Below are 57671 nucleotides of genomic sequence, written 5' to 3'. Positions count from 1 at the left end.
GGCCGAAGATATCGCGCACGACGCTGTCGAAGTAGATGCCGTTGGACGGATCGTGGGTGTGGCTGCGCACGAGAATATTGCTGCGCCACGCCCATGTGCTGCCAGCGAGCAGATTCGGCAGGCCGAGTCCGGCGGTATCGCCGAATGCGGTCAGCATCTCGCCGTTGCCGTTATCCCACATGATGCCCAGATCGGTGCCGAGCACGTTATAGGCCTGGGTGTTGTTCGGGCTGGCCATGCCGGTCACCTGGAATACCGCCCTGGTTCGGCCGCCCAGATTTGGTAGTCCATTGGTGCCGTTCAGTACCGGGATCGGGTTGATCGCATTGGGGTTTGCAGTGGCTGGTGTTGTCGCTACGAGGAGCAATACCGAAGCTCCTGCCAGTGCCGAGAGCAAGGCGGACGCGGTTTTGTGCAAGTCTCAAAGCCCTCCGGTTCTGGCCGAAGTGGCACGATACGCAGGCCCCCACACCGTGTGTCGTGTCACATTTCGGCTGGCTGGCAAATCGTTCAGAATGCTAACAGCGAAACCGGAGAAATTGGCGGGTTGGGTGATTCGTCTGAAAGATTGTAAGCATCGCGCTATCTGAATTGTGATCAGCGACTACGAGATATGGCCTGCCGCAGAATCAATGGCAGCTGGGTGGCCCGCTCGATGGCGAAGGTGCGCCGAGCCGAGGCATGCCAGGAGCGATCGAAGAGTTGTTTGGCTCCCGCGACGGCGTGCGGAGAGCGGATGGCGATGCGATCGGCAAGCTTTTCCGCCGCCGCGACCGGGTCCGCGGTCACCTCGGTGACCAGGCCGATCCGCTCGGCGTGGGCGGCGTCCACGATATCGGCGGTCATGGTCAGCAGCAGGGCCTTGTCGACGCCGATCAGCCGGGACAGCGTCGCCGCGCCGGTCATATCCGGGACCAGACCGTATTTGGCTTCCATTACCGAGAATTCCGCGTCGGGGCTGGCGAAGCGGACGTCGGCGGCGAGCGCGATCTGCAGTCCACCGCCGTAGCAGTGGCCGTGTACGGCCGCGATTACCGGCACCGAGAGTCGACGCCAGGCCCAGCAGGCCTCCTGAAAGGTATTGGTGCCGCGCCAGGGCAGCGGTATGAAGCCGCGGATGACCGCGAGCGGATTGCGGCTCGCTCCCGCGATGTCGAGGCCGCTGCTGAAACTCGGGCCGTTGCCGGACAGAATGACCGCGCGGACCTCCTTGTGCTCGGCGACGGTATGCGCGGTTGTGGCGAGATCGCGCAGCATCTCGATGGTCAGGCCGTTGTGCTTTTCCGGTCGGTCCAGCGTGACGTAGGCGCGGTCGTCGACGAACCGTAGCGCGATGTTCGAGGCCATTCCTCGATCTTACCCGTGAGTCAGTTCGAGAGCCATTGCCTGCGCGTATGCGCTTTGTTCTAATCGAACGCAAGTTACCGTCAACATTGACGGTAAGAGTGGAGGAACTATGCTGCCACCCGGATTGGACCCGCGCACGCCGGTACTCGTCGGCGTCGGCCAGATCGTGCACCGCGCCGGCGAGCCCGGATTGCCCGGACCGGTCGAACTCGCCACTGAATCGCTGCGCCGCGCGGGCACCGACAGCGGCACCGGGGAGCGGCTATTGCGTTCGGCCGATCTGATCGTGGCCGCGGCCCCGGTCAGCAGGCCGTATCCGGATCTCGGCGCGCTGGTCGCGGCGGAACTGGGCGTCGCGCCCAAGCGCACGCTGCAATCCGCGCGATTCGGCGGTGACGCGCCGCAGCGCCTGGTCAATACCGTCGCGCAGGCCATCGCGGACGGGCGGTGCGAGATCGCGCTGATCACCGGGGCCGAGTCCGTCGCATCTTGGAATGCCGCCCCCCGCACCGGCGTCGCACTCGATTGGCCCGAGCAGAGCGAGGATGTGCGGCCGACCGAGCTCATCGGCACCGAACGCGGCCCCAATAACGAGATGGAGACGGCGGTGGGACTGTGGGGGCCGATCTACTTCTATGCGTTGATGGAGACCGCGCTGCGCGGACGGCTCGGACTGAGCGAGGCCGCGCATCGCGATCGGATCGGAGGACTGTGGTCGCGGCTATCGACGGTGGCGGCCCGGAATCCGTATGCGTGGCAGCCCGCCGAACAGTCGATCGATGATCTCGTGACGCCGACGCGCGCGAACCGCATGGTTTCCTCGCCCTATCCGAAGCTGCTCGTCGCGAACCTGTCCGTGGATCAGGGCGCGGGGCTGATCCTGTGCAGTGCGGCCGCGGCCGATGCGGCGGGCGTGCCGAGGGACCGCTGGGTCTTTCCGCACGGCGGGGCCAGCGCCACCGACGAGTGGTTCGTCTCCGAACGAGCGGATATGTCCAGTTCGCCGGCCATTGCCGCGGCCGGGCGGGCGGCATTGTCGGGCGCGGGTATCGGCATCGACGACCTCGCCCATATCGACCTGTATTCGTGCTTCCCGGTCGCGGTGCAGGTCGCTGCCGAGGCGCTCGGGCTGCCGATCGACGATCCGGCGCGTCCGCTGTCGGTCACCGGCGGACTCACCTTCGCGGGCGGCCCCGGCAATAACTACGCGGCTCATTCGATCGCGACGCTGACCGGTCGGCTGCGCGATGACCCGTCGGCCTACGGCCTTGCGAGCGCACTCGGCTGGTATATCACCAAGCACGCCGTCGGTGTCTACTCCGCCCGCCCGCCTGCGCGACTCTTCCGGGCCGTCGAACCGGAAGTGCCGGTGGCACGGCGTGATACGGCACCCGGCTACACCGGACCGGCCACCGTCGAGGCCTATACCGTCGCCTATCGCAAGGGTCCCGCGCCCGAACACGCCGACGAACCCGAGGCCGTGGTGATCAGCGCGTTGACGCCGGCCGGTGCCCGCATACTGGTTCGGGCGTCCGATTCGGAAACCGTCGCGGCGTTCACCGACGGCGACCCGATCGGCGCGGAGGCCGATGTGACCGCCGCCGATAGGCTCACCTTGCGCACCGAGAGGACTGTCAAATGAATTCAGCGTCGCACGACGACTCCATGGGAGTTGGTGGCCGGGAGACGAGTGCGCCAGATTTGGTGCTGGTCGAAAAGCGCGATGCGATAACGCTATTGACCGTTAATCGCCCGGAAGCCCGCAATGCCATCAATTTGGCCACCGCGCAGGCCATCGAGGCCGCTGTCGACGAATTCGAGGCCGACGCCGCCGCGCGTGTGCTGGTGCTCACCGGTGCGGGCGGAACCTTCAGTGCCGGAATGGATCTCGTCGCGGCCTCCAAGGGCGAGATGCCGATTACCCCCAACCGAGGTCCGCTGGGCATTGCCGCGAAACCGCCTGCCAAACCAATGATTTCGGCCGTAGAGGGTTTCGCGCTGGCCGGTGGTTTCGAACTCGCGCTCTCCGGTGATCTGATTGTCGCCGCGAACAATGCCCAGTTCGGTATTCCGGAGGTCAAGCGCGGTCTGGTTGCCGCGGGCGGCGGTGTACTGCGATTGACCCAGCGGTTGCCGCGCCCCATCGCCGCGGAGTTGGCGCTCACCGGTGGCCGCATCGATGCCGAACGGCTCTACCAGCTCGGACTGGTCAACCGGGTCACCGAACCCGGCGCGGCACTGGATGGTGCGTTGGCATTGGCGGCCGAAATTGTTGCGGCCGCACCGCTTTCGGTGGCGGCGAGTAAGCGGATCATCGACGAAGCGCCGGATTGGTCCGTCGCCGAGGGTTTCGCCAAACAGGGCGAAATCGCGCTGCCAGCGCTGTTCTCCAAGGATGCCGCCGAGGGGGCGCTCGCCTTCGCGCAGAAGCGCGAACCCCAGTGGCAGGGGCGCTGATCCGATGCCCGAACGCGTCCGGGAGACGCAGGCGCAGCGGCGCTCGCGCATGCGCACGCGGCTCCTGGACGCGGCGGTGGAGAGTCTGGTGGAGGTCGGCTACGCCGGTACCACCACACTCGAGGTGCAGAAGCGTGCCGAGGTACCGCGCGGCACGCTGCAACACCACTTCCCGACCAAGGCCGATCTGCTCGCCGGTGCCGTCGAACATCTGGCCGAGCGCCGATTCGCCCAGCTGACAAGGGAATTCGAGGCGATTCCGGTCGGTGCGGATCGCCTCGAAACCGCGGTCGAGCTGACCATGCACATGTTCACCGGGCCGTCATTCTGGGCGGCGCTGGAGATGTGGGTCGCCGCGCGCACCGATTCCGAACTGCTCGCGGCCTTCCTGCCGCTGGAGCATCGACTATTCGAGCTGATGCACAACAGCATTCGCGATATCTTTCGTCAGGAATTCCCGGACGACCCGCGGGTGCCGACCATCACCGAATTCACGATCGAGATCATGACCGGTCTCGCCATGCGTGTACTGCTCACCGGCGATCTGGATCGCAATCGAATCCTGCGGCACCGCTGGGGAAATGCGGTCCGGATCCTGCTCGGCGAGGCGGATCCGACAACCTTGACTCGACCGGTCAGCGACGTGGGCTGATGGTTTCGAGCAGAACCCGCGCACAGCCTGCCGGATCGTCGAAGAACGGCGTGTGGCCGCTGCCGTGCAGCGTTACGTGGCGGGCGTTCGGCAGCACGGCGCGTGCCTTCCTGCTCTGGGTGGCGTAGGTCAGCAGGATATCCCGGTTGCCCCAGGCGATGGTGACCGGAATGTCGGCCAGCGCACCGATTTCGTGCAATTCCGCATCGGTGAAGGAGGCCAGGGCGGGTTCGAAGCCGGGTGCGTCGGCCGCATCGCTGGCGGTATCGATGGCCACCTGTGGATCGATCGCCCACGGCTTGCCGAAGACCAACGACAGGAATACGGTGCGACCCGCGGCGGTGCCGAGCACGTCGGGCAGCCACCGACGCAGCACCCGGGCGAGTTGGCGGGATTTGCCGAGCGACTGTTGGCACCACACGCGGCCGGGGGTGTCCCAGAATCCGATCGGCGAAAATGCCGTGACCGAGCGGGCCGCCCCGCGTGCGCCGAGGTTCAGGCTGATGAGTCCGCCCATCGAATTGCCCGCCAGATGCGGGCGCTCGATGCCCTGTTCTTTGAGAAAGTCGGCAAGCGCTTCGGTGAGGGTGTCGACGGTGGTGTGCTCGATCGGCGCGGACCCCGCGAAGCCGGGCAGATCGACGGCGACGACGTCGAAGGATTCGGCGAGGGTGTCGATTATCGGCGCCCACACCTGCCAGCGGCTGCCTACGCCGTGCACCATGACTAGCGGTTCCCCCGCGCCCACCCGGTGGTGGTTCAACGTCGTCATATCTGTGACCGTACAGCGATTCGCACCCGTCGGACCGAGATTTCCGGCCACGAGCGGGACCGGATTTCCGCTGGCAGTCGGCCGAAACGGCGGTACGATAAATGGTATGGCAACGCGTAAGGTCACCCTCTCGCTGGATGAGGCATCCTGGGCCTTCGCCGAACAGGCGGCGGCCCGCGCTGGGATGTCGCCCTCAGCGTGGATATCGAAGGCAGCCCGTCGCGAAGCCGTGCGGACCGGCGTCGGCCCGGTACCCGATGTGACGGCCCTGGCCGCGGCGGACGAGGCGGAGCTGGCCGCCGCCGAGGAGGCGATGCGTGCGCAGGGGTGAACTGTGGACCTATCACCCACACGGTTCGCCGCGGCGTCGTACCGTCGTGCTCATCAGCAGCGATGGCATCAATGAATCACTGAGGCAGTGGCTGATCGCCGCCGAGGTCGTCGACGAGGATCCGCAGGACATTCTGGCTGTGCCCGTCGAACGGCACGGTTGGGTACATGCCGGGAATATCGGTCGCATCTATCGAGGCTGGTTGGCCGAGCCCATCGATGAGATGGAAGCGGATGCCCTGGACCGGTTGGATACCGCATTGCGCGCGGCCATGGACCTGTAACCCACTTCCCGACTGGGAAGTCGATCGCTCGGCTACCGCGCGGCGCCGTACGGCATTATCGTTGCGGCGCCACCGCGGTGGCCGTGTATTCGAACTGAATCGAGAAGAGGAATCAGGTGCGGACCTTCCTGATCGCCGCAGCGCTCGTCGCGCTGCCGGTACTGGCGGCGTGCGGTAACGACAAGGGCGCGGACCAGCCCGCGGTAACCCAAGCGGACCTCTCCAAGTCGCTCCAGGACAAGGGACTCAAGGACAAGAGCCTGGCCGACTGCGCTGCCAAGCTCTATGTGGACCAAGGCATTTCGCAGGAGGGCCTGCGCAAGATGATCAGCGACGAATACGACGCCAAGGCAGCCGATGCCAACAACTTCGGCATGAGCCAGTCTGATGCCGACAAGGCACGCGAGGCCAACACCAAGATCTTCACCGAATGCCGCGCGAAATAACAGGCTGATCAGCCTTACGCGCCCCGGACCAGCTGGGTTCGGGGCGTGGCCCGCTGAAGCCGTTGCGTACCTTCGACACTCAGCGACTCGAGCAACGGAGTTGACCGGCGCAGTGCCTGGTCTGATAAAGTCGCGGACGCGCATAGCGCATTGCCGATGTAGTTCAATGGTAGAACTTCTGCTTCCCAAGCAGACAGCGCGGGTTCGATTCCCGTCATCGGCTCAAAATGGCCCTGACCAGTACATTCGTGGTCTGGGCCATTCGTTTTCCCGCAGGCCTACGCGGTTGGGTCGCGGCGGTGTTTGCGGTGGCTGGTGTCGCACAGCGGGTAGTTCTTGGAGCGTCGGCACAGGCAGATGGCCACCTGGAAACGGTCACAATGCAGCGTCCGCCCGTCGGCTGTCACCAGCTCCACCGGGCCCTCCACCAATACGGGCCCGTCGGCGGTGAAGGACAGTCGGCGCACCGGATCAGATTCGGTCGGCACGGATCACCACCAGCTCTTCATGTCGTTGTCGTGGACTGATCAGACCGGTCGCTTCGAGCCAGGCGGCGCGCCGGCGCATTACCGGACCGAACGGCAGGACGGCCCGGGCGACGATCGCCGCCTTCAGTCCGCCGCCGCGCAGTTGGGTGAGTGTTCGATCCGGATCGCAGACCGCGGAGTGCACGATCAGGCCGATACCGTTGTGCGTCAACAGCGTCGGCAACCTGCGGCACAGCTGGTTCAGTACGGCCCGGCCGTGGTGTCCGGCGTCCCAGGCGCGTGTGTGCCCCCGCCCCGGGCGCGCGCTCGGTACGTAGGGCGGGTTGGCGACAACCACATCGAATCGGCGATCGGCCAGTGCGGTGGCGACATCGCCGCGCACGACCTCCACCCCGATGCCGCGGATGCGGCTGTTGAGCCAGGCCGTGGCGAGCGCCGCTCGGGAAATATCCACGGCGGTGACCGACGCGGCTCCGGCCAGTGCCGCGTGGATCGCCAGTACACCGGAACCGGTGCAGGCGTCCAGCGCACACCCGCCGGGCGGCAGCGGCGCATCCCGCATGGCGCGGGCGAGCAACCAGGTATCGGCTTGCGGGCGATAGACGCCGGGCGGACGAATCAACATCACGTTCGCCGATTAACCCGAAAAGTGCTCGGCAATCGGATCGGCTGATATCGAATCGGGCTCGACGAGCCAAGGACTGCGCAGTGAACTGCGCCCGTGTGCCCAGTTCTGGGCGCGAACATGATCGTCGAAGCGGTCTTCGAGCAGGTTGGTTGCCTGGATGCCGAGCACGATCGACGAGGTCAGCTCCGGTTGTCGGGCGATCAGATCGCCGATCACATCGCGTCGCATGACCTGTTCGTGGACCGCGTCAGCCTCCACATGCTCGGTATAGAACCGTATGCACGCCGGGGCCGCATCGAGTTTGCGCAGGGCCTCGACCATCCGTGCCGCCCCCGGCGACGAGGTTGTCTCGACGGTTGCGAAATGCCCGACCAGTGCGCCGCGCAAGTGCCGGTGCAGCCCGAATAGCGACATCATGTTGACCACCGCCAGCATCGGCGCGGGCACCACATCGAGGTAGTACAGATAGGCGGACTCGAGCCCGGCCGCGGCCAACAGGTCCGCGTAGAGCTGTGCGTGCACACGCTCGCCGCGCCCGCCGCCGAATTCGTCGAACTCCACCGCGACCAGCGATGCCTTGGCCTGACCGCGCAGCCTGGGGATCACCCACGCATACGGATCGGCCTCCTTGTGGTGGTAGATCGATCGATGCACGAAATACTCACGCATCTGCCACCATTCACCGGCCTCCCGCAGGTGCGCGCCGATGCCGGTCGGCTCGGTGGGCTCGGTGACCAACTGCGCCAACTCGGCGTCCAGATCGGTGCCACCCGGCACATCCCGCACCATCGCGTCGAGGAACCGTTCTTCGCATCCGGCCCGTAATTCCAATAACCGCGGATCCCATTCCCACCCCGGATCGACCCCGTCGAACCCCTGGTAGTGCAACTCGTAACACAGCTGCAGAGCCAGTTGCAGATCTTCGCCGTACGGATCCGCATCGATCATGGGCGGGACGGAATGACCGATATCCCCGCGCAAGGTCTCGACGATCCCCGCGGAGAGTTCCCCGCGCGGTCCGGGCAGCACGGGCGTCGAAGTGTCGACCACTGTCATGATTGCGGAATACCCGACCTCGAAGAATCTATCGCCGTGCCTTCGGTCGAACTCGCGCCCGAATGGCGGCTGAGGAGCGGTATCGAGCAGGCGCTACGCTCGTCGGCGTGCTGCTTTCCGATCGTGACATCCGTGCGGAGATCGCCGCTGGGCGTCTCGGCGTCGAGCCACTGCTGGAAACCCTGATCCAGCCGTCGAGTATCGATGTGCGACTGGATGGGCTGTTCCGGGTATTCGACAACAGCCGCTACACCCATATCGATCCCGCACAACGTCAGGATGAGCTGACCAGTCTGGTCGAGCCCAACCAGGGCGAGCCGTTCGTGCTGCATCCCGGCGAATTCGTGCTCGGCTCCACATTGGAGGTCTGCACATTGCCGGACGATCTGGCCGGTCGGTTGGAGGGTAAGTCCAGTCTCGGACGGCTCGGACTGCTGACCCACTCGACGGCGGGCTTCATCGATCCGGGCTTCAGCGGCCACATCACGCTGGAACTGTCGAATGTGGCGAATCTGCCGATCACCCTGTGGCCGGGTATGAAGATCGGTCAGCTGTGTCTGTTGCGCCTGACCAGCCCCGCCGAGAACCCCTATGGCAGCACCAGCGCGGGCTCGAAGTACCAGGGCCAGCGCGGGCCGACGCCCTCGCGGTCCTACTTGAACTTCCCGCTGCCCACCTAGGTCGATCTCGAAGTCGTCCCCGAGGCCACCATCCGGCGTCGAGCTGAGTCGAAAGGCGGTTCCGGACAGTGTGCAGTACCACCATTCGACTCGGCTCGATGGACGCCCCGCCACTAGGTCGACTACTCGGTGGCAGTGCGGGTTTCAGCGGTTGCGACCAGCGACAGGCATTCGCGGCAGCAACCCGTACGCGGCGCTGATCCGAACGATCTTCCTCGTCTCGCTCGAAGCTTGCGCCTGCGTACGGGTTTCGGCTCCGGCACGCGACTCCGGTGCCCTTTCACTGCCATTCGCCTGTGCAACCGGGTCGGCGAACACCCGACCGAGCCCGCCCCTGTCGACTGCCATTAAGAGGGGCGGACTCGGTGGGCCCGGCGCCGAGCGGCGGCGGGGACCGACGACGCATTCAGTCCCCGCCACCCGCCCCCACCGCGAGTGCCGTCGTGATGATGACGGATAACGGTGGGAGCGTGTCGCCGCGACTCGGTGGGTTGACCCAGAAGCACCCTTCCCGGGTCCACCGCCCGAGCCCAGTCGGCAACATCACGGCACTACCGATGGCCGGAATGCCTATATCCAGACGGTTCAGCACCTCCAATATCTGTGCGCCCGGCCGACTGTCCGGCTCGGCGAGGAAGCTCCAGCGGATCTGCCTGGCCAGCATGGGGCCCCTCGTCCCCTGCTGTTCCAGTGCGACCCTGACCTTTTCGGCCCGAGTCGTCGGTAGATGGACAACGCAGACCCGGCCGGTGACGGGCAGCATCACGAACCCGCCGCGTTCGGTGACCGGCAAACCGAACTCGTGCCGGTAATAGGCCACCCAATCGTCGACTGTTCTGAGTTTCTCCACATTCACGGCCAACTCCTTGCCTCCTCGAGTCCAAGGGTCCTGTGCCAGACGGCGATTCGGGAATTGCCCACCCGCCCGCCTTCCACTGCCCTTCCGCTGCCTCGGTATTGGATTTGCGGCGTTTCCGGGGCCCTACGTGGTCACGCTTTCGCTACCGCCTCTGGGCCCGTCGCGCACGCCGCCGATAGCGGAATGCTTTTGCCTGTGGCCGCACTCACAAACCGCTCGTACTCTGAGAAGAAGTTCGTTCGGAAGGATGACATCGTGGTCCGGCAGTGGTCAGGTAAGGAGGCCCGCGCCCTTCGCGATGCCAGGCGGATGAGTATCCGGGAGTTCGCGGCACATCTGGGAGTGCACGAGCGCCTCGTATCGAAGTGGGAGGCCGGCGGTGCGCGGGTCCATCCGCGTCCGGTCAATCAAGCCGCCCTCGATACCTCCCTGGCCAGGTCCGACGATGTTGTCCGGGCACGGTTCGCGGCCATGATCGATCAACCCGTAAGCGATCGACCGACCGCGCCCGGATTCGACAGGCGGGCCGATGCCTCGGCCCGCGCCAACTATTCCAGTGACGCGGATCTTTTGGCTCTCATAGACGCCGGTGCGATGAGAGGTGATGCGTTAGCGGCGATTTCGGAGAGGGATCTGATTATGGCGGCTGCCCACGAGGCGAGCGAGCACGCCGGCCAGGCCGAGAGCACCAATGTGGGAGCCACCACCTTGGAACAGCTCGATGCTGATGTCACGCGCATCGCGAACGAATATGTGCACATCCCGCCGGTACCGATGATGGTGGAGATGCTGCGGGTACGACGCCGGGTCTACCGCCTGTTGGAGGGGCATCAGCGCCCCGCCGATACCAGCCATCTGTACCTGCTGGCCGGCACGCTGTCGGGATTGCTCGCCAATGCGAGCACCGACCTCGGCTATCTCGATGCCGCCGGCGAGCAGATCAGGGCGGCCTGGGCCTATTCGGAATTGTGTGGTCACAACGGGTTGCGCGCCTGGACCCGGGGCATGCACGCGCTGATCGAATACTGGTCGGATCGGCCGCGTCGGGGCGTGCTGCTGGCGCAGAGCGGGCAGGAGTTCGCCGAATCCGCCACGGCCAGGGTTCGACTATTGAATATCGAGGCCAGGATCTGGTCCCGGTTGGGCAGTGACGCCGATGCCGATCGCTGCATTCGGGCCGCCGACGATGCCCGCGAGGTGGCCGCCACCGACTCACTGCACGACGAGGTCGGCGGCGTCTTCGGCTTCAACGAGGCCAAGGCCCATTACTACGCGGGCGCGACCTATATCCATCTCGGTCAGGCCGAACCCGCATTGGCCGCGACGCAGCAGGCCATCGAGCTGTATGCGAATGGGCCGTCCGAGCGGCGCTCCTATGGCACCGAGGCGATGGCCCGGGTCGACAGCGCCGCGGCGTATCTGATCAACGGCAGTCTGGACGGTGCGTCCGCCGCCTTGCTTCCGGTGCTCGGCCTAGCTGAGGACAAGCGCATCGCTCAACTGGAGGAACGCCTCATCGGGCTGCGGCGGCGGATCGCCGCTCCGCAGTTCCGCGACGCCGTCGAGGCGCGATTACTCGATGAAAAAATCGAAGAGTTCTGCGGATCCACTGCGGCCAAAGGTATCCCGCCGGGCAACTCGTCGTCTTGAGCCCGGCGGACGCGATGGATCGAACTTCGGCTGCAAGCGATGTCGCCCACCACGGAGCGAGTCGTACGAGCGACCCGTTCGCGGCCCGTCTAGTGTCCGCGCCGAAGGCGCGGCCGTCGAACACAGCCGAGTGGCCGAAGCGCATGGGCCGCAGGCGCGAGTCTCGACGGCACTCGCTAGCGACCTGCTTGCAGGTCGCTCGAAAGGGTCGGACGTGAGATATCAGGGGCCGCGAACCCACAGCGCGAAGGCGGCTGCCATAAGACATAGCGGCGTGGATTAACCGGTTGCCCCGGGATGGCACCATAGGCAAGGTGAGTCCTAGCCATCTACCGCACCATCCGCCGCGCGTGCTGGAGCAATCCACGAAGCTGCAGAACGTCCTCTACGAAATTCGTGGACCGGTGGGCGCGCATGCGGCACGGCTGGAGGCGGAGGGGCATCGCATCCTCAAGCTGAATATCGGCAATCCCGCGCCGTTCGGATTCGAGGCGCCGGATGTGATCATGCGCGACATCATCGCCGCGCTGCCGTATGCCCAGGGCTATTCCGAATCCAAGGGCATCCTCTCGGCCCGGCGCGCCATCGTGACTCGCTATGAGCTGGTCCCGGGCTTTCCCGAACTCGATGTCGACGATGTCTACCTGGGTAACGGCGTGTCCGAGCTGATCACCATCACCATGCAGGCGCTGCTCGACAATGGTGACGAGGTGCTGATCCCGGCGCCGGACTATCCGCTGTGGACCGCCATGACCAGCCTGGCCGGGGGTACCCCGGTGCACTACCTGTGTGACGAATCCAACGGCTGGCAGCCCGATATCTCCGATATCGAATCCAAGATCACCGATAAGACCAAGGCGCTGCTGGTGATCAATCCGAACAACCCGACCGGCGCGGTGTACTCCACCGAGGTGCTGCAGCAGCTGGTCGACCTCGCGCGCAAGCATCAGCTGCTGCTGCTCGCCGACGAGATCTACGACAAGATCCTCTACGACGATGCAAAGCACATTTCGCTGGCGACGCTCGCGCCCGATCTGCTCTGCCTGACCTTCAACGGGCTCTCCAAGGCCTACCGGGTGGCGGGCTACCGCTCGGGCTGGTTGGCGATCACCGGACCCAAGGAGCATGCGGCTGGTTTCCTCGAGGGCATCGATCTGCTCGCCTCGACCAGGCTTTGCCCGAATGTGCCTGCTCAGCATGCGATTCAGGTTGCGCTCGGCGGACACCAGAGCATCGAGGATCTGATCCTGCCCGGTGGGCGACTGCTCGAGCAGCGCGATGTCGCGTGGGAACGGCTGAATATGATCCCGGGCGTTTCCTGTGTGAAGCCGAAGGGTGCGCTCTACGCGTTCCCGAAGTTGGATCCGAACGTCTATGAAATCCACGATGATTCGAAGCTGATCCTGGATCTGCTGTTGCAAGAGAAGATCTTGATGGTGCAGGGCACCGGGTTCAATTGGCCGAATCATGATCATCTGCGGATCGTCACGCTGCCGTGGGCGCGCGATCTCGCGGTGGCCATCGAGCGCTTCGGGAACTTCTTGTCGAGTTACCGGCAGTAGCGGGCTGGGCGGTCTGATCTCCCGCGCCAGCGTGCGCTCGGCTACCGGATCGCCCTGCTTCCGGGGCCAAAACATACCCCGCGTACGGATATTTAAGAGTTTTAGTTACTAGCTAGCGCTAAACGAGACTTTTTGTGTACAGTGTCTCTTGGCACTTCGAGTGCCCGGTCAAGTTGTCTACCCCCCCTGGACAACCTGACCTCGGGTTAGGCTGCCTACCCCCCTGGGCGCCGACCTGCGGGCGGCGGAGACATCCCCCTGCTCTCCGCCGCCCCCTCCCGATTTTCCATTCGGAATCTTTCATGACTGGCCTGTCGGTCGCTGTCGGTCCGTGAATCCGATCTTGAAAATGAAATCCTTTAAGCTCGCACCCTGGACTACAGACGAAAAGGTAGGAGTCCGGTGAGCCATGAGTGATCATCACCATCACCACGACCATTCCGGCCCCATCGCGATCGGCGCGACCGCGGCCCGCGTTGTCGTCGGGCTGCTCGCCGCGATCGGTGTCGTGGTCGTGCTCGCCGCGATCGTGCTGTGGCCGAGCAGCCAGCACATCGATATTCCACTGCCGATGCAGAACGCGGGCGGTGGCGCGGTGCAGACCGAGGCCGGAACCGTGGTGATGCAGGACGTCGGCGCCTGCGGCAGCAGTTCGATCGGCAAGGTGTTCATCGATAAGCCCGAACAGCCGCGTGCCGCGGGCTACACCTGTCAGCGCAGTCTGATCAGCATCGATTCCGGTCCGCACAAGGGCAATCACACCCTGTTCGAAATCGCGCCCGGCCCAGGACAACCCGATCTGCGCGCCGGTGATCACATCCGGATCGTGCGGCAGACCGATCCGAGCGGGATGCCGCTGTACTCGTTCGAGGACTACTCGCGCGGGCTGCCACTGACCCTGATCGTGCTGGCCTTCGTCGTCGTGGTGATCGTGGTGGCGCGCTGGCGCGGGTTGCGGGCGCTGCTCGGGCTGGTTTTCGCCTTCGCGGTGCTCGTGCTGTTCATGCTGCCCGCGCTGTTGGACGGTAAGCCCGCCATTCCCGTCGCGCTGGTTGCGGGTGCGATGATCCTGTATGCCGTGCTGTATCTCGCGCACGGTGTGAATCTGCGCACCAGTTCGGCGCTGCTCGGCACGTTGACCTCGATGATCGTCGCGGCAGTGCTGTCCTGGATCGCCATCGAGATCACCCATCTGACCGGGCTATCCGAGGAACAGAACACCAACGTCGCCACCTACATTCAGCACGTCAGCATTACCGGCCTGCTGCTGGCGGGCTTCATCATCGGTTCGCTCGGTGTGCTCAACGACGTCACCATCACCCAGGCCTCGGCCGCCTTCGAACTCGCCGCCATCGATGAATCCGCCTCGCGTCGCGAGGTTTTCGCCGCAGCCATGCGCGTCGGCCGCGACCACATCGCGAGCACGGTCTACACCCTGGTGTTGGCCTACGCCGGTGGCGCGCTCCCGTTGCTGCTGCTGTTCAGCGTCGCGGGCCGCTCCATCCGCGACGTCCTGACCGGTGACGCGGTCGCGATCGAAATCGCTCGCTCCTCCGTCGGCGGCATCGCGCTGGCGCTTTCGGTCCCGTTGACCACGGCGATCGCTGTAATGCTCGCCCGTCCCTTCGGGCACAAGCCCGAACCCGTTGCGCCGGCACGGCACTCACGTCATGCGAAGACCGCGGCGTCCGGCGCGGCCCGGCGCGCCAGCGGTCCAGCCAAGCGGTCCAGCGGCGCGATGGCCACCGATACGAGAGATACCGGACGCCGACGGATATCGGATCAATCCCGGGACGACGAGTCGGGCACCGGCTCGCACAGGCAGATCACCTGGGACGATCAAACCCCGAATCCCCGGGCGTACGACCGCGATCGCGGCTATCGCGGCACTGAACCACAAGAGCACGAATCCGATTACGACACCGACCCCCGCGGCTACCCCAGGCCGGAACCGCGCGGATACGAAGACCCTTGGGGCGACGACAGCCCAGGGCATAGGAGGTAGCCGCCGCCTTCGCGGGTGACGACTACACGGTGCACACACGCGTTCGCACATGTGGTCGCGACTAAAAGGGGCTGTGCGTTCACGTCGTCGGACCACGCAGGGCGCGGAAACCAGTCCGAACTCAGCGCGGTGCGGGCGGCGGGAAGGGGAAGACCTCGGGCGGAATTGTCGGTACCACAATCGGCGGTAGGCCTGGCACGACAATGGTATTCGGGCCGGGTGTGGGTGCGGCCTCGGATGTTGTCGTGCGGCGCGGGGGCGGAGGGGCGGCCACCGCTTCGCTGGATTCGGTGGTGCTGGCGGGCGCGACGGCGATCTGCGGATCGAGGGTGGTGGTGCGCGGCGGGCTGGTCGGGGAGACGGAGGTAGGACGATCACCGCTCTGCGAATCGCGCGTGAGAACCTGTGGGCCGTAACCGAGTCCGAGTCCGATCGCGGCGACGACGGCTAGTGCGCTGACGGTCAGTACCGCACCATTGATTTCCCGCTTGCCGCGAGGACGTTTGGGCGTTGCGGACAACCAGGCGGGTGAGAGCTCGTCGTCGAGCATCGGATCCGCGGCGGGCGGGTGCCGCTGCGGGGGCTGGATTACCGTACGCACCGGACGCGCCATCAGGGCGGCACCGCGGGTGACCACTGTCTCTGGGCTGTCGGGCACGATGACCGGCACGCCCATCCAGCGTTCGAGCACCTTGGCGATCAGTGGAATTCGCGCACAACCGCCGATCGCGAGCACACCGTGCACCGGACGATCCGAGCGCACGATGACATCGCGCGCCATCCGCGCCGACGATTCGATCGCCAGCATGATGAGGGCTTCGAAATTCTCCTGGGCCAGCAGCACCAGACCTTGTTCGCTCGGCAGCGCTACTGCGGTATTCGAGGACAATTGCTCCTTGGCCTCGCGGCACAGCGCGTCCAGCGCGGCCAGCCCCGCCGAATCCGGCGGATGCGCGATCCGGCCCGAGGCGATCTGCTGTTCGCGGATCAGCGAATCCAGGTAGTCACCACTGATATCGCTGGTCCGTTCGCTGTGACGGATCTCACGGGTCTGGGTGTCGACGACGCTGACCGTAAGACCGGAGCTGCCGAGGTCATACACGACGAGTGAGGAAATACCACGAATATCGCCTGTGGCCTGCGCGAATTCGACCGCTGCGACAATTTCGGGCACCAGTTCGTAATTGGTGAGCTGCTGGCGCGCCAAGGCCGCGCGCAGCGCCTTGGCATGCTGCTCACTGCGGTAGGCGATCGCGGTGGCCGCGATACCCGGCATGGATTCCAGGGTCACGCCGATCGCCTCGGCGGCCAGCTCCTCCACCTGGTGCTCGACGACCGGAATGGTCTGCAGATCGAAGGAATGCGGGGCGATGGGGCCGTGGGGGCTCGCGGTGTGTGGTCGCGCCATTCGGACGGCGCCGGCCCCCACCGAAACTCCCAGAACCGAACTCATCAGCTGCCCATCCCGTTTCACACATCACGACATGCGAGCCTGCGCCGCCCGCCGGTGGATCGGCCCGCCCTCGGGACCCTACCGTCGACGTACGACAGACCCGAAGGCAGGACCTGATCGTCCCGCTGTCGCCCCCGTGTCGCAGGCAACTCTACGGTGTGCCGAGTCCGGCGTACACCCATCCGGCATCTCTCCAGGTGGCACGATTGAGACAGTTCCGTCCGTCGATGATCGACCGTTTGCGAACCACCGGATCGAGGTCTTGCGGACGCAATGCGACGAATTCGTCCCACTCGGTCAGCACCAGCACCACATCGGCGCGATCGCAGGCATCGGTCACCGAGGTCGCGTAGTTCAAGGTGGGGAAGACCCGTCGCGAATTCTCCGCCGCCTTCGGGTCGTACACCGTCACCACCGCGCCATGCAGCTGGATCATCCCGGCCACATTCAGCGCGGGTGAGTCACGCACATCGTCGGATTCGGGTTTGAAGGCCGCGCCGAGCACCGCAACGTTGGCGCCGAGCAGCGATCCGCCGCAAGCCCGCGCGGCCATATCGACCATCTTGGTGCGGCGGCGCATATTGATGTTGTCGACCTCGCGCAGGAAGGCCACCGCGTGATCGGCGCCGAGTTCGCCGGAGCGCGCCATGAACGCGCGGATGTCCTTGGGTAGGCAGCCGCCGCCGAAACCCAGTCCGGCATTGAGGAATCGACGGCCGATGCGCGCGTCGTAGCCGAGAGCGTCGGCCAGCATGGTCACATCCGCGCCGGTCGCCTCGCAGACTTCGGAGACAGCGTTGATGAAGGAAATCTTGGTCGCCAGAAAGGCATTCGCGGAGACCTTGACCAATTCGGCGGTGGCCAGGTCGGTCAGCAGGAACGGTACCTCGGCCGCGATCAGGTCCGCGTAGATCTCGCGCACCAATTCCTCGACCCAGGCCGTGCTTTCACGTTCGCGATCCACACCGAGCACCAGTCGATCCGGGCGCAGCGTGTCCTTCACCGCGAAACCCTCGCGCAGGAACTCCGGATTCCAGGCCACCTCGACCTCGGCGTCGGTGAGCGCGCGGACCCGCGCACCCAATGCGGCGGCGGTTCCGACCGGCACCGTCGACTTTCCGACGATCACCGACGGCCGCTCCAGCAGCGGGGTGAGCGTATCGACCACGGCGTGCACATATTTCAGGTCCGCGGCGTACTCGCCCTTCTTCTGCGGCGTCCCGACCCCGAGGAAATGCACCTGGGCGTGGTCGGCCGCCTCCGCATACGAGGTGGTGAACCGCAGCCGACCGGCATCCAGGTTCCGGCGCAGCACCTCCTCGAGCCCGGGTTCGTAGAACGGCACCACGCCATCGGATAGCTTCGCGACCTTGCCCGGATCGATATCAACGCCGATTACATCGTGTCCGAGTTCGGCCATGCACGCCGCGTGCGTGGCCCCGAGGTACCCGGTTCCGAAGACTGTGCATCGCATGATCGATTGATAGGTCCCGCCGATGGCCGCCCCACGTCAGCGAGGCAAGGGTCTGCGCAACAGCAGATGTACAGGTGGCGACATGAATCGCGGATAGCCCTGCTGACCTGCGCAAACCCTCCGCTGACGGCCCGGTTACGATCGATCTCGTGCGACGCCGGCGCAGCATTCGGGCACGCAGCGCCTGGGCAGTACTCGGCGTTGCGGTGGTGGCGCTGGTCGCTGGTCTGTGGCCGGTTTACGTCCGGCCGCAGGTCGACGTGCCCGCGAAAGCCGATGCGATTCTCGTGCTCGGCGGTGCGCACGATGGGCGCGAGAAGCTGGGGCTGCGGTTGGCGAGCGAGGGCTACGCGCCCCGGGTGCTGTTCTCCGACCCATATGAAAACAGCGCGCTGGTGAATCGAATCTGCCACAGCCGCTATAGCTTTCAGGTCACCTGCTTCGATCCGTCGCCGCGCACCACGCGCGGCGAGGGTCGGGAGCTCGCCGAACTCGCGGCGGCGGAAGGTTGGCGTCGAGTCATCGTCATCACCTTCACGCCGCATATTTCGCGGGCCCGCTACGTCCTCGGGAAATGCTGGGACGGCGAGGTGCTCATGGTGGATCCACGGCCGCGTCTTTCGGTCGCCAGGTGGGCCTACGACTACGTCTATCAGTCCGCTGGATACGTCAAGGCCTTCTTCGAAGACTGCTGACACAACGCAAGTGCAGGCAGGTGGCATCAGTTTGATTTTCGGGCTGAGACAGACGTACATTGCGTCTCATGGGGCCGCAGGACGACCCGATGAAATGACGTAGATCCCTCCGGAGGGCAGATGGATTACGACTGGTCAGCGGCCGATCTGGCCTTTCGCGACGAGGTTCGCGCATTTCTCGACGAGAAGCTGACGCCGCAGCTGCGGCGGGCCGGACGCTTGGCGACGAGCGTGTACCCGGACCATGAGGCGAGCATGCGGTGGCAGCACATCCTGCACGAGCGCGGCTGGGCCGCACCGGCCTGGCCGGTGGAGCACGGCGGCTGCGATTGGAGCCTCACCCAGCACTACATCTTCAATCGCGAGTCGACCCTGGCCGGTGCGCCCTCGCTCTCGCCGATGGGCATCCGGATGGTCGCGCCCGCGATCGTCGCATTCGGCACGCCGGAACAGCAAGCCTTCTATCTGCCGCGCATCCTGACCGGGGAAATCTTCTTCTGCCAGGGCTATTCGGAACCGGAGGCCGGTTCGGACCTGGCCTCGCTGAGCATGACCGCCGTCGATGACGGCGCCGATTTCGTCTGCACCGGCAGCAAGATCTGGACCACCCACGCCACCGAGGCGAATTGGATCTTCTGCCTGGTCCGGACCTCGCGCGAGGGTAAGAAGCAGCAGGGCATCACCTTTCTGCTGATCGATATGACCACGCCGGGCATCCAGATCCGCCCGCTGGTGATGACTTCCGGCGAACAGGTGCAGAACCAGGTCTTCTTCGATAACGTCCGGGTGCCGAAAGCCAATGTGCTCGGTCGCATCGATGACGGCTGGACCGTGGCGAAATATCTGCTCGTGCACGAGCGCGGCGGTGCGGCCGCGCCGATGCTGCAGGTCATGGCCCAGGATGTGGCCACCGCCGCGGCCGGACAGACCGGACCCGACGGCAATCCGCTCATCGACTACGCGGCATTCGCGGCGAAACTCGCCGAGGCTCGAATCCGCACCGAGGTGCTCGAAATCCTGGAGTACCGCACGCTTTCGGCGATGGCGCAGGGCAAGAATCCGGGTCCGGCATCCTCTATGCTCAAGATCCTGGCCACCGAATTGAGTCAGCGGCTCACCGAATTGGCTTTGGAAGCAGCCGGTCCGCGCGGGCGCGTATATCAGCCGCATGCCACCGCGCCAGGTGGGCCGATCGCCGAATTCACCCCGCCCGCTGACGGTTATCACAGCGGCGCGGACTGGCAGGCCGTCGCGCCGCTGCGCTACTTCAACGACAGGGCGGGCTCGATCTATGCGGGCAGCAACGAAATTCAGCGAAATATTCTCGCCAAGGCAGCATTGGGGCTCTGATGGACTTCACCTTCACCGATGAGCAGGAACTGCTCCGCGACGCGGTGGCCGGATTCCTCGGCGCCCGTTACGAATTGGACAAAAGCCGGGGCGCGGCGAAATCCGATGCCGGTTGGCAGCCGAGCGTGTGGCGCGGATTCGCCGAGGAGCTGGGCATTCTGGGCGCCACCCTGCCCGAGCGGGTCGATGGCATGGGTGGTGGGCCGGTCGAGCTGATGATCATCACCGAGGAACTCGGCCGCGCGCTGGTCGTCGAGCCTTATATCGATACTGTGGTGGTCGGCGCTGGGCTGCTGAATCGTTTCGGCGGCGATCGCGCGGATTCGGTACTGCGACAGATCGTTTCCGGTGCGGCGCGGACCGCGTTCGCGGCGCCGGAGCCGAGCTCGGGGCAGACGCTGCACGATGTATCGACCACCGCGCGTCACGATGGTGACGAGTGGGTGCTCGATGGCATCAAGACCGTCGTGACCAGTGCGCCGCTGGCCACGCACCTGCTCATTACCGCGCGCACCGCCGGTGATCGGCGCGATAAGGACGGAATCTCGCTGTTCATGGCCGAATTCGATGCCGCCGATCCGCCCGCCGGTGTCGAGGTGCATTCGTATCGGACGATCGACGACCGGGTCGGCTCCGATATCACCTTCACCGGGTTCCGGTTGCCGGCCGATGCGCTGCTCGGTGCCGAGGGTGCGGCATGGGATGCAATCGATGCAACGGCGGACGAGGCGATCGCCGCGATCGCGTCCGAGGCAGTCGGGTGCATGCGAAAGGTGCTGGCGGACACCGTCGAATACGCCAAACAGCGGCAGCAGTTCGGCCAGCCGATCGGCAGTTTCCAGGTGCTCCAGCATCGCATGGTCGATATGTACATCGAGCTCGAGCAGGCCATTGCCGCGGTGTATCTGGCCGTCTACTCCTTGGGTGCGGCAGCGGCGGACCGAGCGCGTGCGGTTTCGGCCGCGAAGGTCACCATCGGTCGGGCCGCGCGCTTCATCGGCCAGAATGCCGTGCAGCTGCATGGTGCCATGGGTATGACCGAAGAGCTCGCGATCGGCCACTACTTCAAACGCCTGACCGCGATCGAATACGAATTCGGCTCCAGCGACCAGCATCTCGCTCGCTACGTGGCATTGACGAGGCCGTAGCCAGGGCCGGCTGGACGATCTGCGCCAGCACCGCCGCGGTCGACTCGCTCATCTCTACCCCGTCCGGCCAGCGCTGAATCGTAGTCTGGCATCGAGTTCTCCAGTCCCGACCTCCGCGAAGGCATCCTCGCCCTCCTACAAAACGCCCACCCTCCTTCACCGGAAAGTAGCCACCGACTCCCGCTCCTGGATGACTGGTTGTCTTAGCCAGGGCAAGTCCCCGATCGGGATTTGAGCAAGCGGCGCGATGCGGTGCCCCGGCCGCTCAAACGTAGTGAGTACGAGATCGTCTTCATTACCACCGAGGCCCAGAAGGGTTGGACCGGCTGCACGTAACGCAATGGTCGAGGCGTGGGAGACACTTACTCGTGCGCCGGAAGTGCAGTCGGCACGGCTCTATTCGCTGAAGGGCGAGTTGCGCTATGGCAACTATCAGGGACGGACCTTCGAGCGATATCAGTACAAGTTCACCGATGGTGGCCGCCTGTGGTACTTCGTCGAGCCCGCCGAGAAAGGAAGCAAAACCGTAGGGCGTCTCCTGCTCGAACGTTGTCTGACTGGACATCCGAAAGAGACCGAATGACGGGCGCTGTGCTGCCTTGCGCTAGATAGAGATCGGCCCGGGTGCGATCTGCACACCCGGGCCGAGCTTTATCCTGTCAGTTCTTGCGGCCGGGGGCCTTGGCTCCGGATTTGAAGCCGAGGCCGCCGGGCTTGGCGGGCGGGGGTGCCACGGCGGGGGTGCCGTTGCCGTTGGCGGGCTGGTCCGGTTCGTCGGCGGGTTCAGTTGCGGCTTCCTGGGTGGGGGAGGCCGGTTCCGCGGGGGCCGATGGGGCCGGAGTGGCCGTGCCGGGGGCCTTGGGGCCGGGGCGCTTGAAGCCGGACTTCATGGCCAGGCCTTTGGCGGGGACGGACGGCTTGGTCTCGGTGGGCGTCGAGACCGGTTCGGTGGCAGGGGTTTCCGTCGCCGGGGTGGCTTCGGCTGTGGCCGACGCCTCCGGTGCCTTGGCTCCGGGCGCCTTTGCCGCACCCTTCATCGCGAGCCCCTTGCCAGGCGCCTTCGCCGGGCCCTTCATGGCCAGCCCCTTGACCGGCGGCGCAGCCGGTGCCTCAGCGGCAGCCTCAGGGGCCGATGCCTCGGCGGCGGATGCAGCAGCGTCGGGAGTCGCCTTGGCTCCGGGAGCTTTCGCGCCACCCTTCACGCCGAGGCCCTTACCCGGTGCCTTCGCGGGGCCCTTCATCGCGAGACCCTTGACCGGCGCGGCTGGAGCAGCGGCCGTGGTGTCCTCGGCAGGAGCCGGAGTTGCCTTGGCCCCGGGTGCCTTCGCGGCCCCCTTCATACCGAGACCACCACCGGGCGCCTTGGCCGCACCCTTCATACCCAGACCACCGGGCGCCTTGCCGCCCTTCATCGCCAGACCGCCACCGGCCGGAGCCGCCTTCGGTTCGGCGGGCGCTTCGGCCGCGGGTGTCGGTTCGGGTTCGGCGGCAACCGGTTCCGGCTCGGTGGCCTGCTTCGGTTCCTGCACCACGGTCAGGTTCTCGGTGAGCTTCGACGAGTCGACCCGGTCGATGGCATCGAGCATCAACTGCGCGACATCGACGACCTCGACGCCCTGGCCGACCTCGCCGCTGTCCTTGCGCGCGGTGACACCGTCGGTGAGCATGACGCGGCAGAACGGGCAGCCGGTCGCGATCTTGGACGGTTCGTTGCCGCCGTTCAGGGTGGACAGCGCCTCGTCGACGCGATCGATATTGATGCGCTTACCGAGTTGCTCTTCCATCCACATCCGCGCGCCACCGGCACCACAGCACATGGAACGTTCGCCGTGACGCGGCATTTCGACGAGGGTGGACCCGGAGGCCTCCATCAACTCACGCGGTGCGTTGTAGACCTTGTTGTGTCGACCCAGGTAGCACGGGTCGTGGTAGGTGACATTCTGCGATACCGAGGCGACCGGGATCAGCTGCTTGGTACGCACCAGCCGGTTCAACAGCTGGGTGTGGTGCACCACCTCGTAGATGCCGCCGACCTGCGGGTATTCATTGTTCAGCGCGTTGAAGCAGTGCGCGCAGGTGACAACGATCTTCTTGCGCGACTGCTCGACACCGTCGAATACCGAGTTCAACAGCTCGATGTTCTGCTGCGCCAGCTGCTGGAACAGGAATTCGTTACCGGCCCGGCGCGCGGAGTCACCGGTGCAGGTCTCATCGGCGCCGAGCACCATGAACTTCACGCCCGCGGTCGCCAACAGCTCCGCGACGGCCTTGGTGGTGCGCTTGGCGCGATCCTCGTACGCACCCGCGCAGCCGACCCAGAACAGGTACTCGTACCCGTCGAAGGAGGCAATCTCTTCCCCGTTCGGGGCGGACTGGCCGAATACCGGGATCTGGAAGTCGAGTTCGTTGATCCAGTTCAGCCGGTCCTTGGCGTTCTGGCCCCAGGGGTTGCCCTTGTTCTCCAGGTTCTTGAACAAACCGGCCAGCTCGGAGGGGAACTCCGATTCGATCAGCACCTGGTAGCGGCGCATATCGATGATGTGATCGACGTGTTCGATATCGACCGGGCACTGCTCGACACACGCACCACAGGTGGTGCAGCTCCACAGCACCTCCGGGTCGATGATGCCGTTGACATCCTCGCCGCCGACCAGCGGACGCTCCGCCTCGGCCTTGGCCGCCTCGGAGATCTTGGCCAGCTTCGCCTCGTTGGGCTTACCGTCGCCATCGACCAGGCCGACCTCGTCGCCGCCCATATCTTTGCGGCCACCGGCCAGCAGGTACGGGGCCTTGGCGACACCGTGGTCGCGCAGCGACATGATCAGCAGCTTGGGCGACAACGGCTTGCCGGTATTCCAGGCCGGGCACTGCGACTGGCAGCGACCGCATTCGGTGCAGGTGGTGAAGTCCAGCCAGCCCTTCCAGGAGAAGTCCTCGACCCGGCCCGCACCGAAGGTGTCGACGTCCGGGTCGGCGGTCTCCATATCGACCGGCTTGCCCTTGGACATCATCGGCTTCGCGGCGCCCAGTGCGACGCCGCCGTCGTCCTCACGCTTGAAGTAGATATTGAAGAAGGCCGCGAACCGGTGCCAGGCCACACCCCAGTTGATATTGCGACCGACCAGCAGCAGGAAGGTGCTGCCCGAAACCATCTTGATGAACGCGAAGATGGCGACCATCGCCACGCTGGAGGGCAGCAGCTTGGCCACCTGCATGGTGAAGAAGTCGGTCCACGCCTCGGAGTGGCCGTAGGTGGCGATCTTGCCCGCCTTCACCATGACCATGCCGATGCCCTCGATGAATACGATCGCCTCGATGACATAGGCCGGCGCGAACCGGGAACCGCTGAATCGTGACAGTCGCGCGGGCACCCGTGGGTGGTTGAGCTGGCGAATGACGATCAGCACCAGGATGCCGATGACGGTGCCGATGCCGAGCAGTTCGTCCCACAGGTGGTAGATGCCCCAGCCGCCGATGATCGGCCAGTGGAACTCGGGATCGAAGGTCTGCCCGTACGCCTCGAAGTACAGGATGAAACCGCCGAGGAAGCCGATCATCACCAGCCAGTGCGCCCAGCCCACCGTGCGGAATTTGTTCATCCGGGTGTGGGCGAGGAATTCGACGATCATCGTCTTGAAGCGCGGCAAGAATGGTCGCCAACGATCCGGCGCGGGTTGGCCGATCATGATCGCGCGGGTCATTTTGCCGACGCCACCGACGAATGATGCCCAACCCAACAGGCTGAACGCCACACCAATCGTGCCCAGCGTCACTGTCAGGGCATTCATGTCGCGACCTTTCTTTAGAGGCAACACGAGCGTGGGCGGCGGTCGCGCCACCCGGTTGGCTCGTATACTAACTGCAAGTAAGTTACCCACCGGTAACTTACTTGTCTATCGTACGATCGCCGGTTGGCTACTGCCCCTTCTTCCTGGGGCTTGACCCTTTTTTCGCCTGTGATGGATTTCACGAAGATCGCCTAATCCAGGTGCGGTTCGGGCTGCCAACCACCGTAAACAGTGCGCGGTGCCCGCGATGGGGTAAGGACAGGCTTAGTCACGCCGAGATCACAGTATGAGTAACCGATCTCGCATCTTCATGTCGGTTCGATTACGCTCACCACGTTCTGTTTGATGTGCCTGTCTTTCACACTGCTCGGGGAGAATCCGGGGTCCGACCACCTCGGGTTGATGAGCGCTCTCGCGTGTACGGAAGCGGCGCGCGGACAACCCTGATGATGGATTGGAAACTGAATGAATCTCCGCAGCACCACCGCGGCTGCCACGATGGTCATCGGCGCGATGACCATCGGATTCGGAGTTGCTCACGCCGAGCCCGCCCCCGCGGCCGCTCAGCCGATCAGCTACTCCGTCAAGCTCGTGGACAAGACGGTCGTCGCTACGCTCAAGGGGGGGACCTTCGAGCTGACGAAGTCCGACGAGGAATTGAAGGAACCGGACCTCTACACGGTCAAGGACGAACTCGGCAACACCGTCGTCTCGGTTCCGCTCGACGTCAATGTCGACCAGACTCCGGTCGACGTCAAGCCGGTTGTGAAGGACGACGGTAAGGTCCTCGAACTGACCCCTGACCAGGGCGTCAAGGTCGAGCAAAAGGCGAATACGATCAACGCCATCGCCAAGCCGATCGCCTCCCCGGATGAAGACCAGCGGGCAATGAACGAGTTCTCCACTCAGTTCGGCATCGCCACGGCGGTCGGCGGCTTCGTCGGCACCGCCATCGGTGTCGTCGCGGGTGGTGTCATCGGCTGCATCCTCGGCCTGCCATTGCTCGGTGTCGGCTGCATTCCGGCCGCGATCGCGGGCGCGGGTATCGGTGGCATCCTCGGCACGCTCGCCGTCGGTGGTCCGATCCTGACCCTCGCAGGCATCGACCTGGTCAACACCCTGCAGGCGGCACCCGGCACCACCAAGTTCGCCGAGAAGTCGGTGCCGGCCCAGCAGCCCGCTTCGGCTCAGCAGCCCGTGCCGGCTCAGCAGCCGAACTGATCTCGATCGAACTCGACTGGCCCGCTCCCACCTGGAGCGGGCCGGTTGTGTTTCAGGCCTGGTGTTCGCGCAGATCCAAACTGCCGCTGAAAGTTTCCTCGCCCCTGTGCCGCCCGAAGCGGCCGAAGGAACGCTCGGCTATCTCGAACGAACCGTTCTCGCGCACCAGCAGGACCGTGCTCGCCCTGGTCCCGTGCAGCGCGTTGGCGATGAATCTGGCCGAGAGCGTGCGCTCGCGCCGCAGCGGAACTCCGGTGCGCGGCAATAGATCATCGGGCGCCTCGGTGCGATCGGCCAGCACCTCGAAGTAGCGCGACACATTGCCGGGATCCGATTCGACCAACGCGCGCAGGTCGGTGAGACCGCCGCGCACCTTGGGCCAAATGGGTTGCGGCGCTTCGAATGCCGCCGCCGGGCCCGGGGCGACCGAGGTGATGAACCTGCCGTTGGATACGCCGTGGAAACCCGGCGTCAGTTCCTGCGGCGGCAGCGTGCTGCGGTTGGAATGCCACCACAGCGATTCGAGGTCCGAGACCAGCACGTTGTAGCCGTTGTAGTCGTCGGGTGCCGCGGCGACGTCGAGCACATACTTTTCTGGACCCGACAGCTTTTCTGGACCCGACAGCTCGCGGGTTTGCCGGGTGTCGCGCAGGAAATCCATCAACAGCGCCCCGCGGGAACGGGCGTCGCCACGTTCGTCTTTCGGATCGCGCACATTGGTCACAGTGGCGAATCTATTGCGGCCGTTGTCTTCCCGTGTCAACCCGAGCCAGGTGCCCGGCGGATCACCCGCGACCTTGCGCAGCGCCCCGAGATCGCGTCCGGCCAGCAGCCCGGGCACCTCGGGCCACCAGCGCATCGACTCGGTCGGGCGGGAGTAGAACTCGTCGCGATTGGCCGCGACTATCAACCGATACTCCGGATGCACCCGCCAACCGATCAACACCAAACACATGCATTCCAGGATGCCGGAAGGTCGCCGGGCCCCACAGGGCAATGCTGACCTTCGAGCGACCTGCGAGCAGTCGCTAGCGGTGCTCTCGGGCAACGCGACTTCAGTGAATCGGCCCAGGGATAGCAAAAAGGCCGACAGCGTCGCCGCTGTCGGCCTTTTCCGGCGGTCTGGCTAGTTGTTGACCTTCAGCCCCGGATTGTCCGAAAGAACCACGCTGACCGGCTGCGCGAACAGCTGCGGCGCATTGCCGGTGAGGGCGCCGATCAGATTCGGGATCTCGCAGATCGGGAAGTCGGCCACCGACGACGCGCTGGAGATGCCGAGCGCCAACCGGCCAGTGACGATCGCACCGCCACTGTCACCGGGCAGTGCGCAGATGTTCGCGGAGAAGGCCTGGGTGAGCTCCCGGTCGCCGACCTGCACGGTCTGGTCCACCGCGTTCACGATGCCGCAGCTGAAGCCGGTGCGCGCACCGGACTTGCAGACCGGAGCGCCGACCACCGGAACGGCAACGCCGTCGACCGCGACCGGCTGGCCGGGCTGGCGCACGAAGTTGTTGGTGAACCGGTCCTTGGCCTGATCGTTGATCCGGATGATCGAGTAGTCCTGGGCGCCGAGCACCGACTTCTGGAACGTGCCGATCTGCGCACCCGGCCGATCGCCGGCCAGCTCGTAGACGCCGGCCGCATTCCCCGAACCCGCCGACGCGATGTCCGGATTGCAGTGGCCCGCAGTGATATTCACGGTGTTGCCGGCCCGGTCGGTGCCGTTGAAGCCGAGCGAGCAGCGCAGCGACGTCTTCCCGGCGATCGAGGCGAAGCCGTCGCCACCGGCCAGCGGACCGGTCTGCATCGCGCCCGCGACCGGGGTCGTCTGCAACTGCTCACCGGCGACCGGCGGCGCGGTCACGATGACCCGCGAAGGATCGACGAAGTTCGGCATCGGCAGACCGGCCTGCTCGACCCGCACCGCGATGCTGTTGTTGACGGGATCGACCACCACACCACGCACCAGCGCGGAAACGGCCTCGGGCTGCCCCTCCAGCCAGCGCTCGAAGGCGCTCTTCTCGCCGCGCAGCGCCGCCTCGCTCTTGGCGACATTGCGGACCTCGAATCCGGCCGACGTGGCCGCCTGGCGAGCCTCATCGGCACCGGGGCCCTGCGCCAGCGCCACCACGGCCTTGCCACCGTCATCGAGCCACGACCCCGCGAAGACCTGCGGGAACTGGCGCTGCGCCGTGGTGGCGAAGGCCGCGAGCTGCTGGGACAGATCAGCGCGGTGCAGGTACTCCTCGGGGGAGATCTTCAGATCGCGCGCGACCGCGGCGATCAGGTCGGCGGGAAGCGCCGGCTGGTCCGGTTGTGCATTCGCCACTGCCGCTGTTGGACCGAACAGCAGAATCGCCGCCGAAGCGGCGATAACTGATTTTCGGACCCGGGTCTGTCGCGCAGCTGATCGGAACTGACCTATACGTGGCAGGAGCATGCCCATACCTTAAAGTGTCCGGCCGGTTATGCCTACTTATGTCGCGATGTTGTTCGGCCCACTAATCGACCGGCCGCCGGTTCGTCGGAAATACGGTGTCCGACAAGCCCTCTCAGCCAGCGTTCGGACGGGTCCGCAACGCGATGCCGGCGCCGACGCCACCGCCGGCCGATGCGTCGATATCGGCCAGGATCGAGCGAATCGGAATGCCGAGCGTCGCGGTGCCGCCGTACTGCGCGAGCGCGATATTGGCCTCGTTGCAGTCCGGCGCGTCGGCGGCATTGGAACCGCTGGTGATGCCGAGGGCCAGCGTGCCCGAGACGATCGCGCCGCCGCTGTCGCCGCCGAGCGTGCAGGCCGAGCTGGCGAAGCCGCGCACGGTCTTGCTCACACCTTCGGCGGTGTACAGCTGGGTTTCGACCCGATCGGCCACCACGAACCCGCAGGTGAAGGTGGAGGACTGGCCGGACTTGCAGACCGGCGCGCCGGTGACCGGCTCGGCGGTACCGGTGATGGTCAACGTGGTGCCGTTGGAGCCGCGCACCGAGGGCTGGTCCATGCCCGCATTGACCGAGCGCTCGTTGAGCTTGATGACGGAGTAGTCGAGTGCGGTCGGGCCGCCGAGGCTCGCCTTGACGAAGTTGCCGAGCTCGATGCTGTTCGGGATGTCCCTGATATTGGGCAGGTAGACCGCGGCGTGCTGGTCGCCCTTCTCCAGGTTCGGGTCGCAGTGGCCCGCGCTGATGTTGAGCGCGTTACCCGCCGCGTCCACGCTGTTGAAGCCGAACGAGCAGACATCGACGCCGCGCAGCGAGGTGTCCTTCAGTGAGGTCGGCGCGGTGATGTAGGTGTCGCCGCCCATCGGGCGGCGCTCGATCGGGCCGCCGCTATTGGGCGAGAGAATGACCTTGACGTTGGCAATCAGGGTCGGCAGGTTCAGCGCGTGGCCGACCGGGGTATTGGCGACCGACAGCACCAGCTGGCTGTTGAGGAAGTCGACCGCGACGGAGTTGATCGACTGGGAGATTTCCTTGGGCAGCGTGTTGATCCACTGATTCAGCTGCATCAGCGAGTTTTCCAGGCTGTTCGCCGAGATCGGCGCCAGATGGGTCTGGTAGCCGTCGGCTGCGGCGATCTTGGCGGCATCGACCGAGGTGACCGCGACGACCGGCTTACCGTCGGTGCCGAGCCAGGCGCCCGCGTAGGTGTCGGGGCGCTCGCTACGGAACGATTCCGCGTATTCGCTGAGCTCCTGGGCCTTGGCGGAGCGTTCCAGGTACTCCGCGGGCGTCATCTTCAGATCGCGGGAAATGGCCTCGACGAGTTCGGGCGGCAGGTTCTCGGCAGAAAGCTGCCCGGGTGCTGGCGGTTCGGCCGAAGCGGCGGTGGTGACGAGCAGGGGTGCGATGAAAACGGTCGCGGCCAATCCGATCGAGGCTGCCTTGACCGCGGCGCTACGCGCCACCAACTTGCGCATGAAGTCCCTTCGTCGGCACGGGGTGTGCCAGCTACTACACCGGTCAGCCGATCACTTTAAGGCACAAACCCGGGTAGGTCGCTACGAAATCAGCGAGGAGGCGCCATCTCGTACGGAAAAGGCTGCTGCCACGGCAGTTGCGTCCACGTCGGCGGCGTGAACATGGGGAAGCCTGGACGGGTGGTCGTGGTCCGGCTCGACCGGGTCGTGGTCGGCGGTGTCGTCGTGGGCGTGGTGGTAGGTGGTGTGGTGGTCGGCGGCTCGGTGGTCTCCGGTTCGCTGCTGGTGATGACGACGGGCGGTTCGGTGGTCGGCGCCGGCGTGGTTTCCGGCACGGTCGGTAGGTCCACCGGCGGCTGCGGGGTCGGGCTCGTCGAGACCTGATCGGATTTGGCGTCGCGCACCGGCGGCACCGGGGTAGAGCCGGGATCACCGAACAGGACGGCGACGCCGATGCCGCCGAGTATCAGGCCGATGCCGACCGCGACCGCGATCAGCAGCGGCGTGCCGCGATCTTTCTTCGGGGTCGCGGCCGGGGGCGGCGCCGGGGTGGTCGCCTCGACCGCGGTCGCCGCGGCCAGCGGTGCCGCGACCGGCATCGCCGCCGAATAGGCCTGCGGCTGGACCTCGGGCGTCGGCACCGCCGGGATGACGTCGGTGACCACGGTCGAGTTCTCGGCATTGCTCGGATCCGGCGGGGTCGCGCCCGCCGGGGTCGCCAATACCGCGGCCAGTGCGGCGCGCGCGGCGTCGTAGGCGTAGGCCAATTCCGGTGCGACGGTATCGCTGCCGGGGAGGTCGCCCTCGCTGACCAGCAATACCGACTTCAGGCCCAGGTAGTCCAATGCGTCGCGGAGCGAGAGAACATACTCCGACGGCCAGCCCGCGGGGTAGGTCGCGTAGAACTCGGCGGCACCGTTGAGATGTTCGGCGGTCAGATTGATCAGGCAGAACAGTGCGGTCGCGACCAGATCCTCGGCCCGGTAGGCCTCGCCGTCGTCGACCGAGATACCGGCCGGATCGCCGACCGAGGACGCGAAACCAGTGATCGAATGCGTATGACCGGCCGGGGCCGGTCCGCCGAGAACGGTGTCGCCGTCATCGGACATGTGCAGGATCGACTCGCGGACGATGAACGTCGGTTCGTCGTTATCGGTGACGATGGCCGCTGTGCAGTTGTCCTCGGCGATGCGCAGGCCCACCCCAGTGGCCATCCTCAATACCTCGCTTCGGCGTCACGGATCGGGCCGCGCCCCGATCACACCAGCAGCGAGCCGTGTCCCATGGCGCGGAGCATCGACAATAACTCCGAACGGGAACGAGCACCGATCCGGCGTCGGATACGGGCGACATGATGCTCCACTGTCTTGGCAGAAATGTACAGGCGAGCGCCGATTTCCCGATACGTCAGACCGAGCAGCACGAGTTCGGCGACCTCGCGTTCGCGTTCGCTGAGAATTGCCGCGTCGGCGACCGGTTCCGGGGCGGCGACCTGGCCGTTGCCCGAGGCCGCGGCGGGTGCGCTCGGGCGGACCACGGGCTCCTGCGGACGGGCGTCGGCCCGGACGGTTCTGGCCAGTTTCAGCAGGGCGGTCGCGGTCGCGGAATCGGCGGCGGCCAGCGCCGCCTCGCTCGCGAGCCGGGCGGCATCCCAGGTCAGGCCGATCTCGCTGAGTCCGGCCACCGCCGCCTGCACCGGGGTCGCGGCGACCTGACCACGCAGCACCAGTACCCAGGTGCGGCCCGCGTCGGCGAGGATCGCGGCATGCCGGTCACCGGACTCGGCGGCGGCCTTGAGCAGCCGGGCGTGCGGAAGCAGTTCCTCCGGACTCTCATGTGCGATCGCGGCCTGTACGCCGTACCAGTGGAAGGCATTCGCCCATGCGGGCGGCTGGTCGAGTCGCCGCAGCAGTGCGAGGCAGGCATCGACCAGCGGTGCGATGCGGCGCTCGTCGCGCAGCCGGATGCCCGCCAGCCACAGTTCGCCGATCGGCAGCAGGGTGAGCAGGTCGGCGTCGACGTCATCGAAGAGTGGATAGGCCGCCTGCCAGGCGCGGGTGAGTGCGGCGTGGTCGCCGCTGCGGCGGGCCAGGCCGACCGCGACACCGTGCGCGAGCAGGCGGTCGCGGATATCGAGGGAATCCATTTGCAGCGCGGCGACGGTGGTCGCCGCGGCCTGTTCGTCGCCGCCGAGCATCGCGGCCCAAGCGGTGAGCACCTGCAACTGATGGCAGCGCAGGCCGCTGGTGGTGGCCCGGCGCAGCGCCTCACCGGCGCGGCGCGGTTCGCCGGTGCTCAGGCACAGCAGCGTCGCGATGGAGACTGCGGTGCACGGCAGGAACCGATCGGTACCCGCATCGGCCTGCGCGGCCTGGATGAGCGCGGATACGGCTGCGGCGGTGCCGGTTTCGTGTTCGACGATGGTGCGTGCGAGTGCGGTCGCGATCAGCCGGGCGTGCGCGTTGGCTTCGGTAGGCGGCCACTGCGTCGCCGATTCGGACAGCTGCGCGGCGGCGGCCACCTCACCGGCGAGATACTGCACGGTCGCGCCGAGCGCCCAATCCGCGCCGACCCGATGTGCGCCGAGCCAGGAATACAGCTGGGCGGCGCGCCCGACCAGACCACGGCGGGTCAGCACTGCCGCGCAAATCCGCACGGCCGCAGCGAGTTCCGCGCCGGTGACACCGGGACGGGCCAGCACCGGCTCGGCAAGTCGTATGGCCGTATCGCCGTCACCGGTACATGCGGCCGCCTCCGCCCAGCGCAGCGCGATGACGTCCGGATCTGCCCCGGCCGCCGCCGCGGCGGCGTAGTAGCGCACCGCCTCGCGTCCGGCCTTTTCTGCTGCGGCACACAGGAATTCGGCAAGGCGCTGGTCCCGGACGCCGGATTCGGCGAGCAGCAGCGCGGTGTGATCGCGCAGCAGACCCGCATCCAGTCGCGCGTTGAGCAAGCGACGCTGCACGGCCACGAAGCGGCGGTCGCCGAGCAGAGTGCGCAGCGGTGCGACCGCGGGTTCGAGCAGCAGATCGGCATCGGTGACCAGCGCGCTAGCCCTGGCCCGGTCGATCAGATCTTGGGCCGCGGCGGTGTCCACGCCGAGGACCTCGGTGAGTTCGGTGGAGTCCAGGCCGGTGCCGGTGGTGGCGACGACCAGGGTCTCCAGCAGATCCGGTTCGAGATTGTCCAGGAGGGCGCGGGCCCACGCGGCGACGGAGTCGTCGACGGCGCGGATTCCGGCATCGAGGCGGGCCGAGCAGGCGGCGGTCAGCGCGGCGACCACGCCACCGCGGCTGCCCGCGGTCTGGCGATGGATGTGCTGGGCGACCGGGCGCGGCACCGCCATGCCCAATTCGCGGGCGAACGGTGCGATATCGGAGACGCCGAGCGCGCGCAGATCGGCTATCCGACCGCGGCGCGCGACGGTGTCGGCGAGTGTGCGCAGCTGCGGATCGTGCGGGCGCGGCTGGGTCGCGACAATGACCGTGAAGCGTCCGGATTCAATTGTCGCGCAGAGCGATTCGAGGTCCGATTGGCTCAGGGTGTGGGCGTTGTCGATGATCAGGGCCGGGCGCGGTTTTCGTGGGTGTGCGCCGTCGGTGCGGTGGATCGCATGCGCTCCGTTATCGGGGCGCTGGATGATGGTGGGTTTTTCGGTGGTTCGGGTTCGGTATCCGTCGCCGGTGGCGTGGGCCGCGCCGTTGCCGGTGAGCGCGTCATCGTGGTTGGGGCGCCGCCCGTCGGCGCGGGGGACGTCTGCCATCGCATGCGCTCCGTTAGCCGAGTTGGCTTGCGCTGCAAGGTGTTCGGGCATCACTGGATCATCCCGGAATGGGATGCCGTGGGCGCGCAGGCGGGCCCGGATCACCGAGAGGAGGGTGGATTTGCCGGAGCCGGAACGGCCCCTGATCAGATAGACGACCGGTTCCCGATCTGCGGAGTCCAATTCGCGGAAGATCTCGCGTGCGCAGGGCAGCGTGTCGAAGGCGATATCACCCATCATCTGCCTCCGGGGATCTTGGGCAGTGCGGATACGACGCCGCCGACGGTGTCGCCGACCGCATCGCCCAAGGTGTTCGTCGGCAGGGACGGCACGGTCGGAACCTGCACCTGCGTCGGCGGGGCCGGCTGCGGTTGTGGCGCGGGTTGGGTTTGCGTTACCGGAGCTTCCGCCGCGGGCTGGGTGGCCGGTGCCGGTTGGGCGGGAGCTGGTTGGCTCTGGGTGGACTGGCCGTCGGTGGACTCGGCTGCGGCAGGTTGACTGCTCGTGCCGGCGACGGTGCTCGTTGCGGCAGAAGCAGGTTGTCCTGCAGCGGGTTTCGATTTCGGACTGCCGACGGGCGAATCCTTCGCGGAGGTCGTCGCCGCGCCGGTGGAAGTGCCGCCATCGGTCGCCGCGACGACGGACGCGCCTGGCGTTGTTGTCGGATCGGAGCTCGCGGGTGGGGTCGGGCCGGACTGCGCGCCGGTGCCGATGGCGACGGTGCCCGTCGCGAGTGCGCCGAGCACCAGGGCCGCGCCCGCGATGATGGCGGCGCGTTGGCGGCCGCTGAGCCTGCGGCGTCGCTCGCTCGTGCCGGGCAGGGTCTTTTTGGGCTCGGTGTCATCGCGCGAAACGCCACCGCTGGCTACCGCACTGCTGGTCGGGCGGGTCGCGGACTTTTCGACCGGCCGCGGCACGGTGGGCAGTTCCTCGGTGCGTGCGTTGCTGCCCATGGCTGCCACCGGTGTGCGATCCACGGTGATCGACAACAGGTCCGCGGCCAGTTCCGCGGCGCCGAGCGCGCTGGTGAGCCGCGGCTGCGGCGCCGCGACCACGGGGAGTCCGAATTCGGTGGAGATCAACTCGGCTACCAGTGGGATCGCGCCGCCGCCGCCGGTGAGCAGCACTCTGCCGATATCACCGATATCGAGTCCGGCGCGATGTACCGCATCGCGGATGAGATCGAGCGAGGTCAGTAAAGGCCCGCGCAGTAGGTCCTCGAGTTCGTCGCGGACCAGTCGGATGTTTTCGGCGTGGTGATCGGCCGGGTTCAAACGGACCGGGACAACCGTCGCGGTATTTGTGGAAAGCTCTTCTTTCGCATATCGGCAGCGATCGCGCAATGCCGACAATTCCCGTTCCACCACCGGATCGAACGGATCGAAATCATTTCCACCCAAGGCGTTAGCCAGGACATAGCGCATGGCCAGCAGATCGAATTCGGCGCCGGCGACATCGGTAGTGCGCAATGGCGCGCCGAGCACGGCGGCCTGCGCGCCGGTGCGCACCACCGAGACGGTAAGGCCGGACGCGCCGAGGTCGTATACGACAACCGTGTCGTCGCCGAGCGGGCCGTGCGCGGCCTCCAGCCAGCGCACCGACGCGGTCGGCTCCGGAACCAAGGTCACCTCGCGCAGGCCCGCGCGATCCAGCGCGGCCCGCTGCACATCGACGGTATGTCGCGACCACCACGCCGGATGGCAGGCGACGATGGAATGCGCGGCACCGGCGCCGACCTCATCGATCAGACAGCCGACCGCGGTGGACACGAGATCCGCTGCGGAGTGGGCGGTTCCGTCCTCGGCGAGGATATCCACCGGATCACCGACCCGGGCGAGGAAGCCCTCGAGTACTACGTCACTCGAGTGCCTGCCGGTGGGTCGGGCACCGCTGCCGAATGCGGGCGCAGCATGCGGGGCGAGGCGCAACACACTCGGATGAGTGATGACAGAGTCGCCGGAGTGGCCCCTGTCATAGTCGCCGCCGTCCCCCGGGGTCGCCACGGCGACCGAATTCGACGCTCCGACAGTGATGCCGAGCGCCAGACGCTCTGTCATTCGAGAACCCCGTTCGAAAACTCTGTGGCCCGGTAGTCGCTGTTGTGTGGACAGGAAGGCGGAGTTGACCTGCCAGCCGCACCACTTCTGTCGGTTGCTGGGCGTCCGCCGTTACTTAGTCGGGGAAGTTGCGGGGAAATTCCCCTAACGGTTCGGGTGCCCCTAACCGGAACGTTCGGTGCGTAGTAGGGGTGCGCCCCGTTTCGGAGTAACGCCGGGCGTCCCTAGCGTGAAAAGCATTCCAACGACTGCGGATCGCGAGGGTCCGCTCATCCAGGAGATGATTTCGATGACACCCAACGCGATTCTGGAGTTCATTCTCAACCTGCTCCGTGACCACGAGGCGGCGGTGGGTTATTGCGCCAATCCCGGCCAGGCGCTGGCAGCTGCCGGTTTGCCCGCCGTGACGCCGGAGGACATCGCCGCCGTCGCCCCCATGGTCGCCGAATCGGCCCTGATCGCCGGCGGCTCGCAGCTGTCGGCGATTGTGGCGGCCGGTGGTGCTGGAGCCGCCGAGGCCGGGGCCGCCGCCGGTGCCAATACCGCCGCCGCGGTCGGACTCGGCGCGGCCGCCGATGCGGGCGTGGACCTCGGCACCGATATCGACCTCGGCGCCGATCTCGGCCTGGGTGCCGGGCTCAACGGCGCGATCGGAGCTGGCCTGCAGGCCGGCGCTGACCTCGGCGCCGGTCTCGGCAGCATTGTCGGCGCGGGCGCGGATCTGACCGCCGGTCTCGGCGGCGCCATCGGCGCCGGTGTGCAGGCCGTGACGAGTCTCGGTGGTGCGCTGGGGGGCGCGCTCGGTGCGGGTGCGCAGGCTGGTGCGGATCTGGCCACCGGCCTGGAGGGTGCGCTCGGTGCCGGAGCGCAGGTCGGCACGGGTCTGGCGGGAGCTCTTGGTGCGGGCCTGAACGGCGGCGCGCAGGTGATTTCTGGCTTGGAGACGGGTCTCGGTGGCGCAGTCGACGCGGGTGCCGACCTCGGTGCCGGGCTGAGCGGCGTCATCGGAGCGGGCACCCAATTGGGTGCTGACCTCGGCGGTGCCCTCGGCGCCGGTGCCCAAGCGGGCGCCGACCTGGGCGCTGGTCTTTCGGCCGGGCTCGGCGGCGCTGTCGGTGCGGGCGGCGAGCTCGGCGCTGGCCTCGGTGGTGTGGTGGATGCGGGTGCTCAGGCTGCGACGGGTCTTGGTGGTGCTTTTGGTGTGGGTGGTCAGGCGGGTGCGGATCTGGGTGCTGGTCTGGGTGGTGTGGTGGATGCGGGTGCCGAAGCTGCGACGGGTCTCGGGGCTGGTCTCGGTGGTGCGGTCGGCGCGGATCTCGGCGCTGGTCTCGGCGGCACGATCGACGCAGGCGCACATGCGATTTCTGGCTTGGAGACCGGCCTCGGTGGAGCACTCGACGGGGGTGCCGACCTTGGTGGCAGCCTGTCGACCGGTCTCGGCGGGGCAGTAGATGCCGGTGCCCAAGCCGGATCGGGCCTCGAAGCCGGCCTGTCCACCGGCCTCGGCGGCACACTGGACGCCGGCGCCCAGGCCTCGACCGGATTCTCCAGCGCAATCGGCACCGCAGCCGACGCGAACGCCGATTTGTCCACAGGTCTCACAGGCGCGGTGAACGCCGGCGCGCAAGCGGGTTCCGATCTGGGTGGCAGCGTATCCACCGGCCTGGGCGGCAGCTTGTCCACCGGTCTGGGTGGTGCTGTTGATGCCGGTGCGCAGGCGGCCGGTGGTTTGGAATCCGGGTTGTCCACCGGAATCGGTGGCGCGCTCGATGGTGGTGCGCACCTGGGCTCTGAGCTCGGTGGCAATCTGTCGACGGGGCTGGAGGGTGCGGCTGGTGCTGGTGCCGATCTCGGTGGCGGTTTGTCCACAGGCTTGGGTGGTGCTGTCGGCGCTGGGACGCAGGTCGGGGCTGACCTGGGTGGCGGTCTGTCGACGGGGCTGGAGGATGCGGCTGATGCTGGTGCACAGGCTGGTGCCGATCTGTCCACGGGGCTGAGCGGTGCTGTTGGCGGCGGTGCACAGGCTGGTGCTGACCTGGGTGGCGGTTTGTCCACGGGGTTGGGTGGTGCTGTTGATGCTGGGGCGCAGGCGGCCGGTGGTTTGGAATCCGGGTTGTCCACTGGAATTGGTGGTGCGCTCGGTGGTGGTGCGCAGTGGGGTTCTGAATTCGGCGGTGGTTTGTCGACTGGTCTGGAGGGGGCAGCAGGTGCCGGTGCACAGGCTGGTGCGGATCTGGGGGGTGGTTTGTCCACAGGGCTCGGCGGTGCGGTTGATGCAGGTGCTCAGGCGGCGAGCGGTCTGGAAGCGGGGCTGTCCACCGGGATTGGTGGGGCTGCGGGAGTTGGGGGTGGTTTGTCCACAGGGTTGAGCGGTGCTGTTGATGCTGGGGCGCAGGCGACATCCGGGATCGAGGGCGCTTTCGATGCGGGGGCACATGCGGGTAGTGGGCTCGGTGGTGGGCTGGAGGCTGGGCTGGGCGGTGCGCTGGATGCCGGTGCTGGGCTCGGTGGTGGGGTGTCGAGTGGGGCTTCGTCGGCGATCGGTACCGGTGCTCAGGTGACGACGGGACTGGAGTCGAGTTTGGCTACCGGTGCAGCGCTCGGTGCGGGTGCTGAGCTCGGTGGCGGGTTGTCGAGCACTCTGGGCGGTGCTCTCAACGGCGGCACGCAGGTTGGAGCGGATCTGGGTGACGCTGGGACGCACGCTACGTCCGGGTTCTCCAGCGCCATCGGTGGCGCGGCTGATCTGGGTGGCGGTTTGTCCACAGGCCTGGGTGGTGCGGTCGGCGCCGGGACGCAAGCCGGTGCGGGCCTGCCCACGGGCATCGGCGCTGGTGCACAGGCTGGTGGCGATCTCGGCGCGGGTCTGTCGTCGGGTGTGAGTGGTGCCGTTGGTGCTGGTGCGCATGCGGGTTCGGAGCTCGGTGCGGGTCTGTCGTCGGGTGTGAGTGGCGCGGTCGGTGCTGGTGCGCATGCGGGTTCGGAGCTCGGTGCGGGTCTGTCCACAGGCTTGAGCGGTGCTGCTGACGCCGGGGGCCATGCGGCGACCGGTTTGGAGACAGGGCTGTCAACCGGAGTCGGTGCGGCTACCGGGCTCGGCGGTAGTGCGTCGACCGGAGCACAGGGTGCCGTCGACGCCGGAACGCATCTGGGCACGGGGCTGGAGACCGGTCTTTCCAGCGGAATCAGCAGTGGCGTCCACGCCGGTAGCGGTCTGGAAACCGGTCTCGGCGGGGGCATCGACGGTGGTGCGCATGCCGGATCCGGTTTGGCGACAGGGCTGTCTACCGGTGTCGGTGGCACAGCGGATGCGGGCCTCGGACTCTCGTCGAGCGTCGACTCCACGGTGCACTCCGGCGCCGCGGCACAGACCAGCGCGAACGGCGCCGCGGATCTGGGCGGCCACGCCGGTTCCACACTGACCGGCGCCTCCTCGACCGTCGGGTCCACCGCGAATACCTGGTCGTCGCTGGACGTTTCCAACGCCTTCGGTTCCGGACTGGATAGTTCGGCGGGTTCGCATCTGGACACCTCGGTCACCGGCCACAGCGATTCCAGCCTCTTCACCGATACTCATGCAGGTACCGATCTGGCCGGACATGCCGGCGGCGATCTCGGCGGCGACGCCTTCCTGCACTAAGAGATATTCGTACGAAAGAGGTTCGATGGGGACACCCGCAGTGAATGCTCAACCGCCCGCGGTACCGATGCTGACGGTATTGGGTGAAACCATCGCCGCGGCGCGCGCCGCGGGTCGCAATGATCTGGTCGGTCGCCTGGAAATGGCGGCCGACCGGGTCCGCGATCCGCGTCGCCGCATCGTGATCGTCGGACACCTCGGTCAGGGCAAGAGCTGCTTCGTCAATGCCCTGTTGAATCTCGAGATCTGCCCGGTCGGCGATGACGCGACTACCGCGGTCCCCACCTTGCTCTCGCACGGCCCCGAACCGTATGCCGAACTGGTGCTGGCCGGTCCGAGCGGAACCGAGGAGGCGCGCGTTCCGGTACCGGTCGACGAGATCGGCATGATCACCGTCCACACACCGCAGGCCCACGGTCGTCGGGTGCTGCGCATCGAGATCCAACTTCCGAATCCGCTCCTCGCCGACGGCATAGTCCTGGTGGACACCCCCGGCGTTGGCGGACACGGAAGTGGTTATGCGGCAGGCGTACTCGGCCTGGTCGCGACCGCTGACGCGGTTCTGGTGCTTTCGGATGCCTCCACCGAACTCACCGAACCGGAGCTGACCTTCCTCCGGCAGGTCCGCGAACTGTGCCCGACCACCGCATTGCTGCTCACCAAGATCGACCTGTATCCGCATTGGCGCCAAGTGCACGAGGCAGATCAGGGTCATCTGGGCCGAGCCCGGGTCGAGGTGCCGATCATCCCGGTTTCCGCGGTACTGCGCAGGCACGCGATGCTGCTGCAGGACCAGCAGCTCGGCGTCGAATCGGGCTTCGGTGTGCTGTACCAGTTCCTGCGTGAACAGGTGGTGGCCCGCGACCAAGCCGCGACCCTGGTCGCGGTGGCGCACGACATCCAGTCGGCCGCAGAGCATTTGGCGCTCGCGCTCGGCAGTGAACTGGTCGCGCTGCGCGATCCCCGCCAGGGCGCGATGGCGGTGCGCGAGCTGCAGTTGGCGAAGACCACCGCCGAGGATCTGCATCGGCGCACCTCGGCCTGGCAGTTGACCCTCTCCGACGGCATCACCGACCTGGCCGGCGATGTCGATCACGATCTGCGCGAGCGTCTGCGCGAGATCGCCAGAACGGGTGAGGAATGGATCGATGAGCACGATCCGGGCCGCCATTGGGACCGGATTGCCGAATGGCTCACCGGCGATATCGACACCGCGCTGGGCGACAACCTGTTGTGGACGCATACCCGCGCCGTGGAACTCGCCGAGCGGGTCGCCGAGCATTTCACCGAGATCGGCATGGTCGAACTGCCGGATGTCAGCTCCGGCCTGCACACTGAGGACAGCCGCGCGGGCGGGGGCACCCTCGCCGATCTGGAGCCCGATATCGGCTTCGGCAGCAAGATTCTGATCGGCATGCGCGGCTCATACGGTGGCGTGTTGATGGTCGGGCTCGCGACCACCTTCGCTGGGTTGGCGATGCTCAATCCGATCTCGATCGGTGCCGGTGTCCTGGTGGGCGGCAAGGCTTTCCGCGATGACAAGCAGGCCAGACTGGCCCGCCGCCGCAACGAGGCCAAGGTCGCCATCCGGCGTTTCATCGACGACGTCGCTTTCCAGGCGGGCAAGGAATCCAAGGACCGCCTGCACCGCATCCATCGGGCGTTGCGCGATCACTACACCGGTGTCGCCGAACGCAGCCTGCGCTCCATCGACGATTCGCTGCGGGCCGCGCAGGAGGCGGCGAATATGGAAACGGCCCGCCGCACCGAGCGCTGCGCGGTGCTCGACCGGCAACTGCACATGGTCGCCGAGCTGCGACGCTATGCGGATGCTATGCAACCGGCCATCGCCGCGCCGCGGAAAGGGGCCGCCGGTACGGTAACCCCGTGAGAAGAGACGTGACCCGGCATGATGTTCGGCGTTCGCCCGGCATTGTCGCCGAGGCGCATCAGCTGGTCGCCGCGGCCAGACAGGCATTTCCCCGTGAGCCGCGACCGCGTGCGCTGTTGGCCGACTGTGCGCGCCGCCTGGATCAGCCGCTGCGAGTGGCGCTGGCGGGTTCGTTGAAGGCGGGCAAGTCGACCTTGCTCAACTCCCTGGTCGGTCAGGATATCGCTCCGACCGACGCGACCGAATGCACGCGCGTGGTCACCTGGTACCGCAACGGCTCGACCCCGAGCGTCACGGCTTATGCACCCGACGGCTCGACGGCGAATGTGGTGGTGCGCCGCGGCAGCGGCACGCACGGGCTCACCTTCGATCTGGAACGACTGAACTGGAATGCGCCGGGACCGCGCGAGGTCGACCATCTCGAGGTCGAGTGGCCCGCCGCCGCACTGGCGAACACCACCATCATCGACACCCCGGGGACATCGTCGCTGTCGCGGGAGGTGTCACTGCGCACCGCGCGACTGCTTACCCCCGGTGATGCCGACGGCGAGCACGGCGCGGCGGCCGTATCGGCTCCGGGCGCGGACGCCGTGGTCTATCTGCTGCGTCGGCTCGATGATGCCGATGTCCGGTTCCTCGAACAGGTCGGTGCCGGAACTGCTGGCGCGCAGGGCATTTCGGGTCCGCTGGGGGTTATCGGTGTGGTCTCGCGTGCCGACGAGATCGGCGCGGGCCGGATCGATGCCCTGCACTCCGCCCGCGACGTCGCAGCACGTTTCGCTGGTGAGTTGGAGCGAACGGGACTGTGTCAGGCGGTAATTCCGGTCGCCGGTCTGCTCGCATTCGCCGCGGCAACGCTGCGTCAGCAGGAATTCGCTGCCTTCGAGGCGCTGGCCCGGGTCCCGGTCGAGGAGTTGAGCGCCGCTTTGCTCTCGGCAGATCGTTTCGCGCGCGCTGATATTCCACTCCCGGTCCCGCCCGAACTCCGCGCCCAGCTCGCGGCACGTTTCGGCCTCTTCGGAATTCGCATGGCGGTCACACTGATCCGCCTCGGCGTGCGCGACTCCGCTGCGCTGGCAGCGGAATTGACCAACCGCAGCGGCGTGGACGAACTCCGCTCGGTCCTCGACGTCCAATTCGGCCAGCGCGCCGATCAACTCAAGGCTCACTCGGCCCTCACCGCCCTGGCGCGTGTGCTCACCGCATACCCTGGCACCTCCGCCGATCAGCTGCTACCCAGAGTTCGCACCCTGCTCGCCGACGTGCACGGTTTCGCTGAACTCCGCCTGCTCGGTCGCCTGCGCACCGATGAATTGGCCCTGCCCGCAGCGGATCTCGCCGAACTGCACCGCCTGATCGGCGGCTCCGGCGTCGCCCCGCATCTGCGACTCGGCTTGCCCTTCGGCACCGACCCCGCAGTCCAGCGCTCCCAGGCCATGGCCGCCGTGCGCAAATGGCGTGCCCGTGCCCGCCACCCGCTTGCCGATCAGTTCACCACAACCGCCTGCCTCACCGCAGCTCGCAGCGCCGAAGGAACTTTGAGCCTGCTGCCGGAATAGTCCCGCACCGAGCTGAGTCGAATGGCGGTTCAGTTCATCGAGGCGAGTCGAATGGTCGCTCCCGCAGCCACCATTTCAGCTGGTGATTCGGTGCAAGGCGGCAGCCAGGTCCTTTCCGGACGGCGCGTGGTCCGGATCGATCAGCACCTGGGCGGCAAGCCCCGTCAGTAGCGCCTGGTAGAGGGACCCGATTGCGCGCCCGCCGCTGGTATCGGATTCAGCGATGCCCTCGAAGAGCCGGGCCAACCCACGGCGAGCTTCGTCGAGACTTGCCGCCAACTGTTCGCGGGTCGCCTCGTCCTGACCCGATTGGGTAAGGATGTCGAAGGTCGCCGACCAGAGGCCGCGGTGCTCGGCAATCGATTCGAGCACCGCCGTCCAGTTCGCTTCGAAACGTTGCAGCGCAGTCGAAGGGCGCGGAGTTGTCGCTGGTCGGTGCATACATTCTGGCCGGTGAACTCGCGGCCGCGGGTGGTGATCACACCATCGCCTTCGCCCGCTACCGCGCGGAAATGCTCCCGATGGTGCGGGCCTGCCAGACCTTCGCCGAGGGCGTCGGCAAGTGGTATGCGCCGCCGAGTAATTCGATGATCCGCATGCGCAATCTCAATGTCCGCCTGCTGCCGTATCTGCCGTGGCGGGGACTGATCGGCGGTGCGCCGCAGAAGGTCGCCCGCACGGTCGTCGCCAAGGATTACGCGGTGTAGTCCCGGGTGTGGACCCGCGACCCATGGGTACGCCCCGGATATCCGAACCCAGGAGCATGCGATGACTCAAAAAGATGTGGTGAACGCTTTGCTGGACCGGGCGGGCACGGGCTACGCGGCCGAGGCCGGTATCAATTTGGCCGATAAACCCGCTCCACTATTCCAACTCCTCATGCTCGCCGAATTGCTCAGCACCCGGATCTCCGCCGATATCGCCGTCGCGGCGGGCAAGGAGCTGGTGAGCAGCGGATATCGCACCCCGAAGCGGGTCGCGGACGCCGACTGGCAGGAACTGGTCGACGCACTGGGGCGCGCCCATTACAAGCGGTATGACGAAAGTACGGCGTCGCGCTTGGGTGCGAACGCGTCGCGCGTGCTGGACCGCTACGGCGGCGATCTGCGCAAACTCGCCGACGAAGCCGAGCACTATCCGTCCCGTGCCGCCGAACTGCTGCAACAGTTCCAGGGCATCGGACCGACCGGCAGCGATATCTTCCTGCGTGAAGTCCAGGACGTATGGACCTGGGCCCGACCGCATTTCGACGAACGCGCGCTGAGCGGCGCCGAACGCGTCCGACTCCCGAAAGATCCGGACCGCCTGGCCGAACTCGCGCCGGAAAACCACACCGCCGATCTGGCCGCAGCGCTGGTCCGCGTCACATTGGACCGCCAGATCGCCGATGAGGTGCTCGCCGCGAGCTGAGGCTCAGGTGATCAGCATCCGCACCCGGAGACCGGCCGCGGCGATCATATTGACCAGCGCGTCCAGGCTGAACAGCTGCGTTCGGCCGCCCAGCAGGTCGGAGATCCGCGCGGTGGTGACGTCTAGGTGCTCGGCGGCGGCCTCCGGACTCCAGCCTTCGGCCGCGATCCGGTCGGTCAGTTCGAATATCAACTGCGACCGCAGCCGCATATTCTCGACGTCACCCCGGATGTCATCGATCGCATCCCACACGATGTCGAAGATCTTCTCGGCCATGCTTAGCCCACCTTCTCGAGCTGTTCGAGGACGTATGCGCGCTGCTGGTGTACAAGTGGAGAGACCGTGCCCATCGTCGCAGCAGGTGCGGCCAAACGGCGGCAACTCCGCCGAACCCGCGTATTTCCGGACCCGGCGAAGGAAGGTCGTGAGGTGATGTCGGACCGCGACGCGAAACCATTCGCCCAGGTGAGACTGGCCGCGGGAGCGCTATTCGTGCGCAGCGAGGACGTGCTGCTGGTCCATCCGGACGATCGGGGCGCTTGGGACATTCCGGGCGGCATTGTCGCGCGGGGCGAATCACCGGCAGCGGCCTGTCGTCGCGCGATCCGCGAAGAACTCGGCCTCGACCGCCCGCCGTGCCGATTGCTCGTGCACGACTGGGAGCAGAAACCCGCCGGCGACAAAATCCGCTACATCTTCGACTGCGGCGAACTCGGCGACGAATCGGTCATCCAACTGCGGGCGAAACTGGACCGCTGGCAGTGGGTCCGCGTCGACACCGTGGACACCTTCGCCGGACCCGAGCCGTCGCGCCGCATCTGGCAGGCCTTCCGTGCCCGGATGGAGGGCCACGCCGCCTACCTCGAACACGGCGCACCCGCGCTCAGCTACCCGGACACCGCCACGCCCTCGTGGCTCGATCGGCAGCCTGACCGCGACCGCCACCTCGGCTGAGCTTCAGGGCGTCGTCGCGGTACTGGCCGGGTCGATCAGGATCTTCGCGTGCTGTTCCGGATCGGCCAGCGCGCTGAACGCATTATCGATACCATCCAGCCCGACGGTGCCGGTGATCAAGCGAGCCGGGTCGACCTTCCCGTCGGCGATCATATGCAGCGCGTCGCGGAATTCACCGGGGTCGTAGCCGAAGGCGAAGCGGAGTTCGATCTCCTTGTTGATGGCCATCGCCGGTTGGAAGCGGTCGGTCTCCATGCAGACGCCGACCACGACCACGCGCGACAGCGGCGGCGCGGCCATCAGGATCTGATCGATAATGCCCGGCACACCAACGCATTCGAAGATTGCCGGGCCCGCCGGACCCGCATTGAGCGAATGCGCCAGCCGGAAGACGTACCACCACGGCAGATTCGGGACGCGGCGCAGCCGTTCCATGGTGTCGAAACCGAGGCTGAGAATGTCGGTGACACCATTGATCCGCCCGCGCTTCGGCGCTGCTGCCCAAGGGGATTCGGTCGCGGGATCGACGACGATATCGGCGCCGCAGCCGACGGCGAGTTCGCGGCGACGTGGTGAGAAGTCACTGGCGACAACGGTGCGCACGCCAGCCGCCTTCAGCATGCTTATAACGGCCAAACCGATAGGGCCGCAGCCGATTACGAAAGCCGTCTGCCCCTTGCCGACCCGCCCCTTGCGCACCGCGTGCCAGGCGACGGCCATCGGCTCGGTGAGTGCGGCATGTTCGGCCGAAACTCCGTTGGGGATCGGCATTGTCATGGACTCTTGCACCACCACCTGCTCGGCATATGCACCTGGCGCGGCCGTCGAGAGCCCGGTCAGCTGCGGTGCACCGTCGTGGCGCACGATCGGCAGTGCCACCACGGGCGTGCCCGTCCGCCAGCGTTTGCGGCAGCCCGGCCCGTAATCGACTATCTCGCCGCTGAATTCATGTCCGAGCACCACACTCTGCTCCGCGCGCATGAATTGGTCGTATCCGGTGCGTGCGGCCAATTCGGCCATCTCGTCGGCATGGGCGCGAGCATGCAGGTCGGACCCGCAAATGCCACATCGCGACACATTGATCAGCACCTGCCCACGCCCGGGCGTCGGTGTCGGCAACTCCTCCACCGAAAACTTGGTATTGGTGACGACGGCGGCCCTCATTGACGAACTCCTCGGATCGGCGGCGCGCGGTGGGCTCGAAGCTTCCCTTTGCCGCCACCCTACTGCCGCGTACGTCGAATCCAGCGAAAATCGCACGTCTGGATCAGACAGTTGCCTGTGCGAGTGCCTCGGCTTCGCGGCATGTGGAAGGGGGCCCAGGGGGTCGGGTGACGTCGGCACGGGATGGCGGCTCCCCGGGGACGGGGGAGCCGCCATCCCGCTACTACTGACGCTCCAGCATCGCAATGACCACTTCGTTCAGGTATTCCTCGATACCGCGCCCGCCGCGCTCGGCCTCGTGCACGGTGATGTGCTGGTCGGCGGCCTTCTGCTTCAGTGCCGCACGCGAATCCGGTTCCACGCCGCCGCCGATGATCAGATCGGTGATCTCGCCGGTATCGAGTACCCGAAACGCTTCGGCGTCGGCGACGACACCCACGGCTGCAAAACCATTGGCGCGCAACAACTTGGTCGCGGTGTCCACAATCTCCGGGCGACGGCCGATAGCAAGTACTTTCAACTCAGACTCCCGTCGGTACCAGTTCCAGAGGATCGTCGATTTCGTGCTGCTCGAGCCGTGCACTCCTGGGGAGTACGAGGAAGCCGAGGCACATGATGGCCAGCAGGCCGATCCCGTACCACAGCGTGTAGCGGAAGGTGTTGGCGAAATTCACCGCATTGGCCCGTTCGCCCGCATCGGTGAGCACCTGTGTCACAGCGTAATTGGCCGCATCGGAGCTCTGGCAACTGTCCGGGACGGCCGTAGGATCGATCTGCGCCGACCGATCACGAACGCAGGCAACGAAATTCGCGATGATCTGGTCCTGTACCGGTTCCGGAAGACCGATCGTCGAGAGTTCGGTGCGCACCTGCGGCGTGACCGCCTCGACCCCGCGTGCCGAATCATGGTCCAGCTGACCGAAGAACGCCACGCCGACCAATGCGACACCGAGCGCGGTGCCGAGCTGCTGACCGGTATTGAGCAGCCCGGACGCCGCCCCCGCCTCACGCGCGGGCACCTGACCGAGCAGCAGGTCGATGGTCGGTGCGACCACCATGCCGAATCCGGCACCTGTGATGATCAGTGGAATCACCATCTGCCACGACGCGATCGACGCACCGTAATGCGCGGCCAGCCATCCGTACAGCGCGAATCCACCGGCATTCACCACACCACCGGCGACCAGCACGATCCGCCCGAGCCGCGGCGCGAGCACGCTCACCGAAACTCCGGCCCCGATGCCTGCGCCGACCGCGAAGAAGACCGCCGTGAGCCCGGCCCGCATCGCCGACCAGCCCAGCCCGGCCTGCATGAACAGCGTCCAGATCAGGAAGAACCCGCCGAGCCCGATCCAGAACAGTAGCCAACTAGCGAGGCCGACGGTGAACGGACGGGACCGGAACAGCTCCAGATCGATCAGCGGTGATCCGACGGTCCGCGCCCGCCGTCGCTCGAAGGCGACGAATGCGCCGAAGATGACCGCGGTGCTCGCCATCATGATGAAAGTCCATGCGGGCCAACCCAATCGGCGGCCCTCGGTGAGCGGATAGGCCAGCAGGAGTACCGCGGAGATCGCCAGCACCATGCCGATGGGATCCAGTCGTGGTGCGGCCGCCGAGCGCGAATCCCGCATGACGATGGTCGCGGCGATGAGCGCCGCGATCCCGACCGGCACATTGACCAGGAAGATCGGTCGCCAGTCCAGATCGAACAGATTCCATTGCACCAGCAGTCCGCCGAGTGACAGTCCGACCGCCGAGGCCGAGCCGCCGACTCCGCTGTAGATGGCGATGGCCTTGGCGCGTTCCTGCTGCGGGAAGGTGGCACGGATGATGGCGAGGATCTGCGGAACCATCAGCGCCGCCATCGCGCCTTGGACGAACCGGGAGGTGATCAGCATGGTCGGGTCCGAGCTGAAGCCGCAGGCGGCCGAGGCCAGCGTGAATCCGGTCATGCCGATCAGGAAGATGCGCTTGCGGCCGTAGATATCGCCGAGCCGTCCGCCGGTGATCAGTACCGCGGCGAAGGCGAGCACGTAGGCCGAGATGATCCATTCGATCTGCGAATACTGGGCGCCCAGATCGGTCTGAATGCTCGGCACCGCGACATTGACGATGGTGACGTCGAGCAGATCCATGAAGCCCGCGGCGAGCACGACCGCGAAGGCGATCCAGCGGCGCGGGTCGAGTTGTGGGGGCGCATCCGCGCCTGGGGAAATGTCGGTATCCACGAGCAGGCTCTTTTCGAATCGGTGGAGTAGGGCGACACTTCAAACTATGCACATGAAGTGATTATCAATCAAGTGTGCAATCACTAAGAGTGCATTGACCGCGGTATGCTCGATGTGTGACCGATCCGACCTTCGTGCCGCTGTCCGAGCACCCTGCCTTCCTGTTCGGCCAGCTCGGATTCCATGTCGCTCAGCGCTTCGCCGACCTGCTCGCTCCGCTGGGCATCAGTCCGCGCCACTACGGCACGCTGCGGATCTTGCGTGCCAATGACGGCCAATCGCAGCAACAGTTGTGCGAGGCGCAGCGGATCCATCGCAATGTGATGGTCGGGCTGGTGGACGAACTGGAGAAGCGCGGACTCGTCGAGCGGCGCAAACATCCGACGGACCGGCGCGCGCACGCCGTCTACCTACTGCCCGCGGCGCATGAGCTACTCACCCGGGCCGAGGAGATCGTGACCGGATTGAATGCGGACATCACGGCTGCGCTCGATCCGGACGAGCGCGCCACCCTGGTCGACCTACTGCAGCGCACCGCGGCGGCGAACGGACTGATCCCCGGCATCCATCCGGGCTTGGCCCGCCAAGCGGACAAGTGCTGAGCTCAGATCAGCACGCCGGGATTGAGGATTCCGGCCGGATCCAGCGCGGATTTGGCGGCCCGCAGCGCATTCGCGAACGGGTCGGGACGCTGGCGGTCGTACCAGGGTCGGTGGTCCCGGCCCACCGCGTGATGGTGCGTGATGGTCCCGCCCGCGGCCGAGAGTGCCTCGGAGACAGCCGCTTTGATGTCATCCCACTGCGCTAGCGTGTTGCCCCAGCGACCGGCGGCGTAGATGCCGAAATAAGGTGCCGGACCGTCCGGATACACATGGGTGAAGCGGCAGGTCACCACGCCGGTAGCGCCGACTGATCGGATAGCCGCGTTCGCGGCCTCGGTCACCGCTGTCTTCAGATTGTCGAATTTATCCCAGGTGCAGGCGGTTTCGAAGGTTTCGGCGATCATCGACTGGGCGGCGAGGGCATCGCGCTGATAGGGCATCCGCAAGAACGACGAACGCCAGGTGTCGGCCGCGCCCGAACCTCCTCGGTGCTCGGTGGATTCGGTGTAGCGCGCGGGTTCGGGAAGGGTGCCGCCGTGGTCGGCGACCAGCTCGAGTGCGCGTTCCAGCCAGGTGCGCGTCGGATGATCGGCGGATTCGAATCCGAGTACCAGCACGCCGCCGCTCGTCGCGGCACCGGCATTGAGAAATGCCTCGGCCGGATCGAGCAGCCGGCAGTTGGTCGGGTACAGGCCGGATTGGGCGATGGCCCTGGTCGCGGCTACCGCTTGGGCGTATTCGTCGAAGTGCGCGGAAGCCGTTGCGCGCCAACGTGGCCGGTCCTGTAAGCGCATCCACGCCTCGGTGATTATTCCGAGTGTCCCCTCGGATCCGAGGAACATCCGGTCCGGCGACGGCCCCGCCCCCGAACCGGGCAGCCGCCTCGATTCGCTTGTGCCCGTTGGCGTCACCACCCGCATCGACTCGACCAGATCATCGATATGGGTGTACAGCGTCGCGAAATGTCCACCGGCCCTGGTGGCCAGCCAGCCGCCGAGCGTGGAGAATTCGAACGACTGCGGAAAATGCCGCAGCGTCAGATTCGCGCCGCGCAGTTGATCCTCCAGCGCCGGACCGAGGACTCCGGCCTGAATTCGCGCCGCTCGGCTGGTGCGATCGATCTCGAGCACCCGATCGAGACGGCCGAGGTCCAGACTGATCGCCCCCGCGAATTCGTCTGGCCCGGCAGCGCTCGGCGCAGCGGATGCGGCTCGGCTGGGCAATCTCGGCTCGACCCCGCCCACCACGGAAGTGCCACCACCGAATGGGATTACCGCGATATTCGCCCCGGCCGCCCAGTCGAGCACATCGACGATCTCGCTTTCCGTGCGCGGCCGAACGACCAGATCCGGCGCATTGCGCACCTCGCCGAGCAGATTGCGCACCACATCGCGAAATGCCTGACCGTGCGCGTGCGCGGCTCGATCGGCCGGATCCGCCGACACCGACTCGGCGAGCGAATCCGGCGCGGTCACTCGTGGTTCGGGAAGCCCGAGCGATTCGATCGACGGCGGTTCGTGTGGTGTGAGATCCGCACCGGGCAGCATCGCCGCGACCCGCGCGGTCAGCGCCGTCAGCTCCGCGCCGACGACCGCATCCTCGACATTCCCCCAGCCCCACCACGACCGCGTCTTCGTCGACACTTCCACTCCTCTCGGGGGATCGACGGCGATCGGCACCACCGTCGCCGCCATCCTCGTGGACCGCCGGATGCACGGGCAACCTGCACGGGGCGGATCCAGCGACTGTTGATCAGAAGTGGTCAACCGGCTCGCGCTCTCGGGCCTGACGAGAATGGCGGGCGACACCCCGTTCTCCCCGAATCGGGAATAGACCGCGTGGGCCGTCGGTTGAGCTGTTCGACAACATTGAGTGTGATCGGCTCAAGTTTCAGTTGACGCCCGGTGTCGAATGGGTGCAGGATTGAGCCGACCACGCTCAGCGTTGCTGGGACCGTGCTCCGTGAGGTGCTTGGGGCGAGGTCTCGTGGCACCCGACTCGGTTGTCCCGAGCGGATGTCGCAGAGCGGGTAGAGCGCCCGAAAACCGCGAATACCCAGCACCGACACAAGTAGTTACACCAACTAGGAGGAACCACCATGGCTCGTGCGGTCGGAATCGACCTCGGGACCACGAACTCGGTCGTCGCCGTTCTCGAAGGCGGCGAGCCGGTCGTCGTCGCGAACTCTGAAGGCTCGCGCACCACCCCATCGATCGTCGCGTTCGCCAAGAACGGAGAGGTTCTGACGGGTCAGCCCGCCAAGAACCAGGCGGTCACCAACGTCGACCGCACCATCCGCTCGGTCAAGCGCCACATCGGCACCGATTGGTCGGTGGCCATCGACGACAAGAAGTACACCGCGCAGGAGATCAGCGCGCGCGTGCTGATGAAGCTGAAGCGTGACGCCGAGTCCTACCTGGGCGAGGAGATCACCGACGCGGTCATCACCGTGCCCGCGTACTTCGAGGACTCGCAGCGTCAGGCCACCAAGGAGGCCGGTCAGATCGCCGGTCTGAACGTGCTGCGCATCGTCAACGAGCCCACCGCGGCCGCACTCGCGTACGGCCTGGACAAGGGCGACAAGGAACAGACCATCCTGGTCTTCGACCTCGGTGGCGGCACCTTCGACGTCTCGCTGCTAGAAATCGGCGAGGGCGTCGTCGAGGTCCGCGCCACCTCCGGTGACAACCACCTCGGTGGTGACGACTGGGACGAGCGCGTCGTGAGCTGGCTGGTCGACAAGTTCAAGGCCAGTGCGGGCATCGACCTGACCAAGGACAAGATGGCCATGCAGCGCCTGCGTGAGGCGGCTGAGAAGGCCAAGATCGAGCTGAGCTCCTCGCAGAGCACCTCGATCAACCTGCCCTACATCACCGTCGACGCCGACAAGAACCCGCTCTTCCTCGACGAGCAGCTGACCCGCGCCGAATTCCAGAAGATCACCTCGGACCTGCTCGACCGCACTCGCGCGCCGTTCCAGTCCGTGATCAAGGACGCGGGTATCAATGTCGCCGATATCGACCACGTCGTGCTCGTCGGTGGCTCGACCCGTATGCCCGCCGTCTCGGACCTGGTCCGCGAGCTGACCGGCGGCAAGGAGCCCAACAAGGGCGTGAACCCGGACGAGGTCGTCGCCGTCGGCGCCGCCCTGCAGGCCGGTGTGCTCAAGGGTGAGGTCAAGGACGTCCTGCTGCTCGATGTCACCCCGCTGTCGCTGGGTATCGAGACCAAGGGCGGCGTGATGACCAAGCTCATCGAGCGCAACACCACCATCCCGACCAAGCGCTCGGAGACCTTCACCACCGCCGATGACAACCAGCCATCGGTGCAGATCCAGGTGTTCCAGGGTGAGCGCGAGATCGCCTCGCACAACAAGCTGCTCGGCTCCTTCGAGCTGACCGGCATTCCGCCGGCCCCGCGCGGTGTGCCGCAGATCGAGGTCACCTTCGATATCGACGCCAACGGCATCGTGCACGTGACCGCGAAGGACAAGGGCACCGGCAAGGAGAACACGATCAAGATCCAGGACGGCTCCGGCCTGTCCAAGGAGGAGATCGACCGGATGGTCAAGGATGCCGAGGCGCACGCCGCCGAGGACAAGGCCCGCCGTGAGGAGGCCGAGACCCGCAACCAGGCCGAGTCGCTGGTGCACCAGACCGAGAAGTTCATCAAGGACAACGAGGACAAGGTCCCCGCGGACGTCAAGACCAAGGTCGAGGCGGCCATCTCCGAGGCCAACGAGGCGCTCAAGGGCACCGATATCGCGGCCGTGAAGTCCGCGGTGGAGAAGCTCGCGACCGAATCGCAGGCGTTGGGTCAGGCGATCTACGAGGCATCGGCCGCCGAGCAGGCCGCGTCCGGCAATGGCGCGGCGAGCTCCGCCAACGATGACCAGGTCGTGGATGCCGAGGTCGTGGACGAGCCGGTCGACACGGAGAAGAAGTGAGCGAGGGAAACTCCGAACAGGAGCCGATCACCTTCGTCGACAACCGCAAGATCGATCCGCAGGAGCGGAGCCAGCGGAGCGACCAGACGGCTCAGGCCGGTGAAATCCGGGAACCGGCGGCAGAACAGTCCGCCGCCGGGCCCGGTCCCGAAGCCGGGAACGGCACCGAACCCATCATCGGTTCCGATGGGGGCGCCGAGATCCTGGCCGAGGCCATCACCAAGGAGCTGGCCGAGCGCACCGCCGACTTGCAGCGGCTGACCGCCGAATACGCCAACTACCGGCGTCGGGTCGAGCGGGACCGGCAGGCCACCATCGATTCCGCCAAGGCGGCCGTGGTCTCCGATTTGCTCGGCGTACTCGACGATCTCGATCGTGCGCGGGCGCACGGCGATCTCGATACCGGACCGCTCAAGTCGGTCGCGGATAAGCTCGCCGACGCGCTGCACAAGCAGGGTCTGCAGGAGTTCGGTACGGAGGGTGAGCCTTTCGACCCGACCCTGCACGAGGCCGTGCAGCACGAGGGCTCCGGCCACGATCCGGTGATCGGCCTTGTCATGCGCAAGGGCTATCGGTTCGGCGATCGAGTGCTTCGGCACGCGCTGGTCGGGGTAACCGATGGCGTGGCCGATCTGGTCGAAGAAGAGGCATCGGATGCTGATGCCAATGCGAACAACCAATAAGAACCCGAGAGGAGGAGATGCCCGGTGAGCCAACGGGAGTGGATCGAAAAGGACTTCTACAAGGAACTGGGTGTCTCCTCCAGCGCCTCACAGGACGAGATCAAGAAGGCGTACCGCAAGCTCGCACGTGACCTGCATCCGGATGCCAATCCCGGCGATACCAAGGCCGAGGAGCGGTTCAAAACCGTCAGCGAGGCGCATGCCGTGCTGTCGGATCCGGCCAAGCGCAAGGAATACGACGAGACCCGAAAGCTGTTCGCCGGTGGCGGATACGGGCGTGGTGGTTTCACTCCCGGTGCGGGCGGCGGCTTCTCGCAGGACTTCAACATCGGCGACATCTTCGGTCAGGCGAATGCCGGCGACGGTGGCCTCGGTGACCTGCTCGGCGGCCTGTTCAACCGGGGCGGCACGCGCACCGCGCGCCGCCCGCGCCGCGGCGCCGATGTGGAGACCGAGACGACCCTCGGCTTCCGCGAGGCAGCGCAAGGTGTCACGGTTCCGCTGCGGATGACCAGTCCGTCGCCGTGTACGACCTGTCACGGCAGCGGCGCCAAGCCGGGGACAAGTCCACGAGTCTGCCCCGTCTGCAATGGAAACGGCGTGATCAGCCGCAACCAGGGCGCGTTCGGCTTCAGCGAGCCGTGCGACGAATGCCGTGGTACCGGTTCGATCATCGATGATCCGTGCGTCGACTGCCACGGCAGCGGCATCCAGAATCGGACCCGCACCATTACGGTGCGGATTCCCCCGGGTGTCAGCGATGGGCAGAAGATCCGGCTGGCCGGACAGGGCGAGGCCGGACTGCGTGGTGCGCCCTCGGGTGATCTCTATGTCACCGTGCACGTCAGCCAGGACAAGGTCTTCGGCCGCAACGGCGACGATCTGACCCTGGTGCTGCCGGTCAGTTACAGTGAATTGGTGTTGGGCACAACGGTTTCCGTGCCCACGCTGGAAGGGCGCGTCGGCGTCAAGGTGCCTGCGGGCACCGCGGACGGTCGCATCCTGCGGGTGCGCGGACGTGGCGTGCCCAAGCGCGGTCCCGGCGGCGGGGCGGGTGATCTGCTCGTCACCGTCAAGGTGGCCGTGCCGCAGAAGCTGGACGACAATGCCGCCGAGGCGCTCAAGCGCTATGCGGAGGCGGAGAAGACCAGTGGGTTCGATCCACGTGCGGGATGGGCAGGTGCGTGATGTCCGATAATCCGAAGCAGGCAGCCAGTGGGGCGTCGCGGGCGGAGTTCTTCATGATCTCAGTGGCGGCCCAGTTGGCGGGAATGCACGCGCAGACACTGCGTACGTATGACCGTCTCGGACTGGTTACACCGCAACGGACTTCGGGTGGCGGTCGACGTTATTCGGCACGGGACGTCGAACTGCTCCGCGAGGTGCAGCGGCTATCCCAGGACGAGGGCGTCAACCTGGCGGGCATCAAGCGCATCATCGAACTCACCAATCAGGTCGAGGAACTGCAACAGCGCGTCGCCGAGATGTCGGCCGAGCTGGACCGGCTGCGTGCGGGGTATCGCCCCGATCTAACGCCGCCGCAACGCAGTACCGCACTGGTGGTGTGGAAGCCGCGCAATAGGCGCTGATAAGCGCGAAAGGCTCCGGGAATCGGTTTCCGCCGACCCCGGAGCCTTTGTCATTCGCGCGGATAAGTAAATTTCCTTTGCGCATATCGGGTCGAGGCCTCGAATAACTGCCGGCAGTGCTCGAGCAAACTCCGGACTCGGGATTCGTTACCCGACAATCGGTTCGGCAGCCGATGGGTTCGGCACGCGGTTCGAGAGGATTGCTGGTGATGTGCCGAGCTGTGAAGTTTGCTGTGGCCCTTGATTCAGCAAACTATGTGCCGGATCCGCTCGTCGATTCCGTCGGTCGCCGGGTCTGCGGGCGCTCGCGGTTTGCCTGAGCCGGATGGGCGCACCCGTATCGCGGGTTGCCGCGCGATCGCTCCAAGATCCCGACTGGGATGAAATTTGCAAACCGGGCCTTCCGAATTCGGTGGTTATATGACGGATTTCGCCGTCGTGTTCGTTCTTTCGGTTTGTTTTCAAGGGTTTTCGTGGTGCGGAGCCTCGTTTCGAGGGAATTACATGCGTGATGTTTATGCGACTGATTCCGTAGCTGGCAAACCTCGCATACACTCGTTCGCATCGGCTGCTGTCGAGTGTCCCGCAGCACCTCACTCGCCGGCACAGGTTTGTGTTCGAGTGCAAAAGGGGTTGTGACACAAATGGATTCGCGGACCGTCGCATTGATAAGAACGACCTTCAAGGCGGTTGCTGCGGAGGAGGGGGGTTCGGCCAAGCTAGCCAGTTCGTTCTACGCGATCCTGTTCACGGACTATCCCGCCATCCGGGATTTCTTCCCCGCGGCGATGGATTCCCAGCGTGACAGATTGGTCAAAGCCATCTCCTATGCGTTGGATCGGCTGGAAGAGCCCAATGAGTTATTGCCATTCCTCGCCCAACTCGGGCGCGATCACCGCAAGTACGGGGTGCAGGCCGCGCATTACAACGCCGTGGCGACCTCGTTGAAGTCCGCGATGCGGATTTTCGCGGGCACCGAGATGTGGACCGACGAGGTCGACCGAGCCTGGGACGAGGGCCTGAAGATCATCGGCGACACCATGATCGGCGCGGCCGAACAGGAATCGACGCCGCCGGTCTGGAGCGGGACCGTCGTCGAGCGACGCGAGGTGCTGCGCAATCTTGCCGTAGTACGGCTGCAATTGAATCAGCCGATGCAATACGCGGCGGGCCAGTACATCAGCGTGCAGATCCCGGCCCGGCCGCGCATGTGGCGCTATCTGTCCCCAGCGGTGCCCGCGAATGCGAACGGGGAGATCGAATTCCACATCCGCGGAGTGCTCGGCGGCTGGGTCAGCCCAGCCATCGTCGGCCACACCAATATCGGAGACCAGTGGCTGCTCGGCTCACCGCTCGGCGGACTCGGCATACCACGCAATGTGAAACGCAAAATGCTGATGGTCGGTTGCGGTACCGGCATCGCACCCCTGCGCGCCCAGCTCATGGCGATGGCACAGCGGCGCGTCAATCCGCGGGTGCACCTGTTCGTCGGCGGCCATCACCCCTGTGACCTCTACGATCTCGAGATCCTGAGCCACCTGGCCACCGCCAATAAATGGCTCACCGTCACGCCGGTCACCGAGAGCGATGAAAATCCATGGTGGTACCTGGATTCCGGCGAACCGGAGCACACCTGGCCAGGACTGGAAGCTCGGTTGACCGGTCAGATCGGCAAGGTCGTCGCGAGCTACAGTTCCTGGTCCGACCGGGATGTGCAGATAGTCGGATCACCCTCGATGGTGCAGACCACCAAGTTCCGACTCATGGCAGCAGGCACGCAAACCAAGAACATCCGTCACGATCCGCTGTTCTGAGTTTTTGGCCGCGCCTGCGGCGCGGCGTGTTCGCGGCCCCCTGGTGTCTCGCGTCCGAGCCGTCGAGACTCGCGACTTCGTCGCATGCGCTTCGACGGCTCGGACG

At 66.2% G+C, this 57671-nt stretch carries 48 protein-coding genes, 1 tRNA gene and 1 pseudogene (1 of these 50 running past the window's edge); 28 read left to right on the top strand and 22 right to left on the bottom strand.

The genetic code is table 11. The features are described 5' to 3' along the window. Positions 1-418 carry the 5' end (the start) of a DUF4185 domain-containing protein gene (locus AB0J47_RS34495; protein WP_364356000.1) on the bottom strand. It extends 692 nt beyond the left edge of the window, so 418 of the gene's 1110 nt are visible here — the first part of the coding sequence; its start codon is at positions 416-418; its stop codon lies beyond the left edge, outside the window. Positions 419-597: 179 nt separating this feature from the next. Further along, positions 598-1347 (bottom strand): crotonase/enoyl-CoA hydratase family protein, encoded by a 750-nt coding sequence (locus AB0J47_RS34490; RefSeq protein ID WP_364355997.1) that lies wholly within the window; start codon positions 1345-1347, stop codon positions 598-600. A 109-nt stretch (positions 1348-1456) separates the two neighbouring features. Between AB0J47_RS34490 and AB0J47_RS34485 the strand changes: the two genes are divergently transcribed. From AB0J47_RS34485 to AB0J47_RS34475, 3 genes are read left to right on the top strand one after another with little or no spacing between them, the layout of a single operon-like run. Then, positions 1457-2989: an acetyl-CoA acetyltransferase gene (locus AB0J47_RS34485; protein ID WP_364355994.1), complete on the top strand. Its 1533-nt coding sequence runs from the start codon at positions 1457-1459 to the stop codon at positions 2987-2989. Positions 2990-3012: 23 nt separating this feature from the next. After that, entirely contained in the window at positions 3013-3804 is a 792-nt protein-coding gene (locus AB0J47_RS34480; protein ID WP_364356103.1) for a crotonase/enoyl-CoA hydratase family protein, read from the top strand. Positions 3805-3808: 4 nt separating this feature from the next. Continuing rightward, positions 3809-4456, top strand: a complete 648-nt coding sequence (locus AB0J47_RS34475) for a TetR/AcrR family transcriptional regulator (protein WP_364355991.1) — start codon at positions 3809-3811, stop codon at positions 4454-4456. On the opposite strand, the gene AB0J47_RS34470 is transcribed toward AB0J47_RS34475, so the two are convergent. After that, positions 4440-5228: an alpha/beta hydrolase gene (locus AB0J47_RS34470; RefSeq protein ID WP_364355988.1), complete on the bottom strand. Its 789-nt coding sequence runs from the start codon at positions 5226-5228 to the stop codon at positions 4440-4442. The genes AB0J47_RS34475 and AB0J47_RS34470 overlap by 17 nt on opposite strands. 106 nt (positions 5229-5334) lie before the next feature. On the opposite strand from AB0J47_RS34470, the gene AB0J47_RS34465 reads away from it, so the two are divergent. From AB0J47_RS34465 to AB0J47_RS34450, 4 genes are all read left to right on the top strand, one after another. Then, positions 5335-5559, top strand: coding sequence for a hypothetical protein (locus AB0J47_RS34465; protein WP_357475788.1), 225 nt, complete (start codon positions 5335-5337; stop codon positions 5557-5559). Beyond that, positions 5546-5842, top strand: a complete 297-nt coding sequence (locus AB0J47_RS34460; protein WP_364355984.1) for a hypothetical protein — start codon at positions 5546-5548, stop codon at positions 5840-5842. Before AB0J47_RS34465 ends, AB0J47_RS34460 begins: the two co-directional genes overlap by 14 nt. A gap of 116 nt (positions 5843-5958) precedes the next feature. Further along, positions 5959-6288 carry a hypothetical protein gene (locus AB0J47_RS34455; protein WP_364355981.1) on the top strand — a complete coding sequence of 110 codons (330 nt, stop codon included), beginning with the start codon at positions 5959-5961 and terminating at the stop codon, positions 6286-6288. A 152-nt stretch (positions 6289-6440) separates the two neighbouring features. Continuing rightward, positions 6441-6511 (top strand) — tRNA-Gly (locus AB0J47_RS34450). Positions 6512-6566: 55 nt separating this feature from the next. On the opposite strand, the gene AB0J47_RS34445 is transcribed toward AB0J47_RS34450, so the two are convergent. Genes AB0J47_RS34445 through AB0J47_RS34435 form a run of 3 tightly spaced genes read right to left on the bottom strand, consistent with a single transcriptional unit; the run spans position 6567 to position 8460 of the window. Next, on the bottom strand, positions 6567-6776 hold the full coding sequence (locus AB0J47_RS34445) for a CDGSH iron-sulfur domain-containing protein (RefSeq protein ID WP_364355978.1): 210 nt from the start codon (positions 6774-6776) through the stop codon (positions 6567-6569). Continuing rightward, positions 6760-7401, bottom strand: a complete 642-nt coding sequence (locus AB0J47_RS34440; RefSeq protein WP_364355976.1) for a HemK2/MTQ2 family protein methyltransferase — start codon at positions 7399-7401, stop codon at positions 6760-6762. The genes AB0J47_RS34445 and AB0J47_RS34440 overlap by 17 nt, the downstream gene beginning before the upstream one ends. A gap of 12 nt (positions 7402-7413) precedes the next feature. Then, positions 7414-8460 carry an iron-containing redox enzyme family protein gene (locus tag AB0J47_RS34435; RefSeq protein ID WP_364355974.1) on the bottom strand — a complete coding sequence of 349 codons (1047 nt, stop codon included), beginning with the start codon at positions 8458-8460 and terminating at the stop codon, positions 7414-7416. Positions 8461-8567: 107 nt separating this feature from the next. Here AB0J47_RS34435 and dcd point away from each other — a divergent pair, with 107 nt between their 5' ends. Then, positions 8568-9140, top strand: coding sequence for a dCTP deaminase (gene dcd / locus AB0J47_RS34430; protein WP_364355971.1), 573 nt, complete (start codon positions 8568-8570; stop codon positions 9138-9140). 406 nt (positions 9141-9546) lie between these two features. Here dcd and AB0J47_RS34425 read toward each other — a convergent pair whose 3' ends face one another. Continuing rightward, positions 9547-9996 carry a hypothetical protein gene (locus tag AB0J47_RS34425; protein WP_364355968.1) on the bottom strand — a complete coding sequence of 150 codons (450 nt, stop codon included), beginning with the start codon at positions 9994-9996 and terminating at the stop codon, positions 9547-9549. 258 nt (positions 9997-10254) lie between these two features. On the opposite strand from AB0J47_RS34425, the gene AB0J47_RS34420 reads away from it, so the two are divergent. The 3 genes and pseudogenes from AB0J47_RS34420 to AB0J47_RS34410 form a co-directional block, all read left to right on the top strand. After that, entirely contained in the window at positions 10255-11649 is a 1395-nt protein-coding gene (locus AB0J47_RS34420) for a helix-turn-helix transcriptional regulator (RefSeq protein ID WP_364355965.1), read from the top strand. Between the two features lie 305 nt (positions 11650-11954). Then, positions 11955-13211 (top strand): pyridoxal phosphate-dependent aminotransferase, encoded by a 1257-nt coding sequence (locus AB0J47_RS34415; protein WP_364356100.1) that lies wholly within the window; start codon positions 11955-11957, stop codon positions 13209-13211. A 409-nt stretch (positions 13212-13620) separates the two neighbouring features. After that, positions 13621-14835: pseudogene (locus AB0J47_RS34410) on the top strand (YibE/F family protein); the annotation flags it as partial. A 502-nt stretch (positions 14836-15337) separates the two neighbouring features. Here AB0J47_RS34410 and AB0J47_RS34405 read toward each other — a convergent pair. Continuing rightward, the gene (locus AB0J47_RS34405) at positions 15338-16669 is read right to left on the bottom strand and encodes an Hsp70 family protein (protein WP_364355962.1); all 1332 of its coding nucleotides are present in this window, start codon (positions 16667-16669) and stop codon (positions 15338-15340) included. Between the two features lie 151 nt (positions 16670-16820). Next, positions 16821-18143, bottom strand: a complete 1323-nt coding sequence (locus AB0J47_RS34400) for a UDP-glucose/GDP-mannose dehydrogenase family protein (RefSeq protein ID WP_364355959.1) — start codon at positions 18141-18143, stop codon at positions 16821-16823. Between the two features lie 149 nt (positions 18144-18292). Between AB0J47_RS34400 and AB0J47_RS34395 the strand changes: the two genes are divergently transcribed. The 4 genes from AB0J47_RS34395 (at position 18293) to AB0J47_RS34380 (ending at position 21919) form a co-directional block, all read left to right on the top strand. Next, the gene (locus AB0J47_RS34395) at positions 18293-18838 is read left to right on the top strand and encodes a YdcF family protein (protein WP_364355956.1); all 546 of its coding nucleotides are present in this window, start codon (positions 18293-18295) and stop codon (positions 18836-18838) included. A gap of 120 nt (positions 18839-18958) precedes the next feature. Next, positions 18959-20188 (top strand): acyl-CoA dehydrogenase family protein, encoded by a 1230-nt coding sequence (locus tag AB0J47_RS34390; RefSeq protein WP_364355953.1) that lies wholly within the window; start codon positions 18959-18961, stop codon positions 20186-20188. Further along, positions 20188-21336 carry an acyl-CoA dehydrogenase family protein gene (locus AB0J47_RS34385; protein WP_364355950.1) on the top strand — a complete coding sequence of 383 codons (1149 nt, stop codon included), beginning with the start codon at positions 20188-20190 and terminating at the stop codon, positions 21334-21336. The genes AB0J47_RS34390 and AB0J47_RS34385 overlap by 1 nt, the downstream gene beginning before the upstream one ends. Before the next feature lie 340 nt (positions 21337-21676). Next, positions 21677-21919 (top strand): hypothetical protein, encoded by a 243-nt coding sequence (locus AB0J47_RS34380; RefSeq protein ID WP_364355947.1) that lies wholly within the window; start codon positions 21677-21679, stop codon positions 21917-21919. Positions 21920-21995: 76 nt separating this feature from the next. Here AB0J47_RS34380 and AB0J47_RS34375 read toward each other — a convergent pair whose 3' ends face one another. Further along, a complete protein-coding gene (locus AB0J47_RS34375; protein ID WP_364355944.1) occupies positions 21996-25124 on the bottom strand; it encodes a (Fe-S)-binding protein in 3129 nt (1042 codons plus the stop codon). 465 nt (positions 25125-25589) lie between these two features. Here AB0J47_RS34375 and AB0J47_RS34370 point away from each other — a divergent pair, with 465 nt between their 5' ends. Beyond that, complete coding sequence (locus AB0J47_RS34370) at positions 25590-26345, top strand: hypothetical protein (RefSeq protein WP_364355941.1); 756 nt, start codon at positions 25590-25592, stop codon at positions 26343-26345. A gap of 52 nt (positions 26346-26397) precedes the next feature. On the opposite strand, the gene AB0J47_RS34365 is transcribed toward AB0J47_RS34370, so the two are convergent. From AB0J47_RS34365 to AB0J47_RS34340, 6 genes are all read right to left on the bottom strand, one after another. After that, positions 26398-27300 carry an NRDE family protein gene (locus tag AB0J47_RS34365; protein WP_364355939.1) on the bottom strand — a complete coding sequence of 301 codons (903 nt, stop codon included), beginning with the start codon at positions 27298-27300 and terminating at the stop codon, positions 26398-26400. 171 nt (positions 27301-27471) lie between these two features. Continuing rightward, entirely contained in the window at positions 27472-28785 is a 1314-nt protein-coding gene (locus AB0J47_RS34360) for a S1 family peptidase (protein WP_364355936.1), read from the bottom strand. A 112-nt stretch (positions 28786-28897) separates the two neighbouring features. Then, the gene (locus AB0J47_RS34355; protein ID WP_364355933.1) at positions 28898-30262 is read right to left on the bottom strand and encodes a S1 family peptidase; all 1365 of its coding nucleotides are present in this window, start codon (positions 30260-30262) and stop codon (positions 28898-28900) included. A gap of 89 nt (positions 30263-30351) precedes the next feature. After that, positions 30352-31476 (bottom strand): hypothetical protein, encoded by a 1125-nt coding sequence (locus tag AB0J47_RS34350; RefSeq protein ID WP_364355930.1) that lies wholly within the window; start codon positions 31474-31476, stop codon positions 30352-30354. A gap of 44 nt (positions 31477-31520) precedes the next feature. Next, positions 31521-34265, bottom strand: a complete 2745-nt coding sequence (locus tag AB0J47_RS34345) for a LuxR C-terminal-related transcriptional regulator (protein WP_364355927.1) — start codon at positions 34263-34265, stop codon at positions 31521-31523. Continuing rightward, positions 34262-36082 (bottom strand): Hsp70 family protein, encoded by a 1821-nt coding sequence (locus AB0J47_RS34340; RefSeq protein ID WP_364355924.1) that lies wholly within the window; start codon positions 36080-36082, stop codon positions 34262-34264. The genes AB0J47_RS34345 and AB0J47_RS34340 overlap by 4 nt, the downstream gene beginning before the upstream one ends. 289 nt (positions 36083-36371) lie before the next feature. Between AB0J47_RS34340 and AB0J47_RS34335 the strand changes: the two genes are divergently transcribed. From AB0J47_RS34335 to AB0J47_RS34325, 3 genes are read left to right on the top strand one after another with little or no spacing between them, the layout of a single operon-like run. Then, entirely contained in the window at positions 36372-39722 is a 3351-nt protein-coding gene (locus AB0J47_RS34335) for an IniB N-terminal domain-containing protein (protein WP_364355921.1), read from the top strand. A gap of 25 nt (positions 39723-39747) precedes the next feature. Further along, complete coding sequence (locus AB0J47_RS34330) at positions 39748-41613, top strand: dynamin family protein (protein WP_364355918.1); 1866 nt, start codon at positions 39748-39750, stop codon at positions 41611-41613. After that, positions 41610-43172, top strand: a complete 1563-nt coding sequence (locus tag AB0J47_RS34325) for a dynamin family protein (protein ID WP_364355915.1) — start codon at positions 41610-41612, stop codon at positions 43170-43172. Before AB0J47_RS34330 ends, AB0J47_RS34325 begins: the two co-directional genes overlap by 4 nt. 75 nt (positions 43173-43247) lie before the next feature. Here AB0J47_RS34325 and AB0J47_RS34320 read toward each other — a convergent pair whose 3' ends face one another. Further along, a complete protein-coding gene (locus AB0J47_RS34320; RefSeq protein ID WP_364355912.1) occupies positions 43248-43544 on the bottom strand; it encodes a TetR family transcriptional regulator C-terminal domain-containing protein in 297 nt (98 codons plus the stop codon). Between the two features lie 50 nt (positions 43545-43594). Here AB0J47_RS34320 and AB0J47_RS34315 point away from each other — a divergent pair, with 50 nt between their 5' ends. Together AB0J47_RS34315 and AB0J47_RS34310 are read left to right on the top strand one after the other, a co-directional pair. After that, positions 43595-43879: a hypothetical protein gene (locus AB0J47_RS34315; RefSeq protein ID WP_364355909.1), complete on the top strand. Its 285-nt coding sequence runs from the start codon at positions 43595-43597 to the stop codon at positions 43877-43879. 61 nt (positions 43880-43940) lie between these two features. Beyond that, entirely contained in the window at positions 43941-44582 is a 642-nt protein-coding gene (locus AB0J47_RS34310) for an endonuclease (protein ID WP_364355906.1), read from the top strand. 3 nt (positions 44583-44585) lie between these two features. Here AB0J47_RS34310 and AB0J47_RS34305 read toward each other — a convergent pair whose 3' ends face one another. Next, positions 44586-44858 (bottom strand): XRE family transcriptional regulator, encoded by a 273-nt coding sequence (locus tag AB0J47_RS34305; RefSeq protein WP_364355903.1) that lies wholly within the window; start codon positions 44856-44858, stop codon positions 44586-44588. 66 nt (positions 44859-44924) lie between these two features. Between AB0J47_RS34305 and AB0J47_RS34300 the strand changes: the two genes are divergently transcribed. Next, a complete protein-coding gene (locus tag AB0J47_RS34300; RefSeq protein ID WP_364355900.1) occupies positions 44925-45536 on the top strand; it encodes an NUDIX hydrolase in 612 nt (203 codons plus the stop codon). Positions 45537-45539: 3 nt separating this feature from the next. Here the strand turns inward: AB0J47_RS34300 and AB0J47_RS34295 are convergent, their stop codons facing one another. The 3 genes from AB0J47_RS34295 to AB0J47_RS34285 all read right to left on the bottom strand — a co-directional run bounded on the left by AB0J47_RS34295 (position 45540) and on the right by AB0J47_RS34285 (position 48931). After that, the gene (locus AB0J47_RS34295) at positions 45540-46700 is read right to left on the bottom strand and encodes a zinc-binding dehydrogenase (RefSeq protein ID WP_364355897.1); all 1161 of its coding nucleotides are present in this window, start codon (positions 46698-46700) and stop codon (positions 45540-45542) included. Positions 46701-46923: 223 nt separating this feature from the next. Further along, positions 46924-47220 carry a hypothetical protein gene (locus AB0J47_RS34290; protein ID WP_364355894.1) on the bottom strand — a complete coding sequence of 99 codons (297 nt, stop codon included), beginning with the start codon at positions 47218-47220 and terminating at the stop codon, positions 46924-46926. Between the two features lies 1 nt (position 47221). Further along, complete coding sequence (locus AB0J47_RS34285; RefSeq protein WP_364355891.1) at positions 47222-48931, bottom strand: MFS transporter; 1710 nt, start codon at positions 48929-48931, stop codon at positions 47222-47224. A 116-nt stretch (positions 48932-49047) separates the two neighbouring features. Between AB0J47_RS34285 and AB0J47_RS34280 the strand changes: the two genes are divergently transcribed. After that, positions 49048-49533, top strand: a complete 486-nt coding sequence (locus AB0J47_RS34280; protein ID WP_364355888.1) for a MarR family winged helix-turn-helix transcriptional regulator — start codon at positions 49048-49050, stop codon at positions 49531-49533. Between the two features lie 2 nt (positions 49534-49535). Here the strand turns inward: AB0J47_RS34280 and AB0J47_RS34275 are convergent, their stop codons facing one another. Further along, positions 49536-51227 carry an FAD-binding oxidoreductase gene (locus AB0J47_RS34275; RefSeq protein ID WP_364355885.1) on the bottom strand — a complete coding sequence of 564 codons (1692 nt, stop codon included), beginning with the start codon at positions 51225-51227 and terminating at the stop codon, positions 49536-49538. A gap of 404 nt (positions 51228-51631) precedes the next feature. Between AB0J47_RS34275 and dnaK the strand changes: the two genes are divergently transcribed. The 5 genes from dnaK to AB0J47_RS34250 all read left to right on the top strand — a co-directional run bounded on the left by dnaK (position 51632) and on the right by AB0J47_RS34250 (position 57565). After that, positions 51632-53479, top strand: a complete 1848-nt coding sequence (gene dnaK / locus AB0J47_RS34270; protein ID WP_364355882.1) for a molecular chaperone DnaK — start codon at positions 51632-51634, stop codon at positions 53477-53479. After that, complete coding sequence (gene grpE, locus AB0J47_RS34265) at positions 53476-54162, top strand: nucleotide exchange factor GrpE (RefSeq protein WP_364355879.1); 687 nt, start codon at positions 53476-53478, stop codon at positions 54160-54162. The genes dnaK and grpE overlap by 4 nt, the downstream gene beginning before the upstream one ends. Positions 54163-54186: 24 nt before the next feature. After that, complete coding sequence (gene dnaJ, locus AB0J47_RS34260) at positions 54187-55350, top strand: molecular chaperone DnaJ (protein ID WP_364355876.1); 1164 nt, start codon at positions 54187-54189, stop codon at positions 55348-55350. Beyond that, on the top strand, positions 55350-55751 hold the full coding sequence (locus tag AB0J47_RS34255; protein ID WP_364355873.1) for a helix-turn-helix transcriptional regulator: 402 nt from the start codon (positions 55350-55352) through the stop codon (positions 55749-55751). Before dnaJ ends, AB0J47_RS34255 begins: the two co-directional genes overlap by 1 nt. A gap of 644 nt (positions 55752-56395) precedes the next feature. Then, positions 56396-57565 carry an FAD-binding oxidoreductase gene (locus tag AB0J47_RS34250; protein WP_364355870.1) on the top strand — a complete coding sequence of 390 codons (1170 nt, stop codon included), beginning with the start codon at positions 56396-56398 and terminating at the stop codon, positions 57563-57565. The last annotated feature ends 106 nt before the right edge of the window (positions 57566-57671 follow it).

Source organism: Nocardia sp. NPDC049737 (genome assembly GCF_040674755.1).
In the GTDB taxonomy this organism is placed as follows: domain Bacteria; phylum Actinomycetota; class Actinomycetes; order Mycobacteriales; family Mycobacteriaceae; genus Nocardia.
This window is presented reverse-complemented; position numbering and strand designations above follow the sequence as displayed.

Excerpts from the sequence above, each read along its gene's own strand:
- AB0J47_RS34470 (WP_364355988.1), bottom strand. The coding sequence starts at position 5,228 with ATGACGACGTTGAACCACCACCGGGTGGGCGCGGGGGAACCGCTAGTC.
- AB0J47_RS34250 (WP_364355870.1), top strand. The coding sequence starts at position 56,396 with ATGGATTCGCGGACCGTCGCATTGATAAGAACGACCTTCAAGGCGGTT.
- AB0J47_RS34380 (WP_364355947.1), top strand. The coding sequence starts at position 21,677 with ATGGTCGAGGCGTGGGAGACACTTACTCGTGCGCCGGAAGTGCAGTCG.
- AB0J47_RS34330 (WP_364355918.1), top strand. The coding sequence starts at position 39,748 with ATGGGGACACCCGCAGTGAATGCTCAACCGCCCGCGGTACCGATGCTG.
- AB0J47_RS34465 (WP_357475788.1), top strand. The coding sequence starts at position 5,335 with ATGGCAACGCGTAAGGTCACCCTCTCGCTGGATGAGGCATCCTGGGCC.
- AB0J47_RS34255 (WP_364355873.1), top strand. The coding sequence starts at position 55,350 with ATGTCCGATAATCCGAAGCAGGCAGCCAGTGGGGCGTCGCGGGCGGAG.
- AB0J47_RS34480 (WP_364356103.1), top strand. The coding sequence starts at position 3,013 with ATGGGAGTTGGTGGCCGGGAGACGAGTGCGCCAGATTTGGTGCTGGTC.
- AB0J47_RS34345 (WP_364355927.1), bottom strand. The coding sequence starts at position 34,265 with ATGATGGGTGATATCGCCTTCGACACGCTGCCCTGCGCACGCGAGATC.
- AB0J47_RS34400 (WP_364355959.1), bottom strand. The coding sequence starts at position 18,143 with ATGCGATGCACAGTCTTCGGAACCGGGTACCTCGGGGCCACGCACGCG.
- AB0J47_RS34360 (WP_364355936.1), bottom strand. The coding sequence starts at position 28,785 with ATGCTCCTGCCACGTATAGGTCAGTTCCGATCAGCTGCGCGACAGACC.
- AB0J47_RS34350 (WP_364355930.1), bottom strand. The coding sequence starts at position 31,476 with ATGGCCACTGGGGTGGGCCTGCGCATCGCCGAGGACAACTGCACAGCG.
- AB0J47_RS34475 (WP_364355991.1), top strand. The coding sequence starts at position 3,809 with ATGCCCGAACGCGTCCGGGAGACGCAGGCGCAGCGGCGCTCGCGCATG.
- AB0J47_RS34435 (WP_364355974.1), bottom strand. The coding sequence starts at position 8,460 with ATGACAGTGGTCGACACTTCGACGCCCGTGCTGCCCGGACCGCGCGGG.
- AB0J47_RS34335 (WP_364355921.1), top strand. The coding sequence starts at position 36,372 with ATGACACCCAACGCGATTCTGGAGTTCATTCTCAACCTGCTCCGTGAC.
- AB0J47_RS34490 (WP_364355997.1), bottom strand. The coding sequence starts at position 1,347 with ATGGCCTCGAACATCGCGCTACGGTTCGTCGACGACCGCGCCTACGTC.
- AB0J47_RS34305 (WP_364355903.1), bottom strand. The coding sequence starts at position 44,858 with ATGGCCGAGAAGATCTTCGACATCGTGTGGGATGCGATCGATGACATC.
- AB0J47_RS34295 (WP_364355897.1), bottom strand. The coding sequence starts at position 46,700 with ATGAGGGCCGCCGTCGTCACCAATACCAAGTTTTCGGTGGAGGAGTTG.
- AB0J47_RS34340 (WP_364355924.1), bottom strand. The coding sequence starts at position 36,082 with ATGACAGAGCGTCTGGCGCTCGGCATCACTGTCGGAGCGTCGAATTCG.
- AB0J47_RS34440 (WP_364355976.1), bottom strand. The coding sequence starts at position 7,401 with ATGTTGATTCGTCCGCCCGGCGTCTATCGCCCGCAAGCCGATACCTGG.
- dnaK (WP_364355882.1), top strand. The coding sequence starts at position 51,632 with ATGGCTCGTGCGGTCGGAATCGACCTCGGGACCACGAACTCGGTCGTC.
- AB0J47_RS34485 (WP_364355994.1), top strand. The coding sequence starts at position 1,457 with ATGCTGCCACCCGGATTGGACCCGCGCACGCCGGTACTCGTCGGCGTC.
- AB0J47_RS34370 (WP_364355941.1), top strand. The coding sequence starts at position 25,590 with ATGAATCTCCGCAGCACCACCGCGGCTGCCACGATGGTCATCGGCGCG.
- AB0J47_RS34310 (WP_364355906.1), top strand. The coding sequence starts at position 43,941 with ATGACTCAAAAAGATGTGGTGAACGCTTTGCTGGACCGGGCGGGCACG.
- AB0J47_RS34275 (WP_364355885.1), bottom strand. The coding sequence starts at position 51,227 with ATGGCGGCGACGGTGGTGCCGATCGCCGTCGATCCCCCGAGAGGAGTG.
- AB0J47_RS34365 (WP_364355939.1), bottom strand. The coding sequence starts at position 27,300 with ATGTGTTTGGTGTTGATCGGTTGGCGGGTGCATCCGGAGTATCGGTTG.
- AB0J47_RS34405 (WP_364355962.1), bottom strand. The coding sequence starts at position 16,669 with ATGAGTTCGGTTCTGGGAGTTTCGGTGGGGGCCGGCGCCGTCCGAATG.
- AB0J47_RS34385 (WP_364355950.1), top strand. The coding sequence starts at position 20,188 with ATGGACTTCACCTTCACCGATGAGCAGGAACTGCTCCGCGACGCGGTG.
- AB0J47_RS34375 (WP_364355944.1), bottom strand. The coding sequence starts at position 25,124 with ATGAATGCCCTGACAGTGACGCTGGGCACGATTGGTGTGGCGTTCAGC.
- AB0J47_RS34390 (WP_364355953.1), top strand. The coding sequence starts at position 18,959 with ATGGATTACGACTGGTCAGCGGCCGATCTGGCCTTTCGCGACGAGGTT.
- AB0J47_RS34355 (WP_364355933.1), bottom strand. The coding sequence starts at position 30,262 with ATGCGCAAGTTGGTGGCGCGTAGCGCCGCGGTCAAGGCAGCCTCGATC.